This is a genomic window from Kitasatospora sp. NPDC001119 (assembly GCF_053598475.1).
In genome coordinates this window covers 1-57,209 of the sequence record NZ_JBSFKI010000011.1, presented here as the reverse complement: position 1 = coordinate 57,209, position 57,209 = coordinate 1, and the positions used below count along the sequence as shown (strand labels likewise).

The window sequence follows — 57,209 nt, the reverse complement described above, 5'->3', positions numbered from 1 at the left end:
ACGTCTTCGTCCGCGACCGCTGGACCGGGCACACCGAGCCGGTCGGCCCGGGCGGCTCCCCCGACGGCGCGTTCTCCGCCGAGCCCTCGCTGAGCCGGGACGGCCGCTACATCGCCTACACCTCCAACCGCACCGACCTCGCCCCGGGCTCGAATCCGCGCTACTTCAGCGTCCTCGTCACCGACCGCTGGACCGGCACCACCCGGGTGGTCACCACCGGCGCGGACGGTGAGGCCCCCAACAACTCCTCCTACGGTGTGACGATCAGCGCGGACGGCTCCACCGTCGGCTTCAGCTCCCGGGCCGGCAACCTGCTCCCGCAGGACCCGGCCGCCACCGAACCGGACGCCGGCACCGACGGCACCGACGCCGGTGCGCCCGGACTGGCCAAGCCCCGCTTCTACCCCTACTTCGCCTGGAAGGCCGACACCGGCAAGGTCTCCGGCGCCAGCGTGGACGACCAGGGCTACCTGCGCGGCACCAGCATCGGCCCCCGGCTCAGCCCGGACGGCCGCTACGCCCTCTTCGGCCTGCCGGTCCACATCGGCCGGCCCGGTTCCTACCGCTACCGGATGGACCTGTACGCCCGGGAGCTGGCCACCGGCAAGCTGACCTGGCTCAACGCCTTCCTGCCCGGCACCACGACCACCGAGGGCGCCCACTACCCCGCCATGACCTTCGACGGCCGCTGGGTCTACTTCGACTCCAGCGCCGACAACCTCGTCCCCGGCGACACCAACGGCGTCAGCGACATCTTCCGCCGCGACCTGAGGACCGGGGCGATCGAACGGGTCAGCCTCACCCGGGACGGCGGGCAGAGCACCACCGGCTCGACGGCCCCGTTCGTCGACTTCGCCGGCGACACGGTGCTCTTCACCGCCGGTGACGGCAACCTGGTGCCGGGCGACACCAACGGCGCCGCGGACGTCTTCCTGCGCCGCCCCTGATGGCCTGATTCCCTTGCGGCATACGTCTGTTGACGTATTTTCAGCCGAGATCACCCGAGGGCGTTGACCCCCCTGCCCTCCCGACGGTTGGCTCTGCGAAAGCCCGCCGTCGGGAGGGAGCCCGGCCGGGCGATCAGAGGGGGGAAGACCTCATGTCCCGTACCACCCGGACGACCCGCAACCGGTGGCTGGCCGGTGGCGGCGGCATCCTGGCCGCGGCCGCCGTGCTCGCCGTCACCGCCGCCCCGGCCCAGGCCGCCCCACTGCCGCGCGGCACCACCCAGGTCAGCGTCGGGCCGAACGGCGCGGCGCCCGACAACCTGTCGACCACCCAGGGCATCAGCGCCAACGGCCGCTACGCCCTGTTCACCTCCCGGGCCACGAACCTGCTGCCCAACCCCCCGGTGGGCTGGAGCAACGCCTATGTGAAGGACCTGCGCACCGGCCGCCTCGAACAGGTCAACCTGTCCGACGCGGGCGGGGCGCTGAGCGGCTCGACCGACCAGGCCGGGATCAGCGCCGACGGCCGCTACGTCGTCTTCGACAGCGAGGACGAGAACGTGGCGCCCGGCGCGCAGGTCAAGAACCGCACCGAGGTGTACATCAGGGACCGCAGGACCGGCCGCACCGAGCTGGTCAGCGACAGCCCCACCAACACCGACGCCGACCAGTACCACGGCTCGTACAACGCGCAGGTCAGCGGCAACGGCCGGTACGTCGTCTTCGTGTCCTCCCGGAAGGACCTGGACCCGACCGTCGTGGAGGAGCCGGAGCCCGACTCCGGCACCGCCCCCTCGCTCGCCAGGCCCTACACCTGGAAGATCAACGTCTACCTCACCGACCGCTGGACCCACACCACTCGGCTGGTCACCCGCGACTACAACGGCCGGGCGGGCGAGAACACGTCCTTCCGTCCGACGATCAGCACGGACGGCCGCACCATCGGCTTCGGCTCCAGCTCCGCGCTGCTGCCCTCCGAGGAGACGCCCGCCCTCGCCGCCTCCCCCGGCGCCGGCGACGTGGACCTGCCCCCGGGCGCCGAGGCCGACCAGCCCGCCGGGGCGCAGCCGCTGCTGGCCCGCCCGACGACCGCCACCTACTACACGTACGACGTGGCCTCCCGGAAGATCTCGCCCGCGAGCTACGACACCGAGGGCAAGCTCACCAGCGCGGCCTTCGACGCCACCATCAGCCCCGACGGACGGTACGCGGTCTACGCCCTGCCCGAGCCCGGCGGTTCGACCAGCGGGCACCGCTACCACACCGTGCTGCACGTCCGGGACCTGCGGACGGGCACCGTGACACGGGTCAGTGGCGGCCTGCCCGGCACCAGCTCGGTCGGCTCCTCCGGCCACGGCTCGATCACCGCCGACCACCGCTGGGTCTACTTCTCGTCCGCCGCCGACAACCTGGTGCCGGGCCCGCAGCATCCCGGCTGGGACGTCTACCGCCAGGACCTGCGCACCGGCCGCACCGAGCGGGTCTCCACCGCGCCGGACGGCTCGTTCGGCAACGGCTCGTCGCGGGACCCGGTCGTGGCCGCCTCGGGCCGGACCGTGCTGTTCGACTCGACCAGCGGCAACCTGGTCGCCGGCGCCGACGGCCCGGCGGCGGAGGAGAACACCCAGGTGTTCGCCAAGCCCGCGGGCCGCCACCAGGGCCTCGACGCCGCCCAGGACGACGACGGCCAGGGCGACGACCAGGGTGACGGTCAGGGCGAGGGCTGGGACGACTGACCGGCCGCTGCCCGAAAACCGCGACGGGGGCGGGACGTCGGCCGGGCCGGCGTCCCGCCCCCGCAGCGGGAGGGTGGGGCAGGTGGTCTCTGGTCCCTACGGCACGGGGCGGATCGATTCGCCTGCGCCGCACGGCGGTTGGTGAGCCCGTGGGCCGGTCCGATTCCGAGCGGTCCGGCCCACGGGCGGCCTGGGTGGAGGTCAGTCCTCCAGGGCGGCGCGCGCGTCCACGAAGGCCGCGACGGCGCGCTCGACGTCCTCGGTGGAGTGCGCCGCGGACAGCTGCACCCGGATCCGGGCCTGGCCGTGCGGCACCACCGGGAAGGAGAAGCCGATCACGTACACGCCGCGCTCCAGCAGCAGCTCGGCGAGCCGGCCCGCCTTGGCCGCGTCGCCGATCATCACCGGGGCGATCGGGTGGTCGCCGGGCAGGATCTCGAACCCGGCCTCGGTCATCTTCGCCCGGAACAACGCGGTGTTGGCCGCCAGCCGCTCGCGCAGCTCGGTGGACTTCTCGACCAGGTCGAGCACCTTGAGCGAGGCGGCCGCGATCACCGGGGCCAGCGAGTTGGAGAACAGGTACGGGCGGGAGCGCTGGCGCAGCAGGGCGACGATCTCCCGGCGGGCGGCGACGTAGCCGCCGGAGGCGCCGCCGAGCGCCTTGCCGAGGGTGCCGGTGATGATGTCCACGCGGTCCGTCACGCCGTGCAGCTCGGGGGTGCCGCGGCCGTTCGGGCCGACGAAGCCGACGGCGTGCGAGTCGTCCACCATGACCATGGCGTCGTAGCGGTCGGCCAGGTCGCAGATCTCGCGCAGCGGGGCGACGTAGCCGTCCATCGAGAACACGCCGTCGGTGACGATCAGGCGGCGGCGCGCGTCCTGGGTGTCCTGGAGCTGCTTCTCCAGGTCGGCCAGGTCGCGGTTGGCGTAGCGGTGGCGGCGGGCCTTGCTGAGCCGGATGCCGTCGATGATGCTGGCGTGGTTCAGCGCGTCGGAGATGACGGCGTCCCGGTCGTCCAGCAGGGTCTCGAAGACACCGCCGTTGGCGTCGAAGCAGGAGGAGTAGAGGATCGTGTCCTCCTGGCCGAGGAACGCCGAGAGGCGGTCCTCCAGCTCCTTGTGGACGTCCTGGGTGCCGCAGATGAAGCGGACCGAGGCCATCCCGTAGCCCCAGCGGTCCAGGGCGTCCTTGGCGGCGGAGAGCACCTCGGGGTGGTCGGCCAGGCCGAGGTAGTTGTTGGCGCAGAAGTTCAGCACCTCGCCGGGCAGGCCGCCGGCGGTCACGGTGACGGCGGCGCTCTGCGGGGTGCCGATCACCCGCTCGGGCTTGAACAGCCCGGCCTCGCGGATCTCGTCCAGGGTGGCGGCGACGTCGGCACGCACATTGTCGAACACTGCGGTCTCCTCAATCAGTTCGGCGGGGCGGTTCGGCGGGTTCGGCGGGTTCGGCGGGGGAGCTTCGGCGGGGCTGAGCCGGGCTCAGGCGGTCCAGTCGAGGATGATCTTGCCGCAGTTGCCGCTCGCGGCGTCGTCGAAGGCGGCCTCGAAGTCGGTGGCGGCGTAGCGGCCGGTGATCACCGGAGCGAGGTCCAGGCCGCCCTCCAGCAGCACGGACATCGCGTACCAGGTCTCGAACATCTCCCGGCCGTAGATGCCCTTGATGGTGATCATCGAGGTGACGATCGAGGCCCAGTCCACCGGGAACTGCTCGGCGGGCAGGCCGAGCATGGCGATCTTCCCGCCGTGGGTCATGTTGGCGATCATCGACTGCATCGCCTCGGGGCGGCCGGACATCTCCAGGCCGACGTCGAAGCCCTCGCGCAGGCCGAGCTTCTGCTGGCCCTCCTCGATGGTGTGCTGCGAGACGTCCAGCGCCAGCGTCACGCCGACCTTGCGGGCCAGGTCGAGGCGGTACGGGGAGACGTCGGTGATCATCACGTTGCGGGCGCCGGCGTGCTTGGCGACGGCGGCGGCCATGATGCCGATCGGGCCGGCGCCGGTGACCAGCACGTCCTCGCCGACCAGCGGGAAGGACAGCGCGGTGTGCACGGCGTTGCCGAACGGGTCGAAGATCGCGGCCACGTCCAGGTCGACCGGCACCCGGTGCACCCACACGTTGGAGGCGGGCAGCGCCACGTACTCGGCGAACGCGCCGTCCCGGTTCACGCCCAGGCCGACGGTGTTGCGGCACAGGTGGCGGCGGCCGGCCTGGCAGTTGCGGCACTTGCCGCAGACCAGGTGGCCCTCGCCGCTGACCAGGTCGCCGACCGCGATGTCCGTGACGCCGGCACCCAGCTCGGCGACCTCGCCGACGAACTCGTGGCCGAGCACCAGCGGGGTCCTGATGGTCTGCTGCGCCCAGCCGTCCCACTTGCGGATGTGCAGGTCGGTGCCGCAGATGCCGGTCCGCAGCACCTTGATCAGCACCTCGCCGGGGCCGATCTCGGGCATGGGGACGTCCATCAGCCAGAGCCCGGGCTCGGCCTGCTGCTTGACGAGTGCCTTCACGGCGGCTCCTGACGTGCGGGTGGGACGGCCTGCGGGTACGGGGGCAGGCCGAGGAGGCCCGGTTCGGCCGCTCCTGGCGGACGCGCTCCGGGCAGGCAGAAATCTGCCTGGTCGGAGGGGGTGCGGTCCATCGAGGAATTCTTAAGGGCGGCCACAGCTGGGCTGAACGATCGTGCCCGAGCGGTGGTCGGCGGCGGGTGCGCGGGCGGGCGCGGCGTGCCGGTGCTCACCCGTCCGGCCGAGCGCGGGCCCGGCGGCGCGACCCCGCGCGGCGGCCGGCCGGCCGACCCGCCCCGGGCCCGTACTCGACCCTCGGAGTGGACGACCACCGGCCGCCAGCCGGGCGGGGCACTCGGCTGACGGTGCTCCCGTTCGGTCCAGTCGGCCGCCGACCCGCGCGCGGCGGTACGAGGCGGGTGCTTACGGTGACGACGTTCCCCCACGGCCCCGTGGAGCAGCGCTCCGGCCCGGCCGAGCCGCGCTCCGGGGCCCTTCGCCACGGGGCCGTCCGCCCCAGAGAGGCGCCTGCGCCGATGACCGACACCCGACGGCCGCGACCGTCCGTTCCCCGCTCCGTTCGCGTCCCCCGCTCCGTCCGGGGGGCCTCCGCCGTACGGGCGGCCTCCGCCGTACGGGTGGCCTCCGCCGCCCTCGCGCTGACCGGCCTGCTCGCCGTCTCCGCCTGCTCCGGGGAGTCGAAGCCCGCACGGCAGGCCGGTCCGGCGGTGACCGCCGAACCGGCCGCGCTCAGCCCCTCCGCCACGCCGGGCGGCAGCCCCTCCGGCGGGGTGGTGCCGCTCACCACGGCCGTCACGACCCAGCTGGACGACGCGATCAAGCAGGTGATGGGCCAGGTCGCCATCCCCGGGGTGATCGTCGACTACGCCACCCCCGACGGCAGTTACCAGCGCGCCTTCGGCGTCGCCGACAAGGACGCGGGGACCCCGATGACCCCCGACCTGTACATGCGGATCGGCAGCGTCACCAAGACCTTCACCACCACCGCCGTCCTGCGGCTGGTGGACCAGGGCAAGCTGGGCCTGGACGACCCGGTCTCCAAGTACGTACCGAACGTGCCCGGCGGAGACGGCATCACCCTGCGCCAGCTCGGCGACATGCGCAGCGGCCTGTTCAACTACACCCTGGACTCCGACTTCCAGCAGGCCTTCTTCAACGACCCGAGCCGCCCCTTCACCCCGGACCAGCTGCTCGCGTACGCGTTCAAGCACCCGGCGAACTTCCAGCCGGACGCCCAGTTCGAGTACTCCAACACCAACCTGATCGTGCTCGGCCTGGTCGTCGAGAAGGTCGGCGGGCAACCGCTCCAGGACTTCCTGAACCAGCAGGTGTTCACCCCCGCCGGGCTCACCAAGACCAGCCTGCCGACCGACGCCGCCTTCCCCGACCCGCACGCCCACGGCTACACCAACCAGACGCTCACCGGCGCGGTCGAGGACGCCACCACCTGGAACCCGTCCTGGGGCTGGGCGGCCGGCGCCGCCATCTCCACCATCGCCGACTTCCGGACCTGGTCGAAGGTGCTGGCCACCGGCGAACCGCTGCTCAAGCCCGCCACCCAGGCGGAGCGGCTGAAGACCAAGGCCACCGGACCGACCCCCGACCTCGGCTACGGCTTCGGGGTGTTCACCACCCACGGGTGGATCGGCCACAACGGCTCACTGCCCGGGTACGAGAGCGTGGTGCTCTACCTGCCGCAGGCGCAGGCCAGCCTGTCCATCATGCTCAACACCGACATCCTGCACGACGGTTCGGAGCCCTCGACGTTCGTGGCACGGGCGATCACCCAGATCGTCTCGCCGAACAACGTCTACACGCTGCCCACCCCGCCCGCCTCGGGCTCGGCCTCCGCGTCCGCGTCTCCCACCGCCTCCCCCACCGCTTCGCCCTCGGTTTCCCCCACGGCCTCCCCGACCGCCTCCCCCACGGCCTCGCCGTCCCCGACGGCCTCGCCCACCGCGGGCGCCACCGCCACGCTGCACATCTCCTGACCCACCCGCTCCGACCGTACGAGAGGCCCGACCCGGCTCACCGGGTCGGGCCTCCGTCACGTCCTCGGATCCCCGGTCCTCAGATCCCCAGCACCCTGCCGAGGTCGTACGAGACCGGCTCCTCCAGCTGCGCGTAGGTGCAGCTCTCCGGCGTGCGGTCCGGGCGCCAGCGGCGGAACTGCGCGGTGTGCCGGAACCGGGTGCCCTCCATGTGGTCGTACGCGACCTCGACCACCCGCTCGGGGCGCAGCGCGATCCAGGAGAGGTCCTTGCCGCCGGTCCAGCGGCTGACCGCGCCGGGCAGCCGGCCCTCGGCGTGCGCGGCCTCGTCCGCCCAGCCGCCCCACGGGTGCCGGGACAGGTCGTCCATCCGCAACGGGGCCAGTTCCTCGGCGAGTTCGCGGCGGCGGGCCATCGGGAAGGCGGCGCAGACGCCGACGTGCTGCAGTCGGCCGCTGTCGTCGAAGATGCCGAGCAGCAGCGAGCCGACCACCGGGCCGCTCTTGTGCTCGCGGTAGCCGGCCACCACGCAGTCGGCGGTGCGCTCGTGCTTGATCTTGTACATGCTCCGCTCCCCCGGCCGGTACGGCTGGTCCAGCGGCTTGGCGACCACCCCGTCCAGCCCGGCGCCCTCGAACTCGGCGAACCAGGTCCGGGCGAGGTCGAGGTCGGTGGCGGCGGGGGCGGTGAACACCGGGTCGGCGGCGTCGGCGAGCGCGGCCTCCAGGGCCGGGCGGCGCACCGACAGCGGCTCGTCCACCAGCGAGTCGTCACCGAGGGCGAGCAGGTCGAAGGCGACGAAGGAGGCCGGGGTCCGCTCGGCGAGCAGCTTCACCCGGCTCGCGGCCGGGTGGATGCGCTCCAGCAGCTCCTCGAAACGCAGCCGGCCGTCCCGGGCGATCACCACCTCGCCGTCCAGCACGCAGCGCGGCGGCAGCTCCCGCCGGAACGCCTCGACCAGCTCGGGGAAGTACCTGGTCAGCGGCTTGCCGGTGCGGCTGCCGAGCTCCACCTCGTCGCCGTCGCGGAACACGATCGAACGGAAGCCGTCCCACTTGGCCTCGTACTGCATCCCGGGCGGGATCTTGGCCACCGACTTGGCGAGCATCGGCGCCACCGGTGGCATCACGGGCAGGTCCATGCGAACGATCCTCGCCCGCTTCGCCCCGGGGCGCGCGCCGGGCGCCCGGCCCTTAGCGTGAAGGGCATGGGCTCAGCCGTGGAACTGGAAGTCGCCGGGCGCACCGTCCGGCTGTCGAACCCGGACAAGGTGTATTACCCCGAGCGCGGCTTCACCAAGCTGGACGTCGCGCAGTACTACCTGGCCGTCGCCGACGGGGTGCTGCGCGGGCTGCGCGACCGGCCGACCACCCTGCAGCGCTTCCCCGACGGGGTGGACGGCGAGTTCTTCTACCAGAAGCGCGCGCCCAAGGGCCTGCCGGAGTGGCTGCCCACCGCCCGGATCGAGTTCCCCAGCGGCCGCTCCGCCGACGAGATCTGCCCCACCGAGCCGGCCGCCGTCCTGTGGGCCGCCAACCTGGGCTGCCTCACCTTCCACCCCTGGCCGGTGCGGCGCTCCGACACCGGCCACGTCGACGAACTGCGCATCGACCTCGACCCGCAGCCCGGCACCGACTTCCACGACGCCGTCCGCGCCGCCCACGAACTGCGCAGCCTGCTGGAGGAGTACGGGCTGCGCGGCTGGCCCAAGTCCTCCGGCGGGCGCGGCCTGCACGTGTACGTGCCGCTGGTGCCCGAGTGGACCTTCACCGACGGGCGGCACGCGGTGATCGCCCTCGGCCGGGTCCTGGAGCAGCGGATGCCCGGGAAGGTCACCACCGCCTGGTGGAAGGAGGAGCGCGGCGAACGGATCTTCGTCGACTACAACCAGATGGCCCGCGACCGCACCATCGCCTCCGCCTACTCCCTGCGCGCCCAGCCCCGCGCCACCGCCTCCGCCCCGCTGCGCTGGGAGGAACTGGACGACGCCGCCCCCGAGGACTTCGACCTGCGCACCGTCCCCGCCCGCTTCGCCGAACTCGGCGACCTCAACGCCGGGATGGACGGCCAGGCCTTCCGCCTGGAGCCCCTGCTGGAGCTGTACGACAAGCAGCTCCACGACGAGGGCCTCGGCGAACTCCCCTACCCGCCCGACCACCCCAAGGCCGCCGGCGAACCCACCCGGGTGCAACCGAGCCGGGCCAAGAAGAAGTAGGACGCTCCGTCCGCTCCGGCGCCTCAGCCCCGCGCACCCACCGGCGCCAGCTCGGCGACGATGCGGACGGCCTCGGCGATCTGCCCGTCCGTCAGGTCGCCCCGGGCGGTCAGGCGCAGGCGGGAGATGCCGTCCGGGACGGACGGCGGGCGGAAGCAGCCGACGGCGAGGCCCGCGCGGCGGCAGTCGGCGGCCCAGGCGACGGCGGCCTCCGGGCCCGGGGCGCGGACAGAGACCACCGCGGCCTGCGGCTCGCAGGCTTGCAGCCCGGCGGCGGTGAGCTGCCGGGCCAGGGTGCGGGCGACCTCGCGGGCGCGCTCGGCGCGGGCCGGCTCGGCGCGCAGCAGGCGCAGCGCGGCGAGGGCGGCCCCGGCGGCGGCCGGGGCGAGGCCGGTGTCGAAGATGAAGGTGCGGGCGGTCTCGGTGAGGTGCCGGATCACCCGGCGCGGGCCGAGGACGACGCCGCCCTGCGAGCCGAGCGACTTGGACAGGGTGGCGGTGGCGACCGTGTCCGGCTGCCCGGCCAGCCCGGCCGCGGCGAGCGCCCCGGTGCCGCCGGGGCCGAGCACGCCCAGCCCGTGCGCGTCGTCCACCAGCAGCGCGGCGCCGTGCGCGCGGACGGCCTGCGACAGCGCGGGCAGCGGGGCCGCGTCGCCGTCCACCGAGAACACCGAGTCGGTGACCACCAGCGCCCGCCGCTGCGCCCGCCCGGCGAGCACCTCGGCCACGGCCGCCGGGTCGCTGTGCGGGGCCCGGTGGACGTCGGCGCGGGAGAGCCGGCAGCCGTCGATGAGGGAGGCGTGGTTGTAGGCGTCGGAGACGATCAGGGTGTCCGGGTCGGTGAGCGCGGTCAGCGCCGCGAGGTTGGCCGTGTACCCGGAGGAGAACACCAGCGCGGCCTCCACCCCGCAGAACTCGGCCAGCTCCTCCTCCAGTTCGCTGTGCAGCGCCGTCGTCCCGGTCACCAGCCGCGACCCCGTCGAGCCCCCGCCCCACCGCAGCGCCGCGTCCGCCGCCGCCCGGGCGACCACCGGATGCCTGGTCAGCCCCAGGTAGTCGTTCCCCGCGAGGTCCAGCACCGCGTCGTCCGCCCCCCGACTGCGCAACGTCCGCGTCAGCCCGGCCTCCGCCCGCATCGCGGCCGTCTCGTCAAGCCAGTCGAAGACGTGCGCGGGGGCAGGAGCGGCGAGGACGGAGGGGCGCGGCTCGGCCGCGAGCGGATGGTTCATGCCCGGCACTCTGGCATGCCGCCGCGCGTCGGGCAATGTGCGGATCGGCACATATCAACGGGCTGATCCTGTCGCGATTTCCTCGGGTGATGTCGCCGGTCATCCGCTCCGGCGGCTGTTCGGGAGTGCTCCCGAACAGCCGCCGGAAGAGGCGGTCAGAGCGGCAGGCTCTGCCAGGGGTCGAAGGTGGTGGGGGTGGTGGCCGTGCGGAGGTGCACCCGGCCGTCGGTGCCGATGGCGAAGAGGTGGAGGACGCCGGTGCCGTCGGTGAGGGCGGCCGGGTGGTCGAGGACGGTGCCGCCGAGGTCCTGCCAGGGGCCGTAGCCGCTGTCGGGGGCGGTCTGGGCGGTGGTGCTGACGCCGCCGGCGGCGTTGCGTTCGAACAGGACGACGCGGCCGGCGAGGGTGGCCGTGGCCGGTTCGCCGACGCCGCCGTGGCCGCCGAGGGGGGCTGGGGTCCGGCTCCACGGTCCGCCGGGCCGGGTCTGGTAGCTGACCAGCACCGCGCCGGTGCCGACCTCGCGGTAGGCGAGTTCGATGCGGCCGTCCTGGTCGAGGGCGGCCTTGGGCGGGCTGGCCGGGCGGGCGTCCGGGATCGGGTCGGGGCCGGTGATGGCGCCGTTCGGGGTGTTCTGGTGCCAGCCGAGGACGGCGGTGCGGGTGGCGGCGAACACCTCGATCGCCCCGGCGCCGTTGCGGATCGCGGTGACCGGGTCCTGGAGGTCGGTGCCGCCGAAGTCCGTCCAGGTGCCCGTCCACACCCCGCCCGGGGTGGTCTGCCGGATGCCGCTGAGGCCGCCGCCGCCGTTCTTGACGAAGAGTTCCAGCCGCCCGTCCAGGGAGTTGGCGACGGCGGGTACGCCGACCTGGTCCTCGTTGCCGAGCCCGGTGTTGGGGTTGCCGTGGTCGGCCCAGCTGTCCCACCAGCGGCCGTTGGGCACGGCCTGCGGCAGGGAGAGGAGGTGGTGGTCGGTGAGGCGGCGGGCGAAGACCTCCAGTCGGCCGTCGGCGTTGGTGCCGACGGCGATGCCGGGGGCGATCCGCCCGCCGGGGTCGGCCATCCGGAGCGGGCCGCCCCAGCTGCCGTCGGCCTGGCGCCAGTAGGTGTGGAGGGCGCCGGCCCGGACGACGAAGACCTGCGGGCGGCCGTCCTGGTTGAGCCCGGCCCAGGAGGTGCCGCGCGACCAGCGGTAGTACATCCGGGAGAACCAGAGGGCGGAGTAGTTCCCGTCGGAGTGGTCGTGGCCGGCGTACTCGGAGAAGTACACGCCCTTGGCGCCGGCTGTCGCCGGGTCGAGGTTCACCGGGGCGTCGCCGATGTTGTAGTCCCGGTAGTTCACCTGGATCAGGTTGCCGCCGTAGAGGCCGGCGGCCTGGCCGGCGAACTTCGCGGCGGCGACGTGGTCGGAGTGGTCACCGGAGTAGCGGCGGTCCGGGAGTTCGTCCTGGGCCCGGAGCACGGTCGGCCGGTACGTCGCCATCAGCTGGCGCAGTACTTCGACGACGTCGGCGGCCGTGTAGGTGGACGGCCCGGACAGCGGGCTGTCCTTCGGGACGACGGTGGTGTCGGTGCCGCCGTTCAGCACGCCGCCGAGCCGGGCGTCGTGCAGGTTGAGGAAGATCAGGTGCACCGGCCGGCCCTTGAGGACGTACCGTTCGACCTGCTTGCCGTCGACCGTCCAGGCCTCGGCCGTCCAGTGCCCGACCTCGTCGGTGGCCGGGTCGGTGTCGCCGACCCCGGTCATCCGGGAGTAGGCGTTGACGGCGCCCATCTGCCGGTTCCAGGTGCGCAGCGGCTCGCCCGCGGTGTCCCAGCAGACGGTGGAGCAGGGGTCGCCGGTCGCGTTCCCCGCAGTGACGAAGACGGTGACGGACGGCGTGCCGTCGGCGAGGGCGTTGGAGAGGTCCGGGTTCATGAAGAGGATGTCGTCGTCCTCGTGCGCGACGATCTGCATGAACAGCGGTCCGGAGCCGGTGGCCGCGGCTCCGGGTACGGCTGCGGCTCCGGGTTCGGCCGCGGCCGCGCGGGTCGCCGTCGCCTTGGTCAGGACGGGTGCGGCGAGGGCGGTGAGCGCGACGGAGGCGAGGAGTTGTCGTCGTCCGATTGCCATGGGATCCCCCAATTCGAGATCGGGACGTGAGCATGCCAGAAGGAGGTTAACCCATCCCCGGGTCCACAATGCCGTGCGCCGCATTCCGTGAACGTGTCGTACTGGAAAGACAGTTGACGCACGCTCAAACGTCTTCGCCCACTTCCTTCCCGGTATCCTCGTTTCCGGACGAACCCGTTCCCCGTCGAGCCGCACACCGCGGCCGACCACGGCGTTTCCCCCGTTCCCGCCGGTTTCCCTCCGCTTTCCCGCCGGTCCGCCGCACGGTTTCCCGCCGGCTTCCCACCGGTTTCCCCCTGGTCCACCGCGCGCTTTACCGCCGGTCCGCCGCGACGCCCCGGAGCGGGACGGACGCCCCGCCGCCGTCCCGCACCGCCTGATCGACGTCCGCGGAATCCCGTCCGGCCCTCCCCTCGCGGCACCGGGCTTTGCCCGGGGTGGCGGCGAGCAGGCAAGATAGCCGGGTGACCCTCCTTGATCTGATGCCGAAGCCCGCCACCCCCGACGCGCTGTACGAGACGTTCGCAGCCTGGTCGGAGGAGCGCGGGATCACGCTGTACCCGGCACAGGAGGAGGCGCTGATCGAGCTGGTGTCGGGGAACAACGTGATCCTCGCGACGCCGACCGGGTCGGGCAAGAGCCTGGTGGCGGCGGGGGCGCACTTCGCCGCGCTGGCGGAGGGGAAGCGGACCTTCTACACCGCGCCGATCAAGGCGCTGGTCTCGGAGAAGTTCTTCGACCTGGTGAAGATGTTCGGCACCGAACAGGTCGGCATGATGACCGGCGACGCGAGCGTGAACCCGACCGCGCCGATCATCTGCTGCACCGCCGAGGTGCTCGCCCAGATCGCGCTGCGCGACGGCACCCGGGCGGACATCGGCCAGGTGGTCATGGACGAGTTCCACTTCTACGCGGAGCCGGACCGCGGCTGGGCCTGGCAGATCCCGCTGCTGGAGCTGCCGCAGGCGCAGTTCCTGCTGATGTCCGCGACGCTCGGCGACGTCCGCCGCTTCGAGGAGGACCTGACCCGCCGCACCGGCCGGCCGACCACGGTGGTGCGCAACGCGACCCGCCCGGTGCCGCTGTTCTACGAGTACCGCCGCACCTCGATGCACGAGACCCTGGAGGAGCTGCTGCAGACCGGCCAGGCGCCGGTCTACGTCGTGCACTTCACCCAGAAGGAGGCGGTGGACCGGGCCCAGTCGCTGATGAGCATCAACATGTGCTCGAAGGCGGAGAAGGAGGCCATCGCCGACCTGATCGGCGGTTTCCGCTTCACCACCAAGTTCGGCCGCAACCTGTCCCGTTACGTGCGCCACGGCATCGGCGTGCACCACGCGGGCATGCTGCCGAAGTACCGCCGGCTGGTCGAACGCCTCGCCCAGGCGGGCCTGTTGAAGGTCATCTGCGGCACCGACACGCTCGGCGTCGGCGTCAATGTGCCGATCCGCACGGTGCTGTTCACCGCCCTGTCCAAGTACGACGGGCAGCGCGTGCGCATCCTGCGCGCCCGCGAGTTCCACCAGATCGCCGGCCGGGCCGGCCGGGCTGGCTTCGACACCGTCGGCCAGGTGGTGGCCCAGGCGCCGGAGCACGTGATCGAGAACGACAAGGCGATCGCCAAGGCCGGGGACGACCCGAAGAAGAAGCGCAAGGTCGTCCGGAAGAAGGCCCCGGAGGGCTTCGTCGGCTGGACCGAGGAGACCTTCGACAAGCTGATCGGCGCCGACCCGGAGCCGCTGGTCTCCCGGTTCAAGGTGAGCCACGCGATGCTGCTGTCGGTGATCGGCCGCCCGGGCAACGCCTTCGAGGCGATGCGCAAGCTGCTGACCGACAACCACGAGGACCGGGCCGCGCAGCGCCGGCACATCCGCACCGCGATCGCCATCTACCGCTCGCTGCTGGAGGGCGGCGTGGTGGAGCGGCTGCCGGAGCCGGACGCCGAGGGCCGGATCGTCCGCCTCACCCTGGACCTCCAGGAGAACTTCGCGCTCAACCAGCCGCTGTCCACCTTCGCGCTGGCCTCCTTCGAACTGCTCGACCCGACCTCGCCCTCGTACGCGATGGACGTCGTCTCCATCGTCGAGGCGACCCTGGACGACCCGCGCCAGATCCTCGCCGCGCAGCAGAACAAGGCGCGCGGCGAGGCCGTCGGCGAGATGAAGCGCGACGGCATCGAGTACGAGGAGCGGATGGAGCGGCTCCAGGAGATCACCTACCCGAAGCCGCTGGAGGAGCTGCTCACCCACGCCTACGAGGTGTACCGCCGGGCGCACCCGTGGATCGGCGACCACCAGCTGCAGCCGAAGTCGGTGGTCCGCGACCTGTACGAGCGGGCGATGACCTTCTCGGACTACGTCGGCTTCTACGAGCTGGCCCGCACCGAGGGCATCGTGCTGCGCTACCTGGCCGGCGCGTACAAGGCGCTGGAGCAGACCGTCCCCGAGGACGTGAAGACCGACGACCTCAAGGACGTCATCGCCTGGCTCGGCGAGCTGGTCCGCCAGGTCGACTCCAGCCTGCTGGACGAGTGGGAGCAGCTGGCCAACCCGACCGAGCCGCAGGCCGCCGAGGTGCGGCTGGACGACAAGCCGGCGCCGGTCACCGCCAACGCCCGCGCCTTCCGCGTCCTGGTGCGCAACGAGATGTTCCGCCGGGTCGAGCTGTGCGCGCTGGAGCACTACGAGGAGCTCGCCGACCTGGACGGCGAGTACGGCTGGGACGCGGACCGCTGGGCGGACGCCATGGACGGGTACTGGGAGGAGTACGACGACCTCGGCACCGGCCCGGACGCGCGCGGCCCGAAGATGCTGCTCATCGAGGAGGAGGACTCCTCCTGGCGGGTCCGGCAGATCTTCGACGACCCGGAGGGCGACCACGACTGGGGCATCAGCGCCGAGGTCGACCTGTACGGCTCGGACGAGGAGGGCCGCGCGGTGCTGCGGGTGACCTCGGTGGACCGGCTCGGCGGCTGAGCCGGCGACGGGGCCCGACCCGGCTGTACGTCGACGCCCCCGGAAGCTTCGGCTTCCGGGGGCGTCGTCACGTCAGAACGGGCCGCTGTCGCGGCCGGGGAGCGCCGTCACATCCAGGCGAACGGCGAGCCCGCCGCGTAGGAGAGCGCCCGGGTGGCCTCGTCCAGGGTCTGCTCGGTGCTGGGCGCCGCGCCGGTGGCCGGCTGGCCGGGCGTGGTCGGCGCCCCGGTGCCGCTCGGGGCGGAGCCCGCCGGGCGGCCGTCGCCGGGCCGCGAGCTGGTGACGGTCACGTAGTGCCCGACCGCCTCGACCCGCGGGTCGCCGCCCTGCTTGGCGCCCGGGGCCTGGACGGGGCCGGTGGTGGTGTCGGCGAGCATGAAGGCGACCGCCCCGGGCTTGGTCCGCAGGGCGTCGGCGGCCCTGGCGGCGGAGGGCTGGTCGGGGAAGCGCAGCAGGGTGACGCTGCTGAGCACCGGGTGGTCCTGGCCGCTGAAGCTGACGGTCAGGTAGCCCTGGCAGCCGGTGTCCTTCAGCGGGTCCTGGCCGCGGTCCTGGAGCACCTCGACGCAGTTCTCGCCCTGCCGGACGCCGTTGCGCCGCGCCTTGAAGGCGCCGACCTCGACCGGCCGCTGGGCGGGGAAGAGGTTGTCGACGTTGAGGGCCTCGGGGTCGGTGCGCGGCGGCGGGGCGCCCACCACGCGCGGCGTCGCGGACGAGTCCTTGGTGGACGGGCCGAGCCCGGGTATGTAGTCGCCGGGCATCGGGCGGGTGATGAGCCATCCGCCGGCCGCGACCACACCGACGACGACGATCCAGCCGGCCGCTCGACGGCCCGTCAGCCGGCGGCCCCGCCTGAGGTCGGTCCCCCCGTCGGTGTCGGCGCCCCCGCCGGTCCGCTGCCCTGCCCGGTCGTCCCGGCCTTCTCCCGGAGTCGGGGTGTGCTCCCCCTGCGTGGTCATGGCGCAGAGTCTAAGCACCCCCGGCGTGGCGTGGATCACGGGGTCGGGGGTTGTGGATCATCGTCCGCCGGAGCCCGCCACCGGCCCGCCGCCGGTCGGCCGCCGGCCGTCCGGCACCCCGCTCGCCATCCCGATCGCTACCGGCCGGTAACCGGAGGTCCGGCCCCGCGTCAAGCTCGTGACCAGCGGCGGAGCCGTGACCTTCGACACTGTGGCAATCGGCACATCCTCACACCGATCTTCTGGCGGGTTTGCTCTGGCGCCGCTCGATCGCCACCAGGCAGGATCGCCCCATGGATCTGCTCGATACCCTCACCGCCAAGGGCCTGCGCGGCGAAGTCCCGACCCGCGAGGAGGCCCTGGCCGTCCTCGCCACCACCGACGACGAGCTGCTCGACGTGGTCGCCGCCGCCGGCAAGGTGCGCCGCCGCTGGTTCGGCCGCCGGGTCAAGCTCAACTACCTGGTGAACCTGAAGAGCGGGCTCTGCCCGGAGGACTGCTCGTACTGCTCGCAGCGGCTCGGGTCCAAGGCCGAGATCCTCAAGTACACCTGGCTCAAGCCGGACCAGGCCGCCGACGCCGCCCGCGCCGGGGTGGCCGGCGGCGCCAAGCGGGTCTGCCTGGTCGCCAGCGGCCGCGGCCCGACGGACCGCGACATCGACCGGGTCACCGACACCATGGCCGCCATCAAGGACGCCGACCCAGAGGTCGAGATCTGCGTCTGCCTCGGCCTGCTCTCCGACAACCAGGCGGAGCGGCTCAAGGCGGCCGGCGCCGACGCCTACAACCACAACCTCAACACCTCCGAGGGCACCTACGGGACCATCACCAAGACCCACACCTACGCGGACCGGGTCGACACGGTGCAGAAGGCGCACGGCGCCGGGCTGTCCGCCTGCTCCGGCCTGATCGCCGGCATGGGCGAGAGCGACGAGGACCTGGTCGACGTCGTCTTCGCGCTGCGCGAGCTGGGCTCGGACTCCGTCCCCGTCAACTTCCTGATCCCGTTCGAGGGCACCCCGCTCGCCAAGGAGTGGAACCTCACCCCGCAGCGCTGCCTGCGCATCCTGGCGATGGTCCGCTTCGTCAACCCCGACACCGAGGTACGGATCGCGGGCGGCCGCGAGGTGCACCTGCGCTCGATGCAGCCGCTCGGCCTGCACATCGCCAACTCCATCTTCCTCGGCGACTACCTGACCAGCGAGGGCCAGGCCGGGCAGACCGACCTCGACATGATCAAGGACGCCGGCTTCGAGGTCGAGGGCGCCGGCGAGGCCACCCTGCCGCGCCACCGCGCGGACGTCGCCGAGGCCGCCCAGGCCGGCCACGCCTCCGGCGGCTGCGGCAGCGCGGCCTCCGCGTGCGGCAGCGGCGGCGGCTGCGGGCCGTGCGGCGGGCACGCCCACGCCCCCTCCTCGTCGGCCGCAGAGGCCGCGGAGACCGCAGAAGCCGCGGAGGCCCCGGACGACGAGCTCCGCAGCGACCTGGTGAAGGTCCGCCGCCGCGGCGCCGGCACCGAACTCGCGCCCAACGCCTGACGCCTGACGCCTGAACCCCACGGGAGAACCGCACCACCATGCCCCAGCCGTCCACCGACACGCTGCTCGCCCTCGACCGCGCCCACGTCTGGCACCCGTACGGGCCGATGCCCGGGACCGTCACCCCGTACGTGGTCGAGTCCGCCTCCGGGGTGCGGCTGCGCCTGGCCGAACCGGTCGCGGGCGGGCGGCGCGAGCTGGTCGACGGGATGTCGTCCTGGTGGGCGGCGATCCACGGCTACCGGCACCCGGTGCTGGACGAGGCCGTGCGCGACCAGCTGGGGCGGATGAGCCACGTGATGTTCGGCGGGCTCACCCATGAGCCCGCCGTCCGGCTGGCGGCCACGCTGGTGGAGATCACCCCGGAGCCGCTGCGGCACGTCTTCCTCGCCGACTCGGGCTCGGTGGCCGTCGAGGTCGCGATGAAGATGTGCCTCCAGTACTGGCAGTCCATCGGCCGTCCGGCCAAGCGCCGGCTGCTCACCTGGCGCGGCGGCTACCACGGGGACACCTTCCACCCGATGTCGGTGTGCGACCCGGACGGCGGGATGCACCACCTGTGGGGCGGGGTGCTGCCCGGCCAGCTGTTCGCCCCCGAGCCGCCGGCCGGGTTCGACGCCCCGCTCGACCCCGCGTACGCGGCGCGGTTCGAGGAGCTGATGGCCCGGCACGCCGACGAGCTGGCCGCCGTCATCGTCGAACCGGTGGTCCAGGGCGCCGGCGGGATGCGCTTCCACTCGCCGGCCTACCTGCGGATGCTGCGCGACCTGTGCGACCGGTACGGGGTGCTGCTGGTCTTCGACGAGATCGCCACCGGCTTCGGGCGCAGCGGCGCGCTGTTCGCCGCCGACCACGCGGGCGTCTCGCCGGACGTGATGTGCCTGGGCAAGGCGCTGACCGGCGGCTACCTGACGCTGGCCGCCACGCTGTGCACGAGCGAGGTCGCCGACGGGATCAGCCGCGGCGAGGTGCCGGTGCTCGCCCACGGGCCGACGTTCATGGGCAACCCGCTGGCCTGCGCCGTCGCCAACGCCTCGCTGGAGCTGCTGCTCGGGCAGGACTGGTCGGTGGAGGTCAAGCGCATCGAGTCCGGACTGGCCGAGGGCCTCGCGGCCGCGGCCGGACTGCCCGGCGTACGGGACGTACGGGTCCAGGGCGCCATCGGCGTCGTGCAGTTGGACCACCCCGTGAACGTCCCGGCGGCGACCGAGGCGGCGGCGCGCGAAGGCGTGTGGCTGCGGCCCTTCCGGGACCTGATCTACACCATGCCCCCCTATGTGACGGAGGACGAGGACGTGGCACGCATCGCCGCCGCCGTGACCGCCGCGGCGGTGTCCGGATGAACGCGCGCATCCTGTTCGTGACGGGGACCAACACCGACGTCGGCAAGACCGTCGCCACCGCGGCCGTCGCCTCGGCGGCGCTGCGGGCCGGGCGGAAGGTCGCGGTGCTCAAGCCGGGGCAGACCGGCGTCTCGCCGGAGGAGCCCGGGGACGCGGCCGAAGTCCGACGCCTGGCAGGCGAACTGACGATCCGTGAACTGGTGCGCTACCCCGAGCCGCTGGCACCCGACACCGCCGCCCGACGGGCCGGGATGCCGTACCTCTCCCCCGCCGAGGTGGTGACCGAGGTCGCCGAACTCGCCGCCACCCACGACCTGGTACTGGTGGAGGGCGCGGGCGGACTGCTGGTCCGCTACGACGACGAGGGCCGCACGCTCGCCGACCAGGCCCGGGCGGTACTCGACGCCGGGCTCCCGGCCGAGGTGCTGCTGATCGCCTCCGCCGGTCTCGGCACGCTCAACATCGTCTCCCTGACGGCGGAGGCCCTGGCGGCCCGCGAACTCCCCCTCGCGGGCGTGCTCGTCGGCTCCTGGCCCGCCGAACCCGGCCTCGCCGAGCGCTGCAACCTCGCCGACCTCCCCCGCTCCGCCGGCGCCCCCCTCCTCGGCGCCCTCCCGGAACGGGCGGGCCACGCCGAGGACTTCGCCGCCCTCGCCGTCACCGCACTCGCCCCCGCACTCGGCGGCACCTGGAATGCCGAGCAGTTCGCGCACGCCCACCGGCCCGACTAGGCCGGGCCTCGTCGAGGGCGCGAAGCCGATCCCGGAACCTCCCACCGTACGGCTGTCGACCCAGTGCGCCACCTGCCCGATCACAAACCCGTCAGTTCCGTCAACGAGGCGATCACCCGGATACCTGCGCCCACGGCACCGGGCCCTCGGGAAACCGAGCGGTCCAGCCAGATGGCCCGCAACCCTGCGTCCCGCGCTCCGACCGCGTCCTTCTCGTAGTCGTCACCCACGTAGGCCACCTCGGCGGGCGCCAATCCCAGGGCCTGGCAGCCCGCCAGGAAGATGCTCGCCGCCGGCTTGGCGGCACCGTGCTCCTGGGAGCAGACCAACGGCTCCGTGAAGTAGCCGAGCAGCCCGATCGCTTCCAGCTTCGCGCGCTGGTGCGCGGTCACCGAGTTCGATACGACGCCGAGTCGGAATCGACCCGCCAACGCGCCCAGCGTCGGTTGAGCATCGTCGAACGCCCGCCGGACCGCGTCCCTCCGTACCGCGTAGCTCGCGAACCACGCCGTAGCCGCCTCGTCCGTCACCTCGAGTGCGCCGACCACCCCGGCCTGGGCGAGGAATCGCCGTATTCGTGCGGCCTTCTGGGCGGCGAACGTCAACTCGCCGCTCAGGAAGCGCGGGTACTCCTCCTCCCTGACTTCCCGCCACACACGCAGCGCCTCCGCCGGCGACTCGAACCGGTCGGAGAGCTCTTCGGCCACCAGGTGTTCGTGAAGACCGAACTCCTCGGCCTTCTCGTAGTCGTACAGGGTTCCATCGACATCGAACAGCACTCCACGGATCGTCATGTCGATCATTCTGGCGGAACGGCCGTGCCTCGCCGAGGACTTCGCCGCTCTCGCGTACGCCTCGCCGGCCCCGGGTTGGGCGGCGGCTGGGATGCGGAGCACTTCGAGGGCGCGTACCGGCCCGAATGGGGCCCGCTTCGCTCGAAGGGGTGATCCCGGCTTCCGCCACTGTCGGAAGCCGGGATGGCTCAATACCGTTCCTTCCATGACAGACGGGCTCACCGCAGACGAGGCCCTGCGGGCCTTGGCCGCCCTGGAGGCGGCGTTCAAGGACGACGACGAGGCACTGACCGCCCTGGCGGCGAGCGGGCCCGGTGAACGGCCGCTCCCGGCGCTGGTCGCCGCGTACGGCGAGCACGCCATGGACACCCTGATGGCGCTCGCGTTCGGGCTGCGCGCCACCATGAGCGACGAGGAGATCGCGGAGATCTCCGACGCCGTCAGTTCCAACATCGGTGCCCGGATGAGCGCCCTGCTCACCCAGACCCTCAAGGCCTGGGGCACCCTGGCGCCGGCGGAGGGCCTCCCCGTCATCAAGATCATCGCCCACACGGTGATCGACGCGATGCGGGCCGTCACCGAGGACCCGAGCAAGACCGAAGTCCTGCCCCTGCTCGCCACGTTCCGCAGCTACGCCCTCAACGGCACCTGAGGGACGGGGAATTCGGCGCGGGCTTCGAGACGACTCGAAGCCCGCGCTGCTATGCACGTACTCTCATCCAGCCCGCCACGAGCATGAACGCGCCCGTCGAGGCGGCGAGGAAGACGAGGACGAACACCAAGGCGCTCGCCACCGGAGGCACGCGCTCGGGAATCAGCAGGAGGACCGATGCCGCGAACACGAGGCTTCCGGCGGTGATGACGCCGGCTCCGGCTACGGCCGCATACCTCTGCGGAGAACGACGACCAGCCGCTCGATGACGTCCGGCCGGGCGGCCCCGAGGTCGATCAGGATGACGCCGGTGGCCTTGGCCGAGCGCCAGTCGATGCCGAGGGACGGGAGTTTCACGTCGGCGGCGTTCAGGACGGCCTGGAGGTCGTCGAGGACGTCGGCCGCGGCGCGACGGTCCTCCGCCGTGATCTTGTCGATCATGCTGCTCATGGGGCATCTCACTGTTCGGTGTCGGTGAGCCAGCGCGCTTCGGTGTCCCACTCGACGCCGCCGCCGAGCGGCCGGAGGTAGGCGCGGCCGTGCTGCCACCCCATGAAGGCGGCCCAGCGGCCCGAGCGGACGTCGAAGACCCGCTCGCCGACGGTCGAGGGCCGGTAGGGGGTGGTCGGCGGCGCCACCCGTCGCACGGGCGGCGCCGCCGGGGTCATGGCGGAGGCGTTCATCCGCGCCTCGGGGATGGCGTCGCCGCACTGCGCGCATCGGCACGGCGGGAAGTTCCGCCGCAGGACGAGGCTTTCGCCGCATTGACTGTTCGTCATATCCACCGATTAGTTCCTCTCTGTTGCTATCCCCTCACCAAGAGTGGCCAATCACGGCTAGCATCGGAAGAGCTTCACTTTGACAGCGAGCACTGTGGAATCGGGTAATCACCATGCCCCATCGGGAAGTAGACCCCACCTCGTCGCCGGACGCGGCCATCGGCGTTCAGCTCCGGCGCTTCCGCAAGGCCAGGGGGCTCACGCAGGTCCAGCTCGGGCGGCGGACCAACTACAGCGATTCACTCATCTCCATGATCGAGAACGGCGACCGCCCCGCGCCGCTGCCCCTCGTTCGGCGGTGCGACAAGGAACTCGACACCTGCCAGGCGCTTGAACTCCTGTACTGGACGGCCAAGAGCAGCGCCTTGATCGGCGGGTTCCTCGCCTACATCGAGCACGAGCGCAAGGCCACCGCCCTCAAGATCTACGAGATGAACGTCATCCCCGGGTTGCTCCAGACGCGGGCCTACGCCTCCGCGCTCATCTACGCCGCGGCCCGGCGGGGCGACATCCCCGAGGAGAAGGCCATCGAGCGCCTGAATGTCCGGATGGCGCGGCAGGCCCTGCTGTACCGGGACCCCGCCCCCTCCGTCCACATCATCATGGAGGAGAGCTGCCTGCGGCCCGTCGGCGGCCCCTTCGTCATGGCCGAGCAGCTCCGTCGATTGGAGAGCGTCGCCGGCCTTCCCCACGTCATGCTGCAGATCGCGCCGTCCAGCCTGGGCGAGAACCTCCCCTCGAGCAAGCCGTTCACGCTCCTGACCTCCCCGGACGGGGACTGGATGGCCTACCTCGAAACCATCCAACGGGGCTACGTCGAGCGGGACGACGAGGACAAGATCCGTTCCCTGTCAAGGGTTTACGATTGGCTCCAGGCCCAAGCCCTCTCATGTGCGGACTCGCTGGCGCTCATCCGCACCCGCCTCAAGGAGATCCAAGCCATGTTCCCCATCGCGACGGTCAAGCCCGCCTCCTGGTTGAAGTCCTCGTACAGCGACGGCGGCGGCCAGTGCGTCGAGGTCGCCCCCGGCCTCCCGGGCGTCCTCCCCGTCCGCGACAGCAAGGACCCCGACGGCCCGCAGCTCGCCTTCGGTACGGACGCCTGGCAGTCCTTCATCGCGGGCGTCAAGTCCGGCGAGTTCGGGAGCGTCTGACTCCCTCGCCGCCCTGCCGCTTCGGCAGGGCGGCGGCACCACTGCTCAGCGGGCCCCGGCGACGAGGAAGCGGCCGGAGCGCCAGTGCAACCGGGCCGGGCCGCCGGTGGGCCAGTCGTGGTTCAGGTGGCGGCGGTCGCGGCCGAGGGCGCCGAGGGCGTGGGGGCGCAGGGTGCCGCTCCTCAGGCCGGTGGCCTCCTCGGCCGTCACCGGCATGATCGTCACGTACTGGGCGTCGTCCCCGCCCATCCAGTCGACGACCTCGGTGAAGATCCACACGAACCGCTGCGAACACCCCAGGCAGCGCCGCAGGTTGACGGCGAAGCGCGAGCCGTCCACCACTTCCGCCTCGTGCTCGAAGCCCTCCCGCTGCCGCCCCCACACCGCCCGTTCGTCCTCGCCGTAGCACTTCGCGCAACCGAACTCCGCCATCGGCCTACCCATCGGTCGACTCCCTGTTCCGCGACGTCCCGTGTCGCGGCCCATGATGCCCGCAGGGCCCCACCGACCGGCCGCACCGTCACCCGACCGGGGAACAATTCACGGGCCGTTCCCGCGCAGTTCGCGCCCCAGGGCGGACATCCGCACGGCGGGTTGACGCACCCGGGGCCCGGCCCGAGCCGGTTCGCCCCGGCTCGGGCTTCGGGCCGCACACCTCGGAGTCCAGGCCGACCGCCCTCGCGCCCGAACGGGTCTTCACGGCGAAGGGTGGCACGGACATGTCCCAGATTTCTGGGATTCTCCTCGCCCATCGACCTCGCACAGAATCGGCGTCAGGCACCCAGGTGAGCGCGGGAGCCCGCCAGTCACCCATCGGAGAGGGGAGTTGATCAGCGATGTCACGCTCCTTCAAGCGCGCCGATGACAAGGCCCGGCGGACCCGCTCCCGGTCGCTGACGCTCGGCTGACGAACGGCCCTGACCCCGCACCCCACCCCGCCCGGCGCGCCGCCTCCACGGCCGCCGGGGGGATCAGGGTCAGGGCAGGGGGCGCGCCGGCCGGAGCCTCGGCCGGCCGCCCCCGTCAGTCGGTCTCCAGCAGGAGGGCCGGGAGCTCGGCCTCCCGCACCAGATCACGCGGCAGGGTGAGGCCGAAGTGCCGGCCGAGCACCTCCAGGCAGGTGCGGTGGAGGTCGTCGCCCGCGCGGTCGTGGTCGGGCAGGCCGACGGCGGCCAGCTCGGCCGTCAGGGCGGCGGCGGTGGCCGGCTCACCCTGGACGTCGCCGGGGCCCCAGGAGGGGTCCAGGTGGAGGTTGAGGGAGCAGACCTCCCGCCCGTCCCGGTGGGCGCTGAAGAACGGCGGCACCGGCTTGCCGTTCTCCTCCTCGAACTCCAGGTGGTAGACCTCGGCGCCGCCGCGCGAGACCTCCGGCCGGACGCTCAGCTCCCCCTGCCAGTAGCCGTACGCCACCGCGAAGACGAGGTCGCCGCTGCGCCCGTGGTGCAGCGCGATGTCCTCGATGCCGCCGGCGAACTCCAGCTCGTACTCCTCCACCAGGTCCTCGGCGGTGAGCTCGTCGAGCGGCCGCGCCGTGCGCTCCGGGAGCCCTTCGGCGAGCCGGGCCGCCAGTTCCTCCGGCTCCAGGCCGCGGGCGAGCACGACGCTGTAACCTCCGTAGGCGATCGATTCGGGTTCGGCGAGCCAGGTGAGTGCGTCCGTCATGATGATCATCCTGCCGCACCCATCCGCTCGTTCGGTATTCCGAACGATCCGACCGTCCATCGAACCGCCCGCCGAGCCGGCCACCGAACCGCCCGCCAGGCCGTCCGATACCGGAGCCCCAGCGCCGGAGCGTCAGTGCCAGAGCCCCCACGCGGCCGGCCGGACCGGCGAGGCCTCGGCGAGGTGGCCGTGCTGCTCGGCCCGGTACTGCAGCACCAGCACCGAGCGGACCGGCTCGCCGTCCAACGCGGTGTAGGCGTGCGGGAGCGCGGCGTCGAAGCCGATGTAGTCGCCCGGTCCCAACTCGATCTCGCGGCCGTCGACCCGGACCCCCAGCCGGCCGGCCTGGACGACGGTGTGCTCGGTGCCGGTGTGCCCGCCGGACTCCTGCGCGGCGCCGGTGCGCACCACCTGGTCGTAGAGCTCGAACACGGTGTCCCCGGACTCGATCCGGCGCAGCGGCCGCAGGTCGACGCCCCGCCCGCTGAGCACCTCGGCCTCGGCCGCCCGCACCACCGTCACCTCGCCGGCCGGCCGGGCCTCGACCAGGTCGGAGATCGGCACGCCGAGCACCCGGGACAGCCCGAGCACCGTCTCCAGGGTGGGGTTGCCGGCCCCGGACTCCAGCTGGGAGAGCGTCGCCTTGCCCACCCCGGCCCGCCGGGACAGCTCGGACAGCGACAGTCCGCGCTGGGCCCGCACCCGCTTCAGGTTGGCGGCGAGGACGCCCCGGACGGATTCCTCGGCGTCGTTCACGCTGGGCCTCTTCTCTTGCGGCAGTGTTCGATATACCGTACGGGACGCACACCGACGGACGGGGCAGCGTAGCGAAACACCCCGCTGCCCTCACCCTCACCAGGAGACCGCAGTGACCGAGCCCGCCGAGACCACCGAGCCCGCCGAGACCATCAAGTACCGGAAGAACGGCCTGACCCGCGGGGTCACGGACGAGCTCGCGGAGAGCATGAAGCAGGGCTGGGCCGACACCGAGCGCACCGCCCTGGAGCCCGTCCCGCAGGCCGCGCACACCGCCCGCCGCCGCGCCGCGCTGTCCGCCGCCTTTCCCGGCGAGCTGCTGGTCGTCCCGGCCGGCAACCCCAAGGTTCGGGCCAACGACACCGACTACCCGTTCCGCCCCTCCTCCGACTACGCCTACCTGACCGGCGACCAGTCCGAGGACGGCGTCCTGGTGCTCGCCCCGACCGGGGAGAGCGGCCACGAGGCCGTGCTCTACCTGCGCGACCGCTCCCGCACCGACAACGGCGAGTTCTGGCTGGACGGCCACGGCGAGCTGTGGGACGGCCGCCGCAACAGCCTGACCGAGAGCGAGCGGCTGTTCGGCCTGCCCTGCCGGGACGTGCGCACCGCCCGCGCGGACCTGCGCGCCGCCACCGGCCCGGCCCGCGTGCTGCGCCGCCACGACGCGGGCGTCGAGGAGGCCCTCGCGGACCGGATCACGGCCGAGCGGGACGAGGAGTTCGAGGTCTTCCTGTCCGGGCTGCGCCTGGTCAAGGACGCGTTCGAGATCGAGGAGCTGCGCTTCGCCTGCGCCGCCACCGCCCGCGGCTTCGAGGACGTGGTCCGCGTCCTCGGCACCGACTCCGAGACCGCCGAGCGGCTGATCGAGGGCACCTTCTTCGTCCGCGCCCGGGTCGAGGGCAACAGCGTGGGCTACAGCACCATCGCCGCGGCCGGCCCGCACGCCACCACCCTGCACTGGGTGCGCAACAACGGCCACGCCCGCCCCGGCGACCTCCTGCTGCTCGACGCCGGCGTGGAGACCAACCACCTCTACACCGCCGACGTCACCCGCACCCTCCCGGTCAGCGGCCGCTTCACCGAGCTCCAGCGCAAGGTCTACGACGCCGTGTACGCGGCCCAGGAGGCCGGCATCGCGGCCGTCCGGCCGGGCGGGCGGTTCCGCGACTTCCACCACGCCGCCCAGCGCGAGCTCGCCGAACACCTCACCGCCTGGGGCCTGTTCGGCGACCTGAGCGCCGACAAGGTGTACGAGCTGGGCCTGCACCGCCGCTTCACCCTGGCGGGCACCGGCCACATGCTGGGCATCGACGTCCACGACTGCGCCCACTCCCGCACCGAGGAGCACGTCGACGGCCCGCTGGAGCCGGGCATGGTGCTCACCGTCGAGCCGGGCATCTACTTCCAGGAGAACGACCTGACGGTGCCGGAGGAGTACCGGGGCATCGGGGTGCGGATCGAGGACGACATCCTGGTCACCGAGGACGGCAACGAGAACCTCTCCGCCGACCTCCCGCGCCGCTCCGACGAGGTCGAGGCCTGGCTGGCCCGGCTGCGCGGCTGAGCAGCGGAAGAGCGGCACCGGGGCGCACCCGGTGCCGCTCGCGCCGTACGACTACCTGAGCCGCTCCGGCTACTTCAGCTGCTGCAGCGCCACGCCCACCCGCCGCACGGCGGCCTCGACGTCGTCGGGCATCCGGCTGGTGAAACAGAGCCGGAAGAAGCCCGGCTCCGCGTTGTGCATGGTCCCGCCGGGCAGCAGGGAGACCTCGGTGGGCTTGGCGGCGAGGTAGCGGAACAGCCACTCCTCGTTCGGGTCGAGCCCGTCCGGCCCGATGGCCGGCAGCCCGTTCACGTGCTCGCCGGGCGCGCGCTTGCCGAGGTACCTGGTGAGGTCGAGCCAGAAGAACATCGCGGCGTTGTCGCCGTCCTGGTGGACGTACTCGATCCCGGCGGCGTCCAGGGCGTCCTTGGTCCTGCGGAAGCTCGCGCTCAGCAGCGTGCGGTACTCGCGCATCGCGTACACCGGGTAGGGCTCCCCGTCGACGGTGGCCTTGAACAGCTCCCCGATGACGTAGGTCTTCAGCGAGTCGAACGGGGTGAACCAGGGCAGCGCGCGGGTCTGTTCGGCCGGGTCGTCACTGCCGAGCATGGCGCGGTGCACGGCCTCGTTCTTGGAGATGACGAACCCCGTGCGGAAGCCGGACAGCCCGAAGTCCTTGGCGAAGCCCCAGACCACGTGGACCCGGTCGGCGTGCTCCTGGTACGCATCCAGGGCCACCGCGCTGGTGAACGGCGTCGTCCCGGTGTCGAGTTGGGAGTGGCAGTAGATCTCGTCGGAGATGATGTGGAGGTCGGTGTGCGCGAGCGCCCAGCCGTAGATCTCGTCGAGCAGTTCCTTCGGGTAGTTGACGCCCAGCGGGTTGTGCGGATTGGTGAGGACGAGCAGCCGCGGGTTGTGCCCGGCCTCCTTCCGCGCCTCGTAGGCGTTCACGATCAGGTTCAGGGTGAGCCGGTAGCGGTCCTCCCCGTGGGTGGGCAGGTGCACCGGGACGCACTTCAGCTTGGGCCGTTCCTGGAACGACCAGTTGAAGCCCTGCCAGTACGGCGCCGGGATCAGCACCTCGTCCCCCGGCTTGAGCGGCACGCCGCCCGTCCCCTGCCGCCGCATGAGCCCGTAGGCGATGCACTCCAGCGCGGAGGAGACCCCGGCGCAGCCGAAGACGTCCTCCATCACGACCGTGCGGCCGAACGCCCGGGTGAGCAGGTCCGCCGCCTGCTGACGCAGCCACGGGATGCCGACCGGGGCCATGTACTTGATGTTCAGCTCGGGGATCAGCCGGATCTTCTCGAAGACGTCCCGCTGCATCGAGTCGTGGTAGAGCAGGACGTTCTCCGCGACGGACAGGTCGACGGCGGTGTCCGGCGCCAGGTGCTGGTGGTAGAAGGCGAGGGCCTGCTCGAAGTCGGGCAGGCCGGCGTGCAGGTCGGCGATCGCCTGGGGCGAGGCGATCCTGAGTCCGTTCTCGGTGATGGTCATGGTGGGTCCCCTGTCGGGTGGGCGGGTCCGGCAGCGCGCCAGCAAGGGTGCCGGAAGGGTGCCGAACGGCGCCGGACACGGCCGGACGATGCCGTTCGCACACGCATCGGCCCCAGCCGACCACGCCCCGGACCCGGCCGCCAGCGCTCGGCGGCCGTCCGGACGGCGGGCGCGCTCCGGCCCGCCGTCCGGACCGGGAACCCGTTTCAGCCCGTCGTCCGTGATGCCGGTGCCCTCGGGCGGTCAGCCCAGTCGCCACACCGTCGTGGTCTTGACCGCGGTGTCCTCCAGGTCCGCGACCACCGGCACCTGGTACGCCGCCACCGCGGTGAACCGGTCCCGGGGCAGGTAGGCCCGGCCCGGGTCGCCGACGACGACGGTCGCGCCGCGCGCCACGGCCCGCTCCAGGAAGGGCAGGAAGCGGGCGGCCATGGCCCGTTCGTAGAAGACGTCGCCCGCCAGCACCACCTCGGCGGGCCCGCCGTCGCCGTCCACCAGGTCCACCAGGGCGCCGTCCACCCGGACCCCGTTGGCCTCGGCGTTCAGCCCGATCGCGGCCACCGCGTAGGCGTCGATCTCGGCGGCGCGCACCTCCGTCGCCCCGCGCAGCGCGGCGGCCACCCCGACCAGCCCGGAGCCGGCCGCGACGTCCAACACCGTACGGCCGTCGACCAGTTCGGGGTGGTCCAGCACGTAGCGGGCGACCGCCACCCCGCCCGCCCAGGCGAAGGCCCAGAACGGCGGCGGCAGCCCGGCCCGCCCACGCGCCCGCTCGGTGGTCTCCCACAGGGCGATGGCGTCCTCGGCCATGTGGAGGCTGATCTCGGGCACGAAGGGGACGGGCTTCAGCTCGGTCTCCCGCCGGATGAAGGCGAGGTCCTCGGCGGTCCGAGGATCGGATTGGGGATCGGGCTGAAGGGCGGGCGGGAGAGCGGATCGGAGAGTGCGCAGCTCACTCGGCATGTCCGCAGCATAGGGCCCGCGCGGGGGTGCTCCCCGCCACCCGCCCGGCGGGACGCCCCCGCCCGTGTGCCCGACCGCCGGATTCACCCCCTCTCGCTCAACCCCCGCTCGTCCACCACCCGCTTGATCTTCCCGACCGAGCGCTCCAGCGTGTACGGGTCCACCACCTCGGCCGCGACGGTGATCCCGACCCCGTCCTTCACCGCCCGGACGATCTCCGCCCGCGCCGCCTCCCGCTGCTCCGCGGAGGCCTCCGGCCGGGCCTCCACCCGGACGGTCATGGTGTCCAGCCGCCCCTGCCGACCGAGCCGCAGCTGGAAGTGCGGCGCGACGCCCGGGGTGCGCAGCAGGATCTCCTCGATCTGGGTCGGGAAGACGTTCACCCCGCGCAGGATGATCATGTCGTCGCTGCGCCCGGTGACCTTCTCCATCCGCCGGAACGCCGGCCGCGCGGTGCCGGGCAGCAGCCGGCTGAGGTCGCGGGTGCGGTAGCGGATGATCGGCAGCGCCTCCTTGGTCAGCGAGGTGAAGACCAGTTCGCCGCCCTCCCCCTCGGGCAGCACCTCGTCGGTGAACGGGTCGACGACCTCCGGGTAGAAGTGGTCCTCCCAGATGTGCAGCCCGTCCTTGGTCTCCACGCACTCCTGGGCGATGCCGGGGCCGACCACCTCGGAGAGGCCGTAGATGTCGACGGCGTGCAGGTCGAGCCGCTCCTCGATCTCGCGCCGCATCTCCTCCGTCCACGGCTCGGCCCCGAAGATGCCGATCCGCAGCGAGGTGCTCCGCGGGTCGACGCCCTGCCGCTCGAACTCGTCGAGCAGGGTCAGCAGGTAGGACGGGGTGATCATGATGATCTCGGGCTCGAAGTCCAGGATCAGCCGCACCTGGCGGGCCGTCATGCCGCCGGAGGCCGGGATGACGGTGCAGCCGGCCCGCTCGGCGCCGTAGTGCGCGCCCAGGCCGCCGGTGAACAGGCCGTAGCCGTACGCGATGTGCGCCTTGTGGCCGGGCCGGCCGCCGGCCGCGCGGATCGAGCGGGCGACCACGTCGGCCCACATGGAGAGGTCGTTGTCGGTGTAGCCGACCACGGTCGGCAGTCCGGTGGTGCCGCTGGAGGCGTGGATCCGGCGGACCCGCTCCATCGGGACGGCGAACATGCCGAAGGGGTAGCCCTCGCGCAGGTCGGCCTTGGTGGTGAAGGGGAAGCGGGCGAGGTCGTCCAGGGTGCGGCAGTCCTCGGGGCGGACGCCGGCCGCGTCGAACTTGCGGCGGTAGAGCTCGACGTTGTCGTACGCGTGCCGCAGGGTGGCCCGCAGCCGGGTGAGCTGGTGGGCGCGCAGCTGGTCCGGACCCATCCGCTCGCCGGCGTCCAGGAGCTCGGGCGGTAGCGGCTCCCCGAGGTGTCGGCGCGGGACGGGTGCGGTGCCGGTCATCGTCGCTCCTTCGCTGCTCTGCCGATTTCGCGCTGCTCTGCCGATTTCGCTGCTCTGCCGAGGTTCGCCCGCATCGAGGACGCCCAGGCCGAGATCGCCGACCGATCGTTCGGTCAGCCCCCCTGCGCTCCATTGATCCAGTACCCGAACCACCTGTCAAGGGATCGCGCGGACCTTCCGGAATGTGAAGTTCCAACCGCTTCGCGGCGACTTCGTGTCGAGAGCTTGGCTAGCCGATATGAAAATCATTACAGAAGTTTGACTTGCTTCCGCCCTTCACCGCCCCGCCCCCATGGTTCAGTAGTGCGGTTTCTGTCCCGCACCCCGGAGTGATCACCGTGCCCACGACTCCCGCCCTGGTCAGCGCGCTGCGCGAACTCGGCGACCGACCCGCCGTCGTCGCCGACGGGCGCGCGATCAGCGGCATCGGCCTGCTGCTCGGCGTCTCCCCGCCCGGCGGACTCCCCCAGGCCCTCGCCCGCCGCATAGCCGAGCACGCCGCCCTGCCGCCCTCCGCCGCCCGGGCCGCCGAACAGCGGCTGCGCTACTGGGCCGGTGTCCTCGGCGCACCCCCGATCCGGCACACCGTGCTGCACCCCGTCACCGACCTCGCCGTCGACCTCGCCCTCGCCACCCTGCTGGCCGGCGGCACCGTCCACTGCGGCGACCCCGACCAGCGGCCCGAGCAGCAGCTCGAAGCCGTCGCCACCGCCCGGGCCACCCACCTCAGCCTGCCCTCCGCCCTGCTCTGGCGGCTCAGCGGACAGCCCGGGCTCGCCGCCCACGACCTCGCCGCGCTGCGCCTGGTCCTGCACGTCGGCCCCGAGCCCCGGCAGGAGGACGTGTACGCCGCCGTCGACGCGCTCGGCGCCGTCCTCGCCCACGTCCGCGCCCCGGACAGCAACGCCGAGGCCGCCGACCGCCGACTGCGCGCCGACGCCGCCAACGCCTCGGCCGCCGCCTGGAAGTACGGCATCGGCGTCACCGCCGAGCAGGTCCACGACTTCGGCGCCCAGCTCGACCGGGCCGTACTCGCCGCCCTCCTGCACACCCTCCAGCAGAACGGCGTGCTCACCGACCCCGCCCGCGGCTACCCCGAGGCCGAGGTCCTCGCCGCCGCCATGGTCACCCCCGCCCAACGCCCCCGGGTCGTCCGCTGGCTGGACGCACTCGCCCGGCACGGCCTGCTCACCCGGCACGACGGCGGAGCCCAGGGCCCGGTCTTCCACGGCCGGCCCGGGCCGGACGCCGCCGAGGTCCGGGAGGCCTGGCGCCCCGCCGCCGAGACCTGGGCCGACGGGCTCGGCCCGGCCGCCGCCCTGGACCGGGTCCGGCGCGCCGCCCTGCGGCTGCCCCGGCTGATCACCGGCCAGGAGGCCCCCCGGCCGGACGCCTCCCCCGTCCGCTGGGCCGCCTCCCGCGGCTTCCTCGGCGCCGCCCTCGGCGCGCTGGTGCGCGGCACCGCCGAGGCCCACCAGGGCCCCGGGCCGCTGCGCGTCCTCGAACTGGACGCGGAGGGCGGCGAGCCCGCCGTCGCCCGCGCCCTCGCCACCCGGCCCCGGCCGCACACCGAGCACCACTCGGCCCCCGACGGCGGGCGCTACGACGTCGTCATCGCGAGCGCGGGCGGGGCGGCGGTGGCGGGCGCGGTGGCGGGCGCGGGCGGGCCGGCGGTGGAACCGGTGCGGGACGTCCCGGCGCTGGTCCGGCTGCTCGCCCCCGGCGGCCGGCTCCTGCTGCTCACCCCCACCACCGAACAGCTCGACCTGCTGATCACCGGCGACGCCCACGGCCTCACCGCCCGCCCGGCCGAGCAGTGGCGGGCGGCGCTCACCGCCGCGGGCTGCCCGACGGTGCTGACCCTGCCGGAGGACGGACACCCGATGGGGCTGCTGGGGCAGCGGCTGTTCGCGGCCCGGGTGGACTGACGGGCGGGCGGGGGTGTGGCTGGCTACGCTCAAAAGTCATGACCACTTCCGCGCGTCCGGCCCGGCCCGCCCGCGGGTCCGTCGGCTCCATCGGTTCCCTCCGCTCGATCGTGTCCTTCCGGTCGATCGACTCGATCGGGTCGGTGCTGTCGACCGGCTCGATCGGGTCGGTGTTATCCATCGGCTCGATCGGGTCGGTGTTGTCCATCGGCTCGATCGGCTCCGTCCTCTCCCTCGGCTCGATCGGCTCGGCCTGCTCGACCCTCGGCGTCCTGTCGGCCGGCTCCCGGCGCGGCCTCGGCCCGCTGCTGTCGGAACGTTCCCTCCGGTCGGTGCTGTCCCGGCGGCTCCCCTACCGGCCCGCCGTGGCCGGGCGGTGAAGTCCGGATCACGCACCGCCACCCGATCCGTACCATTTCGATACCGAAGCCTGGATGAGCTGCGGAGATCCTCGCCGCCCGGGCCCGTCCCCGGGTAGGCTCCGCTTGTCCTCCGGCCCTCGCGCAGGCGGCCCCCTGCCGCCCTGCCGCGTTCTCCGGGGGCGCACCCCCGCGGGCCATTCGGTGGGCACCGCGCACTCGACACCGCGCGCCAGGGCAGTCGCGCGAACGGCGAAGGGCATCGCATTGGCGGATCGGCTCACCGGAGGAGACTCCTCGCTGCTGCGGCGGATCAACGCGGCGGTCACGCTTCGGGCGCTGCGGAACGGCCACTCCGTGACCCTCACTCAGCTCGTCGGCGAGACCGGGCTCTCCCGCCCGACGGTCGAGGGCGTGATCGAGGGCCTGGTCGAGACCGGACTGGTCGCCGAGGTCGAGCAGCCGAGGGAGGACGGCCAGCCGGGCACCGGCCGCCGCGGCCGCCCCGCCCGCTGGTTCCGATTCCGCGCCGAGGCCGGGCACATCCTCGGCATCGAGATCGGCGTGCACGACATCCGGGTCATCCTCGCCGACCTCACCGGCGAGGTGGTGGGCAGTCACTTCAAGCCGGTGGACGAGACCCTCGACGCCGAGGACCGGCTCGCCGCCGTCCGCACCGCCGTCGCCGAGGTGCTGCGCAAGGCCGGCATCTCCCGCGACAACCTGTGGGCGGTCGGCATCGGCACCCCCGGCATCGTCGACCGCGAGGGCACCGTCCAACTGGGCACCGCGATGCCCGGCTGGACCGGTCTCGACCTCGGCGCCAAGCTGCGGCGCTCGTTCCGCTGCCCGGTCCTGATCGAGAACGACGCCAACCTGGCCGCCATCGCCGAGCACTGGCAGGGATCGGCGGTCGGCGCCGACGACGTCGTCTTCGTGATGGCCGGCCTCAGCCCGGGCGCCGGCTCCCTCATCGGCGGCCGGCTGCACCGCGGCTTCGGCGGCGCGGCCGGCGAGATCGGCGCCCTGCACCTGCTCGGCCAGGAGGTCACCCCCGAGCGCCTGCTGTCCACCACCGGAAAGCCCCTCAACCCGCTGGACGAGGCCGCCGTGGCCCGCGTACTGCGGCTGGCCCGGGAGGGCGACGAGGTCGCCAAGGTCGCCATGGACCGCTTCCTCACCCGCCTCGTCCAGGGCGTCGCCGCACTCGTCCTGGCCATCGACCCCCAGCTGGTGGTCATCGGCGGCTGGGCGGCCGGCCTCGACGGCGTCCTGGACCCGCTGCGCGAACGCCTGGCCCAGTTCACCCTGCGCGCCCCCGAGGTCGCCCTGGCGGCCCTCGGCTCGGAGGTCGTGGCGATGGGCGCCCTGCGCGTCGCCCTCGACCACGTCGAGGAGCAGCTCTTCGCCGTCGACCCGCCCCGGGCCTGACGCCGCGCTCAAGGAGCGGGGGTCACCTCAGAGCGCGAAGTCCGGTTCGGTCAGGTCGAGGGTGAGCCTGCTGCCCCAGTCGTTGACGAAGTGCGCCAACGGCCAGTCGACGGACGCCCCGACGAACGGGTTGCCGGTCGACGTGGTCAGGAGCCACCGCAGTCCGCGGACCGGTCCGAGCCAACCGATGAAGCCAAGGTGCCCGAGGCCGCTGTCACCGTGGACCACGTAGCCCAGCCCGTCCGGCAGTTCGACCTCGTCGATGACCTCGACGCTGCCCGCGTCCCACGGCGGATCGGCCACCAGGGCCGCCACGTCCACCGGCCCGCCCAGCTCCAGCCGGAGGTGCTCCGGCCCGTCGATCTCCGCCTCCCGGGCCGTGCCGTCCGCCCGGAACAGGCAGTCGAAGGCCAGCACCTCCGACCTCGCCCACGATGCGAGGAGCGCGTTCACCGGTCGCCCCCCGTCCTCATCCGTTGCGCGGCTGTGCCACTGCCACGCGGACGCTACCAGGCGACCCGGCCCGGTTTACGGCAGCGCCCCAACGGCAAAGGCCCGGACGCCAGTTGGCGCCCGGGCCTCGACCTGAGGGTTTCCGGAAAATGGTTCAGGGGTTCAGGGGTTCAGGGATTCACGGGTGGTGCGTCAGGAGGCGGTACGGACCTCGGCCGTCGCACCGACCGGGGTGACCTCCACGAGTCCGGCCTCGCCGAAGGTCAGCTTGCAGGTGTCCGCCCGATAGGTGGCCACCGCCAGCGCCACCAGCCGGCCGGCCGAGGCGTACTGGGTGGTCATGACCAGGACGGGCGCGCCCGGCGGGCGCTCCAGCAGGGCGGCCTGCTCGGCCTCGGCGACACCCAGCTCGACCGAGCGGGACTCGCCGTCCACCTCCAGGCGCTCCAGCTGGCGCAGCACCGAACGGGCGCGGTCGCTCTCGGCGCGGAAGCCCGGCAGGTGCGGCAGCGCGGCGGCCGGGACGTGCAGCGACTCGCTGGCCACCGCGCGGCCCTCCACCAGGCGGACCCGGCGCACGGTGTGCACGGTGGCGCCCTCAACGATGCCGAGGCCCTTCGCCAGCTGCGCGGAGGCGGGGGCGGTGGTGCAGTCGACCGTCCGCCAGGCCTGGTTGCGCGCGGTGCCGGGCCAGCCCTCCTCCTGCCGGTTGACCGGGACGCCGACCCGCGGGGCGGCGATCAGGGTGCCGATCCCCCGGCGGCGCACCAGGCGGCCCTCCAGCTCCAGCTGGTCGAGCGCCTGACGCAGCGTGGCCCGGGCGACGCCGAAGCGGGCCGAGAGCTCGCGCTCGTTGGGCAGCACCTGACCGGTGGAGAACTCCGAGTCGATGGCCCGCAGCAGCACCGTGCGCAGGTGCCAGTACTTCGGCTCCGGCACCGCCGAAAGCTGTCCTGTCGTCCCCACCGCGTCCTCCACCCGTGAGTTTGTCCGCCCTGCGACAAGGAGGGCGGATCCCGAGCCCACTGTCCGCAGTCGCGGCAGGTGGGAGAGCGGGCCTTTATCCGTCCTTCTTTATTAAAGGTCCTTGCAGTAAGTGACCCTAGGTGCTCCGTCCGGAGATGGTCAAGACCAATGGCGGGGCTCGATGGGACTGCCGCACATCTTCATGCCGCGTTCACGACAGCTCCTGTCAGCCGCTGTCACCACCGTCGACACTCTCCGGCGGGACCCGGCCGACCCCGCGCGTCACGGTTCGGGCCGGGAACGCCCAGTCGGTAGGCTGCTCGGGTGATCGTGGTGACGAGTGTGAACGTGAACGGAATCCGGGCGGCGGCCAGGAAGGGCTTCGTCGAATGGCTGGCCGGCACCGAGGCGGACGTGGTCTGCCTCCAGGAGGTGCGCTCCGAACCCGAGCAGCTACCCGTCGAACTGCGCGACCTGGACGGCTGGCACGCCGTCTGGGCCCCCGCCGCCACCAAGGGCCGGGCCGGCGTCGCCGTCCTCTCCCGCGCGGAGCCGCAGCGCACGGCGATCGGATTCGGCTCGGACGAATTCGACAATTCGGGCAGGTACGTCGAGATCGACCTGCCCGGCCTGACCATCGCCAGCCTCTACCTCCCCTCCGGCGAAGTCGGCACCGAGCGCCAGGAGGAGAAGGAACGCTTCATGGCGGAATTCCTCGTCCACCTCACCGCCCTGCGCGCCCGCGCCGCCGCCGACGGCCGCGAGGTCGTCGTCTGCGGCGACTGGAACATCGCCCACCGCCCCGAGGACCTCAAGAACTGGAAGGCCAACCAGAAGTCCGCCGGCTTCCTCCCCGAAGAACGCGCCTGGCTCTCCAGCGTCTACGACGAGGCCGGCTACGTCGACGTCGTCCGCGCCCTCCACCCCGACCGCACCGGCCCCTACTCCTGGTGGTCCTACCGCGGCCGCGCCTTCGACAACGACTCCGGCTGGCGCATCGACCTCCAGGTCACCACCCCCACGCTGGCAGCCCGCGCCACCGACGCCCGCGTCGAACGCGCCGACACCCACGCCGAGCGGTGGTCCGACCACGCCCCGGTCACCGTGGCCTACGACGTGGACAACTAACCGGCTTGTCACACCACTTGGACAGCCCAGAGGTGCCCCGGCGCGCGGTTGTACCGCACACCGGGGCACCTCCTCACCCCGCCGTCCCCAAGCGTCTTCGACCCGGGAACCTCCACCGTGCCCCTGGTCAGCGTCAGCCCGCCTGCGAAGTCCCGCTCGCCACTTGCCATCCAGTCCACCATCACCACAAAGCCAGCCGGCTCCACCACCAACAACCCATGAGCTCTACTATGGATAGCCAACCGAATCGAACTGAATCAAATAGCGCTCGCTGAAGCGAATCACCGCAGGTCAGCAAGCGTCGGCCCCGCGCTCGCGGGGGTTGCTCCCATCCCCAACCGGCCCGGCCCGCCCCACCGACGTCGGCCCCGCGCTCGCGGGGGTTGCTCCCAGCCCAGCCATCGACCCCGCCACCACCCCAAGTCGGCCCCGCGCTCGCGGGGGTTGCTCCACCCTGACGGCCTGGCTCCGCGACTCCGGCGCGTCGGCCCCGCGCTCGCGGGGGTTGCTCCAGGTCGCGGTCGGTGACGAACTCGACCTTCTCGTCGGCCCCGCGCTCGCGGGGGTTGCTCCAGCGCGGCGGCGACACCGCCGGCCGCCGCGATGTCGGCCCCGCGCTCGCGGGGGTTGCTCCGCTACCTGCTCTCGCTCACCTTCACCCCCTTGGTCGGCCCCGCGCTCGCGGGGGTTGCTCTGGCCCGACGGCTACCGCAACGACTCGCCGTACGTCGGCCCCGCGCTCGCGGGGGTTGCTCCCCGGTCCGCAGCCGCTCGACGTCGTCGGGGCTGTCGGCCCCGCGCTCGCGGGGGTTACTCCTCCAAGCGGCCCGCGTGCTCGACGCCGCGGATGTCGGCCCCGCGCTCGCGGGGGTTGCTCCCCAGTCCGAGACGAACTGGCGCTTCAGCCTCCGTCGGCCCCGCGCTCGCGGGGGTTGCTCCCGCTGGCTCCCCATTCCGAAGGCGGACGAGTGGTCGGCCCCGCGCTCGCGGGGGTTGCTCCCAGTGCACCTGATCCACGACCCGCGCGGCCCGGTCGGCCCCGCGCTCGCGGGGGTTACTCCCGGAGCGTCGGCGCGCCCGGTGGGATGCTGATGTCGGCCCCGCGCTCGCGGGGGTTGCTCGCCATCGCCACCGTGGTCTCGGCGCGCTCCGGGGTCGGACCCGCGCTCGCGGGGGTTGCTCCCTGGCCACGTTCGCCATGTTTCGCTCGGCCGTGTCGGCCCCGCGCTCGCGGGGGTTGCTCCGCGGACGGCGGGCCGCAGGTGCCCACGACCGGGTCGGCCCCGCGCTCGCGGGGGTTGCTCCTGCTCGATGTGCACCAGCGGGCCGGGGCCGGAGTCGGCCCCGCGCTCGCGGGGGTTGCTCTGCGGGCGCCGTCCGCCCGGACGTCGGCGGGCAGTCGGCCCCGCGCTCGCGGGGGTTGCTCCCGGACGGCGAGGACGACACCGTGCTGCGCGTCGTCGGCCCCGCGCTCGCGGGGGTTGCTCCTGAGGGATCGTGATCATGTCGGCTTTGATGGTGTCGGCCCCGCGCTCGCGGGGGTTACTCCTGGTCGGTGGACCCGGCAGACTTCTCCAGATCGTCGGCCCCGCACTCGCGGGGGTTGCTCGACGCCGCCCCCGCCGAACCCGCCGCCGTCCGAGTCGGCCCCGCGCTCGCGCGGGTTGCTCCTAGAGGACGAAGACGCCGTTGTCGTGGCCGCCGTCGGCCCCACGCTCGCCGACCACGAGCGGCGCCTGGTCGAGCCCGGGCTGTGGCCGACGAAGTGCGGTAGGCCGATCGCAACGGGTGCAGCGTCGTCGGGATCGCCTCGGGGCTGCTGGCCGCGCTGGCGGCTATCCTCGCTGTGCTCCGCCTCTGAACTACCCTGCCCCCGCCCGCCGTCGGCCGGGCGGGGACGCGTTCGTCGTGTGGTCGGTCGGCAGCTACCCGAACGGCAGTACCGCGGTGCTGCGGGCGGTCAGGGTACGCGAGTAGTCGGCTGCCGAGGCTGTCAGGGAGCGGTAGTTGATCACCGGGTCACCTGCGGCGACCAGGGCGGTGGCGCACCCCAGGCACCACGGCCGAGGGGGGTCCACGTCCAGGTCCTCGATGACTGCATCCGCTGTGCAGCACTCGGCGCAGATCGGCATGCTGCCGCCCTCCTGCTCGCTCAGGCTCAGGTCGAGCCGCACTGGGTGCAGCCCACCGGCCGTCCATGGTCTGGTAAATGGCGCCCGACCCGCACACCGGGCTGGTCGCCGTGCGGCAGGTTACCGGGCTGCAGGGTGCCCTGGTCCGGGTTCTGCTTCTCGGGGCGGTCGGGCAGGGCTGCACTCATGACGCACTCTGTGGGCACCCCGGATGGAGGTGTCCCGTACGCGGCACGGATCGCCCCGGGGCGGCTGCCGACACCAGAGCGCCGAGCCCGGTACGGCAGGGACTGCGCGCGCATGTGACACCACCTCGGCGACCACCGCCGCACGGTCGCAGCCTTGACGTTCACCGAACAGGTCGCCCCGGAGGAGGTCCGCTGGCCGGCCCTGCGGGCAGTGACGGCAGACCTCCTGTACGCACCCGTGACGGTGCCGGGTGTGAGGGAGCCTTCCGCGCGTACTGGCGTCTCGTAGAGGAAGTCATCCCCTCACACGGGAGGCCGACATCGTGGCACCCCTCGACACCGTCGTGGGTACGGTCCCACCACTCGGATCAGGGGAGGCGTCCGGCTGGCAGTGGGCCACCTCGGAGGTGTACGCCGTGATATCCCTCAGGACCGGGCCCCTGACCCATGTCCAGCAGCCAGTGCACAACCCCCACTCATCCTGTGCCCCGCCAGGCATCCCACCGACGGCGCTCACTCGTTGTCCTCGTTGATCACCATGGCTGCGGCAACCGCTCGGAGCCAGAGCTCCTGACCGGCGTGGACGGGAACGTTGCCCCCCAAGTCCAGGGTCCGCCGCCCGTCCCTCCGTACGGCCCGGGCCTGGTCGAGTTCTGCGGTGATCCAGGCAGAGGACGCATCCGCGTCGCCGGTCACCACTTCGCCTCCGTGTCTCGCTTCAGGCACCCGACGTGGTCGGCGATCCAGTCGTAGAGGCTCGCGCCGAGTTGCCCGTCGTAGGTACCGAGGCCGTACCGGCCGCAGGTGCGGCAGTGACCGCACACCCGTTCGCCAGGGTCGGCCGGGGCTTGGGTGTCGACCTGGCTCTGTGTCTGCTCCGTCACTGGTCCTCCATCATGCGCTCCCGCGCGTCCGCGGCGGCGGGGCACGGCCACGGCACGTCGCAGCGGGGGCAGCCGCCGGCGACGGACCGGTGCTCGTCTCGCCGCATCCGGGCCCAGGTCGCGTCCGCGTCGCTCGGGGGCGCCGCGCGGGGCGGACGACGAGCGGCTGCGGGCTGAACGGTGGGCAGGTGGAAGGTCACTGCTCCTCCATGCAGCTCAGGTGCGCAACTACGGCCCAGCCGAGCGGAGCCGAGGTAGCACTGGTCGGGGTGTAGACGTGACCGGCCGCGATCAGCGGCGGCTCAGGGGAGCCGCACCGTACGCACGCCTCGCCATGGAGACGTGCAGGGCTGATCGTGGCCGGGTCCACAGCGATCTCGTTCGGTGTCCCTGTCACACGGACCACGATCCCCGGCCACTGCCCCCAGAAGTGCCACAACCTGTGGCACCCCGGCTCCCTACACGGCCCGCGCCCACCGGGCCAGCGCCATCACCCGGGCATCGCGTCCGCGAGTCAGCCGGACCATCGTCGCCAGCTCGGTCCGTACCTGCCCATGCTCTCGGACGTGCTGCGGCGCAATCTGCCGGGCCACCAGGAGGCTGTCGGCAGCGTGCCGCGGTCGGCCCAGCTGTACCTGGGCCCTTCCGAGGTCGATGTAGTAGTGAGAGCGGCGCTCGGCAGGCAGGTCCCACGGCGGCGCCCACCGTGTCGCGGCATCCACTGCCTCCCGCAGATCACCCGGCTCACCCAACTCCACCGCCACCGCCAGGCGGTGGATCTCCAGGCTGTCCGGGCCCACGGCGGTGCCGTCGTACAGCTGCTCCCTCACCCGGGAGGCCAGCGCCTCGGCATCCCTCAGGTGCTCCCGGGCATCGTCGGGCCGCCGCATGCGGCCGGCCACCACCGCGGCCCGCATGTGCAGGGCCGCTGCGGCAGCCATGAGCGGCTCCGTACTGAGCGGTGGCACCCGATCGATAGCGGCCCTGAGCGACCGCAGGCCGGGGTCGAGCTGGTTGGCAGAAAAGAAGGTTTCCATGCGAACGTAGGCAGCTGCGGCTTCAAGGGCGGGATCAGCGGCCAGCGCGGCAGCCCACCGCATCAGTTCGACCAGCCTGGCCGACAGATCACGGTACCCGTACTTGTAAGCCACCGCGTCCGCTGACCGAATGGCCAACGCGAGGCAACGGGCGGCCTGGACGCGGTCGGCAGCGGGTGCCTGATCGACCGCACGGAACAGCTCCGCCAGCAGGCCCGGCACGTCCTCAGCGAGCCGGGCGTACTGCGACTGCACCCGGTCCTCGACCGCTCGGTCGACGGCCGCCGCCAGCTCCGGAAGGGGGCGGACCGAGCCGTCCTCTGGCAGGTCGTACGCGGCGATCGCGCGCTGCAGTGCAGGGACGGCCGCGTGCACTCTGCTGTCGGTACGGCCGGGGCCGTCCAGGAGCTCCTCCGGGGTGCGGCCGAGTACGTGGGCCAGTGCCTCCAGGATGCCGTCGCCTGGCCACCGTTCGGCGCGCTCGACCTTGCGGATGGTGCTGTACGAGACGCCGGACAGCGCTTCCAGTTGACGACGCGTCAATTTCGCTGCGTGCCGCGCTGTTTCGATCCGTAGGCCCAGGGTGGTGGTTTCGGGCACAGAGTGGCTCCGTTCCGTGGTCGCACTCGGAACGGTACCGGCACCCCTCCGGCGCCGGACCGGATCGCCTCGGCGGGCACGCCGCCGAGGCGGTTCTGCTACTGGCCGATCAGCGCGTCGGCCAGCTCGGTCAGCGAGTTGACCGTCCAGTCTGCGGCAGGCGCACTGGTCGTGAGCCCGATCGGACCGCGGCGAAGGTGCGCGGTCCGAAGGCCGGCCGCCCGGGCCGGGGTGATGTCGTTCGCCGGGTGGTCACCGACGTACACGATCCCGTCAGGCTCACCGGGCGCCCACTCGATCACCCGCTCGAAGAACTCCGGCGAGGGCTTGGAAACGCCCCACTCGGCAGAGGTGGCGATGGCATCCGCCGGCAGGTCAAGGCCGCGCAGCAGATCCGACACCACCGAGTTCTGGTTACCCGCGATGCCCACCCACAGCCCAGCCTCGCGCAGTCGGGCCAGCGCCGGACGGACGTCCGCGTACAGGTCGGACTCGTCGAGGTAGTCCCCCTGCCCGGCCGCCTGCCGGTCCCGCCACTCGGCGGCCACATCCACGCCCGGCCTGATGATCCGGATCGCGTCGGCGTTATCGCGGCCCTCGGCCAGCACGGAACCGACCAGCGCGGACATCGTGTGAGTGGGGACGCCGAGCCACCGGGCCCAATCACCCCAGTACCTGGTGTCGCTGGTCAAGGTCTCACCGATGTCGAACACCACGGAACGCATATCCGCAGCCTACCGACCCGTCCTCGCCGTCGGCGTGCAGTGCGGCTCGATCGCGCCGGGGATCCACACTCGCGTCGAGGCGGGCAGGTCGTGCGCCACGATCGCCATGCGGTCGAGGTGCATGGCGAGGGCTGGTGACAGCTCGGCCATAGTGCCCATAACTATGATAAACCGCTTCCTCTCGGCCCTCCCGAAGGAGGGCCGAGAGGAAGCGCGGTGCGGAGCCATCCCCGCACGTGCGGGGACGACCCCTACCTGCGGCGGCCGGTGAAGTCGCAGAAGGAGCCATCCCCGCACGTGCGGGGACGACTTGGGCAGGGTGATCGTCAGGTTAAACCCAAGGGAGCCATCCCCGCACGTGCAGGGCCGACCCACACGGGTAGTCACGTCGTCCACCCGCGAGGGAGCCATCCCCGCGCGTGCGGGGCCGACGGTCAGCTCGGACAGGTCGCGCACCTTGAGGTGGAGCTATCCCCGCGCGTGCGGGGCCGACGCGTAGACGGGGAAGGGCTGGACGGTCTGGGTGGAGCTATCCCCGCGCGTGCGGGGCCGACGCCCTCGGCGGTGTCGGCCTGCTGCTGGCCCTGGAGCTATCCCCGCGCGTGCGGGGCCGATGCTTCGTGACCTGCGGGTCTATCGGCGGGAGCGGGCCGAGAGGATCAGTCCGTCGAAGTCGACGGGCTTCCAGCGGTCCTTGCCTGCGGTGCGGACGGTCCAGCCTTGTTCGTTGGTGGCGGGCTCTACGAGGACGGCTTGGCCGTCGCCGATGCGGGTGGCGAGGAGGTCCCAGAGGCGGTCGCGGATGCGGCGGCTGGGGGTGCCGACGAAGACGCCGGCGCTGACTTCGACCATCCAGCGGGTGAGGTGGCCGCGGAGGCCTTCAGGGGCGGCGATGAGGAGGATGACGGTCATGGGCTGCTCGTGTCCTGGGTGAACTCCGGGCCGATGATGGCCAGGTGGTCGTCGCCCATGCCCGGGTCGGAGGCGGCGGGGACCGGCGGGCCTTCGGTGCCGGACCAGTTGACGCCGCCTTGGACGGTACCGACGCGTTCGTCCCAGAGTTCGTTGACCTCGACGTCGGGCATCTCGGTGCCCTCCGGGCTGAGGAGGGTCTTGACGTCGTTCACGATGCGGCCCAGCAGCTTGTCCTGGGCGATGCGGTCGCGCAGTCCGAGGCGGGCGTCGCGTTCCTCGGTGTGGCCCTGCTGGGCGAGGTCGAAGGCGAGGGGGATCGTGTACTCGGCCTTGTAGAGGTCGGCGATGTCGAGGACGAACGAGGTGGCCAGGCCGGTGTGGACGAAGCCGAGCCCGGGGCTGGCGCCCAGGCCGGTGATGACCGCGTGGCAGATCCCGTAGAGCGCGGCGTTGGCCGCCGACAGGAGGCGGTTGAGGTCGTCGCCCGCGGCGTGCGCGTCGCCGGCCTTGTAGACCCGTCCGTTCCAGGGGACGCCGGTTCGGCGGGCTTCGGCCTGGTAGAGCTTGCGGATGCGGGCGCCCTCGCGGCCGCGCAGTTGCTGCATGGTGGCGGTGCTGACGTCCTCGCCGGGGAACCGCATGCGGTACATGGTCCGTGCGACGGCCAGGCGTTCCTTCGGCCGACTCACCAGCCAGGCCTGCCGGTTGAGGAGGGCCGCGCCGCGGCTGGGGCCGAGGCCGGCGGCGTACATGCGCACGCCCTGCTCGCCGACCCAGCACACGGTGGTGCCGGAGTCGGCGAGGAGGTTGACGGCGCCGTGGGTGATGCGGGTGCCCGGGCCGAGGAGCATGACGGCGACCATCGCCGCCGGGACGCGGACGGTCTCGCGCTTGTTGATGACGACGACGGCGTTCTCGTCGCGGTCGATGTGGCTGCGCTCGACATAGACGCTGGAGACCCGGTCGGCGAGGCGGTGCAGGTCGTGGGGGTGGGCTTTCCACCAGATGTCGGCCATCGGTCAGCGGGCTCCGGCGGGCAGCGGCGCGAGGGTGAGCAGGCCGCAGCCGTAGGCCTTGGACGGGCCGATGCCGCCGAGGAGCGCCGTCTGCAGGAGGCCGGGGTCGCTGATGCGCAGGCGGCCTTCGAAGGTGGCGGTGGTGAGGGTGACCGCGGTGCGGGTGCCGGGTTTGGTGAAGCTGCAGCGGCTGCGGTCGGTGATCCGCACCTCACGGGCGGGCCGCGCGTCGGCGGGGGCGTCGGAGTCCGACGGTTCGAGGCCCGGTGCCGGGTGGTCGGTGCGGGCCTCGGGGACGGTGAAGCCCCAGCGCTCGGTGCGGTCCAGGAACCAGGCGAGCTGCTGGGCGGCGGTGCGGTGGGCCAAGCGGTAGGAGCGGTGGTGGAGTTCGGCGGCGCTCTTGGTGTGGTGAGCGCTGGGCTTCTCGGGCTTGGAGGTGTTCTGGACGGGGCTGGCCTTGAGGCGGAAGGCGAACTCGCGGCCGACGGCGAGTTGGCCGAGCAGCGGGCTGTAGTCGCGGATCGCGTAGTGCTCGCCGTCGGCGTCCGGCCATCCCGCTTGTTCGACGATGTGGGTCCAGTCCGGCTTGGAGGGGGTGAGGACCAGCAGCATCGGGCGGCGCGGGTGGTCGGCGTCCAGGCGCCACAGGATCCGGTCGCCGGGCTCGGTGTCGGGGATGCCGGCCGTCACGGCGCCGTGCAGGGCGCGGGGGTTGGCGAGCAGGGTGCGGCTGGCGGCGCGCAGCGGGTTGATGCGGACGCGGGAGAGGTAGGTCATCGGGTCACCAGCCCAGCAGGGCGAACGGGTCGTGGCCGGCGGAGGCGGCGGACGGTTGCGCGGTCGTGGAGGACGGGGCGAGGCCGGTGGGGACGGTGAGCCAGGCGTGGCGGATCCGTCGGGTGGAGAAGCCGCGTTCGCGGGGGTCGAAGGAGCGCGGGACGTCCTGGAGGGTGTCGTCGCCCGACGGGTCGTCGAAGGTCGCGGCCAGGTCGATCCGGTGCGGCGAGAACGGTTCCGCGGCTCGCTCGGCCCGCCGCCGGTAGGCGCTCTTGGCCGCGTCGCCCGCCTGCCAGGGCTCGTCGGCGAGGACGTCCTCCAGGGTGCCGTCGCGCACGGCGCCGAGGGTGATCGGCTGGGTGGGCACGCAGGAGCGCCGGCCGAGAGCGAGTGGGAAGGCGGGGCGGCGGATCGCCTCGGCGAGCGTCTCGACGAGGGCGGCCGGGCCCTGGACGGCGGCGACGAACACCGCGTCCTGGAGGTAGTAGCGGTGGGTGACGTGGGTGTCCTTGGCCGGGGAGGTCGGCTTCTGCAGGCCCTTGGCGTTCACCCCGGCCTGCGGCAGCGCCCGTCCCCGGTAGTCGCTGACGGTGTGGTAGTCGCGCAGCAGGGTGCCGGGCTGGTCGATGCGCACGCCCAGGCGCAGGCCGACCAGGTCGGTGATGTCCGCTTCGCGCGGGCGGCCCGCGGCGGCCGCGAGCAGGCCGACGACGCCGGACTTGGTCGGCTGGGGCCGGCTGTCGCGGCGGTTGAACGCGCTGCGGTCGCCCCAGGACTGGAGCGGCCCGGCCAGGCGCAGCACGAGGACCGCCTGCGCCTCGTCCTTCGGGACCGTCGTGGGGATGGGGTCGGCGGGCATCAGTTGTCGTTCACCCGCTCGATGAGCGCGGTGCGCAGGCCCTCGCGCAGCTCGGGGAAGGTGCGGTTCGCGCCGAAGGCCTCCGCCAACTGCTGCCCGGTCTCGTCGGCATCGGCGGTGCCGAGGGTGTGGCAGATGCCGACGTACAGCGGGGTGTCGCCCCACTGCTCGGTGGCGGTGGCGAACTCCCCCGCGAGGCGGCGCGCGGACTCCGCGACGATGCCCCGGCTCGCCGGGACCGGGTTCTCGTACGCGGAGACGAGGTTCACCGGCTGGTCGGCGCGCACGACGACGGCGACCAGGCTCGGGCGGGTGCGGTGGGCGAAGGAGTTGCCGTAACCGGTCGGCATGGAACGGGCGAAGGAGTCGACGAACAGGTCGACGGCGTCGACGGTGGCCTTGTCGTCGCCGAGGTTCTCCCGCAGCTGGTGCAGGCCGACGGTCGCATAGCGGTAGAGCGTGGCCGAGTTGAAGCCGATGGTGCCGATCATGCCGGCGCCCGTCTCGTCGGCCGCGTTCTCGTCGTCGACCGCCGTGTAGTAGTCGAACTCGAGCTCGGCGGCGTGGGTCGAGATCGCGTGCGCGACCTGCGTCGCGGCGTCCACGTTCAGCCCCGGGATGTCGGCGACCATGCGGCCGAAGAGCGCGACGTCGGCCGGGTGGCCCGTCTGCAGCTGCTCCTTGACCGGCAGGGCCTTGACGGCCTCGTCGAGGGCCTTGGCGTCGAGGGCGGCGAGGTCGGCGGCCGTGTCGGCGACCAGGGCGGCGATGGCGTCCAGCTGGCGGCGCCCGTAGAAGAGCAGGTAGGCGGTGTCGCCCTCCTTCTTGCCCGCGGAGATCCCGGTCGACTTGATCAACGCGTCGGCGATCCGCTGCGCGTCCTCGGCGGCGAGGCCGGTGCGCTCGGCGATGGCCTTGGCGAGCTGGGCGGCGATCCGCTTGGTGCGGGTGGCGAGGTCCTGCCGGTCGCGGCTCTCGGCGAAGTGGATGCGGGTCGCGCGCTTCCAGGCCTGGGAGGAGACACGGGAGCGGCGCTTGCCGCCGAAGTAGGCCTCCTTCGGGTTGCCGTTGTCGTCCCGGTTGAGGTTCGCCGGCGGGACGGTCTGCAGGATGTGCACGTCGATGTAGAGGCGGTCGGTCATGCGCTGCTCCTCGAAGGGTGGTGGTCCGGGCGTAGGTCGGCGGGCGATTGGGCGGCGGGTGATTAGGCGGCGGGTGACCGGTCAGCGGGTGATCGGTCAGCGTGCGATTGAGCGGCGTGCGATCGGCCGGCGGGCGATCAGTCGGCGGGCGCCCTGTCCTTCCAAGCCTGGTAGCCGACGGCCCACTTGAGGCGGACCTGCGGGCGCCGGTCGGTGTGGTGCCAGGCCTGGATGTCGGCCATCAGGTGGTCGTAGTCCAGCGGCTGTCCGACGGTGCGCAGCTGGGTGACCAGGCCGCGCAGGTGGACCAGCAGCGCGGAGACACTGGTGGCGCCGGCGAGTTGGGCGACGCGGGTGTCGAGCGCCTCCTCGCTGAACTTGCCGCTGCGGCGCAGCGCCCGCAGGGCCTCGCCGAGCTTGACGCCGCGGCGGTGCATCGGCCTGGACTGGCTCTGCTGGTGCAGGCCGTAGAGGGCGAGGGCGGCGTGCTCGGCCTTCTGCTCGTCGGAGACCTCGTCGCGCAGGGCGAGGGTGTCGTTGACCTCGCAGCTGTAGAGCGGCCACATCTTGGGGCTGTCCATGACGGGGCGGCCCAGGCCGGAGCGCATGGCCGCGAGGTCCTCGCCGGGGGGCCGGCGCGGCTGCTTGGTGCGGGGGTCGAGTCGCCAGGTGTGGTCGGGGGCGGTGTGCTCGTCCCAGTACCGGCGCTGCTTGGCGGTGGTGGTGTGCTCAGTCGTCAAGGTCCGCTCCAGGGGCGGGATCGGGTTCGAGGGCGCGTCCGGTCCCGGCGGCGCGGGCGGCGGCCGCTTCCCGGACGGCGTCGGCGTACCGGGGAAGGATCTCGTCGAGCCGGTGCCGGAAGTTGGCGCCGGCGGTGCCGAGCTTGTAGGTCTGCGACTTGCCCGACGTGCCCGACGTGCCTGCCGGGGTGATGGTGCGGCCCGTGAAGGTGGTGGCCGGGGCAGCCAGCAGGAGTTCGTTCGCCGCGTCCCGTGCGCGGTGGTGGGCGACTTCCTCCCAGGCGAGCCTGCCCCGCTCCAGGACCTCGTCGTCGGCTCCGGCGTCGCGGACGCCGGCGAGCAGGCGGCGCACCAGGGGGTCGAGGGTGTGCAGGAGGAGGTCGCCGGGGCGCTGGCCCTTGTCCCAGGGGATGGGGTCGGCGCCGGCGGCCCGGCGCAGGTCGGCGGAGAGGTTGTTGACGGCCTTCGCGAGCTGCTCCGCCTGCTCGGCCACGTCCAGGAGGAGCTGGTGGGCCTCGCTGTCCTGGTGGAGGGCGAGCAGGGGCAGGGGGATGGCGTCGTGGATGACGTCCTCGACGATGGCGGACTGGGTGCCGTAGACCATGCCGAAGGTCTCGACCTGCAGCGGGTAGTCGGCGGGGAGCCGGCCGTCCTCCCGCAGGGCGCTGACCTCGTCGAGCAGGACGCTGGTCTCGAAGGCGCCGTCGGAGTTCTGGCGGGTGGGCGCGAGGAGGGCGTCCAGGCCGCGCCAGGCGGCCTTGCCCTGGGTGTGACGGCGCGGCCTGCGCTCGGGCAGGGCGGCGGCGGACTTCTTGGCGGGCGCGGTGAACGTCCAGGCGGTGTGCGGCTCTTGCTCGGACATCGGCGTGAGCCGGTCACCGGCACTGACGACCACCCGCGCAACCCTCGGCTGACCGGTCTCGTCCTGGTGCGGGATGAGGCGGATCCGCCGCGCCTGCCACGTCCACAGATCGAGGAGGCCCTCGGCTTTACGGGGCTTCCAGGCGGGTTCGTGCGGGCCGCGCATCCACTGCGGGACGCCGAGGACCTCGGGCGGGGTGATGGGGAGGTTCAGCAGGAGGGTCTCGTACAGGGTGCGCCCGATGGGGACGATGACGCCGAGCTGGCCGAGCGGGCCGGTCGGGTTGCCCGTGGTCTTGCCCGCCTTGACCTGGTCGTCACCGACGACGCCGGTCTTGATGGCGGCGGTGTCCCAGCAGTGGGCGTGCAGGAGCCAGTGGGCGGCCTGGGCCGGCGTCAGGTCGAGCGGGTCCGCGTCGCTGCGGTTGGCGAACAGCGGGACGTTGTTGCCGCTCGCCGCGGTCGCCACCAGGGCGGCGGAGCCCTTCGTCTCGTCCTTGGCGGTCCGCAGTCCGGCGACCTGCGCGAAGGGATCGACCGGGTCGAAGAGGTCGAACTTCGCATGGTGCTTGTCGAGGTAGATCCGGAGGCTGCCCAGCTCTGCCTTCGTGAACCCGCCCTTCCGGGTGAGCCGTTCGCCTTTCTCCGCGAAGTCCCGGGGTGTTCCGGTGGCGTGGGCGACGACGGGCAAGAGAACCTGGCGCAGGACGGCCGGCAGCTGGGTGGAGAACTCAACGACGAGGCACTCCAGTTCGTGGGCCCGGGCCAGGGCCTCGGCGATCCCCAGCTTCATGGGAGGCCCGCCGACGACGGGGCGCACCGCCAGCCATGGTTCGTCGACAAGGTTGTACCCAGGCACGCGCTGATCTCCCAACTGGCCCTGTTTAGCTTGTTGTTGCTTCATCGTGGCACTGGTGGAGGACCGTTGGGGTGCGAATGCTTGAATTGCCCATCGGCCTCGCGAACTTCGTACGCGGGGATGGCTCCTGGCCGTGTTTCCGGCCTCGTGCCGACCGTATGTCGGCCCCGCGCTCGCGGGGTTGGGGGCGTGTGGGCGGGGCGGCATTGCGTCCGCTGCGCCCACACGGCCCCTACCGCCATGGTCTGCCTCCGCTCACCACGAGGCCGAGCAGGTCGTCGTAGCGCAGCCGGAAGTCACCGAGGACCGCTTCGCCCTGTCTGTCGAGCTCCAGGGCCAGGCTGTGGCGCAGCCAGGGATGGTCCCGCCAGCCCGACAGCGGCCCGAGCGCCTGCTCGGCCGCTTCGGTCAGCCTGGCGGGAAGGCGTACCGTGCCGGAGAGCACGTCGTCCACCACCTCGGCCGCGACCTCGCCGTTCGGGCCGAGGCTGCGGCCCGTCACTGCACGGAAGTCGTCCTCCCCGAGGCGGCGCACCAGGACGACCTCCGCGCTACGGTCCCCGTCCCGGACGAGCGCCTCGAACTGGCCCTCGGTGAGCTTGCTTCGGGTTCCGTAGTGGAGGCCGGCCAGGGTCTGCGAGCCGTGCTCCCCGGCGCGGGTGAGCAGGTATTCGCCAGCTGCGTCGCGGCGCTCGTTCTGCCGTTTCTCCCATGCCTGCTGGGCATCGTCCTGCGCTTCGGTCCAGGAGGCGGGGACAAGGGCGTCAGTACCGTAGACCCGGGCAACCAGGTCCGGCACCCGGCCGGGGATGCTCCACACGCCTCCGCCGGCTGTCGCCGCCCGCTCGACCTCGGCGGCCGTGCGCAGCAGGAGGTAGCGGCCGTAGATCCCCTCGGAGGCCCGCAGGATGTACGGCGCCTTGTCGTCATCGAGGCCGATGCCGGTGACGACGACCGTGGGCCGGGACAGCGCGTGGGGGCGCTTGACGCCGTCGTGGCGATGGAGGCGGCCGATGCGCTGGAGGAGCAGGTCCATGGGCGCGAGGTCGGTGATCAGCAGGTCGGCGTCGACGTCGAAGGACTGCTCCGCGAGTTGGGTGGCGACGACGATCAGCCTGCCGGGGCGGTCGGATCCTTCTCTCGGCGGGCCGAGGAGTTCCAGCACCTCCTGGGTGCGGTCCGCCCGGTGGCCTGCGTGCAGACGGGCGTGCAGGAGCCGCACGTCGGCGCCGTACTCCTTGTGGAGGGCGTCGAACGTGGCCTGGGCGCGGGCCACGGTGTTGCGGATGATCAGCACGCATCCGCCGTCGGCGAGCCGCTCCCGCAGGTAGTCGGTCACGGCGGCATCCGCCGGCCCGGCGCCGTCGTCCGCGGCCCGGGCATCCGTCTCCGCCGGCTGCTCGTGGAGCACTTCGACCCGTACCTGGAGATCGTGGCGCCACGACTCGGTGCTCTCCACGAGAAACTCCGGCTGCCCGTCCCGCCCCGGCCAGACCGCCGTCACGCTCGGATAGCCCTGCGGCTCTGGAAGCTCCGGCGCCACCGGGGCCTCCGCGGACTGCGTGCCGGCCAGGTAGGCAGCGGCCAGATCACGCCGCTGCTCGGGCGGCAGAGTCGCCGAGAGCAGCACCACCGGCACGCCGGCCTGCCCGAGCCACCACAGGCCCTCCAGCAGGAACTGCGACATGTAGACGTCGGCGGCATGGACCTCGTCGAGGATCACGACCTTGCCCATCAGGCCGGCCGTACGCAGCATCACGTGCTTGGTGCGGGTCGCGGCGTACAGGAGCTGGTCGATGGTGCCGACCGCGAACGGGCTCAGCAGACCTCGGCGACGGCCCAGGAACCACTCGGCGGGGACCCTGCGCTCCCCATCGGGGCAGCCGTCGAAGCAGTCGGTCGACATCCCGAACTCGTCTTCCCCCACGGACGAGAAGTAGGAGTCGGCGTCCTGCCCCCACTCACCGGTGCCCTCCAGGAGGGCGCGCCACTGCTTGTTGACCATACGCTTGCCGTGCAGCAGCGCGACCTGGTCCTCCAGGCCGTCGCCGACCTCGCGCAGCCACGACCGGACCTGGGTGAACATCGGGTCCGCGGTCGCCTGGGTCGGCATGCCCAGGAACACTCCGTCCGCGCCGTGCCGCGCGGCCATCAGCTCGGCCGCCGCCAGCGCCGCCTTCGTCTTCCCCTCCCCCATCGGCGCCTCGACGATCACCAGGCCCGGCCCGCCCATCCGGCGCACCACGTCGAGGACCAACTCCTGCGAAGGCCTGGGCCCGTGGCCGAAACGGTCCTGGAACGCCTCCGGACCAGGTACCGGCAGCGCTCCCCACCCACCGCGCAGGCCGAGCCGCGCCCACGCTGCCGCAGCCCGCTGCCGCGCCTGCGGCATCGTCACCGCCGCCAGGTCCGGCACTCCCTGGAAGTGCCGCTCGTCGCTGGCGATCCAGTCCGCCATCACCACGAAGCCGGCCAGCTGGAGCTGCACCGCTCGGCTCGGCACCTCCAGAGGTTCGACGGCGGCAAGCGGCGCCCCGCCCTCGTAGCCGAGTTCCCGGGAGAAGACCTCCACCAGCGCCGACTGCGCGAGCTTCCAGGGCCGGCTGTTTCCCTGCAGCCTCTCGTTCCTCTTCGGCGGGCTCAGCTGCCCCAGGGTCGGGATCAGACCGTGGTGGCCGGCGACCAGCGGCCAGACCCAACCGACCTGCTCCTTCGACCACGTCGCTTCGGTGAGCAGCGCCCTCAACACGCGGGCACCGGCTTTGTCGTGCCGCCAGGACACCCCCTTCACCGCGTACTTGTCCCAAGTCAGGCCCGCCTGGCGGACCGCGGCCTCGCCAACGGGGTCGAGGCACTGGAACACCGGGGTGGCCTTGCCGCAGTCATGGATCCCGCACAGCCAGGCGAACAGCCGTCGCCCCTTGCCCGGCCCGCCCGCGACGGCGTCCAGACGCCGCTGCGTCACCGGCGGCAGGTATCGGTCCCAGACGATCTCCGCCACGGCAGCGGTGTCCAGCATGTGCGACAACAGCAGGTTGGCCGTCCCTCCGGCCCGCCCGGCAGACTTGCCCCACAGGGCACCCAACCAGCCCTCTACCTCAGGCGGGTACCACTGCCAGCGGTCATCGACCATCGCCTCGACCTCCATGTCCGAGTACGCTTCGGAGCCTAGGTCGGGGCACTGACAATCCACCCTGGATTCACGAAGAGACAACGATCGGCGCATGAGGTCTGCTATGGGAAGCCAACCGAATCGAACTGAATCAACCGGCGCCAGTTGACGCAGATCACCGCAGGTCAGGAAGTGTCGGCCCCGCGCTCGCGGGGGTTCCTCCTCGCTGCCGCAGGTCGGGCAGGCCTGGCGGGGGTCGGCCCCGCGCTCGCGGGGGTTCCTCTGAGCCCCCCTTCCGCTGGAGCGCAGATGACCAGTCGGCCCCGCGCTCGCGGGGGTTCCTCCCTGGTGCTCCCGGAGTCCGCGAACGACCACCAGTCGGCCCCGCGCTCGCGGGGGTTCCTCTGCCGACAATGTCTTCGAGTTCGTATACGAGAGGTCGGCCCCGCGCTCGCGGGGGTTCCTCCCATGGCCTGAGTCGGATGAGGGCCACCTTCGTGTCGGCCCCGCGCTCGCGGGGGTTCCTCCCATTGATCTCGTCCTTTCTGGGTGGCCGGGCGTCGGCCCCGCGCTCGCGGGGGTTCCTCCCGTGGCGTACGTGACGGCGATCGGACCCAGCGGTCGGCCCCGCGCTCGCGGGGGTTCCTCCCCCGTCCACGCCTGACCGACCGCCAGGAGCGCGTCGGCCCCGCGCTCGCGGGGGTTCCTCTCGCTCTGCGCCTACTTCTGCCTCCCGCCGTTCGGTCGGCCCCGCGCTCGCGGGGGTTCCTCCAACCAGCCGATCGTCGGCCCGTTCGACGCCTGGTCGGCCCCGCGCTCGCGGGGGTTCCTCCTCGTCCTCGGGTAGCCCCAGAGCCTGGGCCAGGTCGGCCCCGCGCTCGCGGGGGTTCCTCCTACGCTGGTAGGGAAGGTGGTTGGAGAGGGCGGTCGGCCCCGCGCTCGCGGGGGTTCCTCCCCGGCGTGGGTGCCCGCGAAGCACGCCCCGTTGTCGGCCCCGCGCTCGCGGGGGTTCCTCCCCCGACCCCGCGTGGCGAGAGGACACCGAACCGTCGGCCCCGCGCTCGCGGGGGTTCCTCCTGCGGTCGGTCACCCGGGCCACCGCCCGCATCGTCGGCCCCGCGCTCGCGGGGGTTCCTCCCCGGGTTGCACGCCATCGGGGTTCGGTGTTCAGTCGGCCCCGCGCTCGCGGGGGTTCCTCCTCCAGGTACGGGTCCGGATAGTCCCCCTCCTGGTCGGCCCCGCGCTCGCGGGGGTTCCTCCTCGCCACAGTGGGCACGGGCGTGGCGCGAGGCGTCGGCCCCGCGCTCGCGGGGGTTCCTCCCGATACCAGCCACTCACCCGACCCGCCGTCCTGTCGGCCCCGCGCTCGCGGGGGTTCCTCCGATCTCGCGGCCGAACAGCCGGCTGTCGCGTCGTCGGCCCCGCGCTCGCGGGGATTCCTCCATCAACATCGGCGGCACGGTGAACGGCGGCCAGTCGGCCCCGCGCTCGCGGGGGTTCCTCCGACTGGGACAGCACCCGCCCGTTCACCGAGAAGTCGGCCCCGCGCTCGCGGGGGTTCCTCGAGGCGGGGCTGCGGCTGCGGCTGCGGCACGGCGGGTTCGTCGGCCCCGCGCTCGCGGGGGTTCCTCCTGGAGCAGGCGTGGATCGCCCGCCAGGCCCTGGTCGGCCCCGCGCTCGCGGGGGTTCCTCCATCTCCCGCACGCCACGGACCGCCGCGTGCCAGTCGGCCCCGCGCTCGCGGGGGTTCCTCTCTCCCAGACCGCCCTGGCTGGCCTCGTGGGCCGTCGGCCCCGCGCTCGCGGGGGTTCCTCCTCGCCACAGTGGGCACGGGCGTGGCGCGAGGCGTCGGCCCCGCGCTCGCGGGGGTTCCTCTATCGGCGTCTCGGGCCCCCTGGTCACGGCTGGGTCGGCCCCGCGCTCGCGGGGGTTCCTCCCGGGTGATCCGCCGGTCCGAGCCGGCCAGGTTGTCGGCCCCGCGCTCGCGGGGGTTCCTCCGAGGCTCTCGACTCCGGCGGGGAGGGGTTCGGGTCGGCCCCGCGCTCGCGGGGGTTGCTCTGGGCCGCCCTGTACCGGGAGGTTGGCGGGCCCGTCGGCCCCGCGCTCGCGGGGTTGCTCCAGGTCCGTGGTGCTGTTGGTCTCGGTCATCTCGTCGGCCCCGCGCTCGCGGGGGTTGCTCTGAGCGAGGACACACCCGTTCCCCCCAAGGCCCGCGGCCCCGCGCTCGCGGGGGTTGCTCGATGAAGCCGCTGGCGCAAATCATTGACGAGGTGTCGGCCCCGCGCTCGCGGGGGTTGCTCCCCCGCCGGCGGCGGCGCGACCCTCAGCTATGGGTTGGCCCCGCGCTCGCGGGGGTTGCTCCGGCGATTGACCCCAGACAAGACCGAACCCGCCGTCGGCCCCGCGCTCGCGGGGGTTGCTCTGGCCGTCATCTCCGCCGAGGGCGGCATCTTCGGTCGGCCCCGCGCTCGCGGGGGTTGCTCTCCTTCTCCCCCTGGCGGGTCCGCTGTCTCAGGGTCGGCCCCGCGCTCGCGGGGGTTGCTCCACAGCGGGCCAGGCACGGGGATAGCAGCCCCGGGTCGGCCCCGCGCTCGCGGGGGTTGCTCCGTCCAGCCGTGCCGGACGCACACGATCGCCAGGTCGGCCCCGCGCTCGCGGGGGTTGCTCCGCCGCCATCGCGTGGGCGGTCCCCGCCGCCGCGTCGGCCCCGCGCTCGCGGGGGTTGCTCCCCGAACGAGGCCGCGCGCCTGACCCAGGAGCTGTCGGCCCCGCGCTCGCGGGGGTTGCTCTCCCCCCGATCGTGAGCGAGCGGGACCACCGCCGTCGGCCCCGCGCTCGCGGGGGTTGCTCCTACTCCGAGACCCGGATCGAGTTCGACGTCAAGTCGGCCCCGCGCTCGCGGGGGTTGCTCCGAGACAGTGCGGATCCAGCCTCTTGACCTGCCGTCGGCCCCGCGCTCGCGGGGGTTGCTCTGGTCAGTTCTTCTTCTGACGGGAGCTTCTCCCGTCGGCCCCGCGCTCGCGGGGGTTGCTCACCCTCGGTCCCGGCCCGCCGCAGCGGCGCCGGGTCGGCCCCGCGCTCGCGGGGGTTGCTCCCGAATGCAGTGTTTCGTGCACGGGGGTTTCACGTCGGCCCCGCGCTCGCGGGGGTTGCTCCCGGCAGGCCCTGGCCCTGTACCGCGAGTGCGCGTCGGCCCCGCGCTCGCGGGGGTTGCTCTCGGCCGATCTTGATGTGCCGGGCCAGGCGGCTGTCGGCCCCGCGCTCGCGGGGATTGCTCCTGGCCCGGGGCGATCTCCTCTTCGCGCATCGGGTCGGCCCCGTGCTCGCGGGGATTGCTCCGGGATCCGGTCCGCGACGTCGGTCATCGTCAAGTCGGCCCCGCGTTCGAGGGGTTGCTCCCCTGCATGGTAGGCCCGCGCAGAAGGGAGCCCCCCGGCGCGGGCGGTTTCTAGGGGTCGTTGCAAAACGTGGTTAGTTGATCAAGCCGCGATCAGTTTATGCAGGCGCTCGGCTGGGGTTTCCCAGCCGAGCGTTTTGCGTGGGCGGCCGTTGAGTTCGGC

Annotated in this window: 45 protein-coding genes and 2 CRISPR repeat arrays (1 of these 47 running past the window's edge); of the genes, 15 read left to right on the top strand and 30 right to left on the bottom strand. The window is 72.9% G+C overall.

Translation table 11 applies throughout. From position 1 onward, the window contains the following. Positions 1 to 947, top strand: the 3' portion of a protein-coding gene (locus ACWDD9_RS15875) for a TolB family protein (RefSeq protein ID WP_449811840.1). Its footprint begins 436 nt before the window's first position; 947 of the gene's 1,383 nt are visible here — the last part of the coding sequence; the start codon falls outside the window, past its left edge; the stop codon is at positions 945 to 947. A gap of 152 nt (positions 948 to 1,099) precedes the next feature. After that, positions 1,100 to 2,683, top strand: a complete 1,584-nt coding sequence (locus tag ACWDD9_RS15870; RefSeq protein ID WP_449811839.1) for a hypothetical protein — start codon at positions 1,100 to 1,102, stop codon at positions 2,681 to 2,683. A 201-nt stretch (positions 2,684 to 2,884) separates the two neighbouring features. Here ACWDD9_RS15870 and ACWDD9_RS15865 read toward each other — a convergent pair whose 3' ends face one another. Both ACWDD9_RS15865 and tdh read right to left on the bottom strand, forming a co-directional pair. Beyond that, the gene (locus ACWDD9_RS15865; RefSeq protein WP_049651232.1) at positions 2,885 to 4,078 is read right to left on the bottom strand and encodes a glycine C-acetyltransferase; all 1,194 of its coding nucleotides are present in this window, start codon (positions 4,076 to 4,078) and stop codon (positions 2,885 to 2,887) included. An 84-nt stretch (positions 4,079 to 4,162) separates the two neighbouring features. Beyond that, complete coding sequence (tdh, locus tag ACWDD9_RS15860; RefSeq protein ID WP_049651233.1) at positions 4,163 to 5,191, bottom strand: L-threonine 3-dehydrogenase; 1,029 nt, start codon at positions 5,189 to 5,191, stop codon at positions 4,163 to 4,165. A 533-nt stretch (positions 5,192 to 5,724) separates the two neighbouring features. Here tdh and ACWDD9_RS15855 point away from each other — a divergent pair. Continuing rightward, on the top strand, positions 5,725 to 7,200 hold the full coding sequence (locus ACWDD9_RS15855) for a serine hydrolase domain-containing protein (protein WP_449811838.1): 1,476 nt from the start codon (positions 5,725 to 5,727) through the stop codon (positions 7,198 to 7,200). Positions 7,201 to 7,279: 79 nt separating this feature from the next. On the opposite strand, the gene ACWDD9_RS15850 is transcribed toward ACWDD9_RS15855, so the two are convergent. Further along, entirely contained in the window at positions 7,280 to 8,341 is a 1,062-nt protein-coding gene (locus tag ACWDD9_RS15850) for an ATP-dependent DNA ligase (protein WP_449811837.1), read from the bottom strand. Between the two features lie 66 nt (positions 8,342 to 8,407). On the opposite strand from ACWDD9_RS15850, the gene ligD reads away from it, so the two are divergent. Then, positions 8,408 to 9,415, top strand: a complete 1,008-nt coding sequence (gene ligD, locus ACWDD9_RS15845) for a non-homologous end-joining DNA ligase (RefSeq protein ID WP_449811836.1) — start codon at positions 8,408 to 8,410, stop codon at positions 9,413 to 9,415. A 23-nt stretch (positions 9,416 to 9,438) separates the two neighbouring features. Here ligD and ACWDD9_RS15840 read toward each other — a convergent pair whose 3' ends face one another. Together ACWDD9_RS15840 and ACWDD9_RS15835 are read right to left on the bottom strand one after the other, a co-directional pair. Next, on the bottom strand, positions 9,439 to 10,644 hold the full coding sequence (locus ACWDD9_RS15840; protein WP_449811835.1) for an 8-amino-7-oxononanoate synthase: 1,206 nt from the start codon (positions 10,642 to 10,644) through the stop codon (positions 9,439 to 9,441). A gap of 155 nt (positions 10,645 to 10,799) precedes the next feature. Beyond that, positions 10,800 to 12,755, bottom strand: coding sequence for a PIG-L family deacetylase (locus tag ACWDD9_RS15835; RefSeq protein WP_449811834.1), 1,956 nt, complete (start codon positions 12,753 to 12,755; stop codon positions 10,800 to 10,802). A 482-nt stretch (positions 12,756 to 13,237) separates the two neighbouring features. Between ACWDD9_RS15835 and ACWDD9_RS15830 the strand changes: the two genes are divergently transcribed. Continuing rightward, complete coding sequence (locus tag ACWDD9_RS15830; RefSeq protein ID WP_369808340.1) at positions 13,238 to 15,730, top strand: DEAD/DEAH box helicase; 2,493 nt, start codon at positions 13,238 to 13,240, stop codon at positions 15,728 to 15,730. Positions 15,731 to 15,837: 107 nt separating this feature from the next. Here ACWDD9_RS15830 and ACWDD9_RS15825 read toward each other — a convergent pair whose 3' ends face one another. After that, entirely contained in the window at positions 15,838 to 16,689 is an 852-nt protein-coding gene (locus ACWDD9_RS15825; RefSeq protein WP_143204601.1) for a hypothetical protein, read from the bottom strand. A 293-nt stretch (positions 16,690 to 16,982) separates the two neighbouring features. On the opposite strand from ACWDD9_RS15825, the gene bioB reads away from it, so the two are divergent. From bioB to bioD, 3 genes are read left to right on the top strand one after another with little or no spacing between them, the layout of a single operon-like run. Beyond that, positions 16,983 to 18,227, top strand: a complete 1,245-nt coding sequence (gene bioB / locus ACWDD9_RS15820) for a biotin synthase BioB (protein WP_380780188.1) — start codon at positions 16,983 to 16,985, stop codon at positions 18,225 to 18,227. 38 nt (positions 18,228 to 18,265) lie between these two features. Next, a complete protein-coding gene (locus ACWDD9_RS15815) occupies positions 18,266 to 19,570 on the top strand; it encodes an adenosylmethionine--8-amino-7-oxononanoate transaminase (protein ID WP_449811833.1) in 1,305 nt (434 codons plus the stop codon). Beyond that, positions 19,567 to 20,301, top strand: a complete 735-nt coding sequence (bioD, locus tag ACWDD9_RS15810) for a dethiobiotin synthase (RefSeq protein ID WP_049653017.1) — start codon at positions 19,567 to 19,569, stop codon at positions 20,299 to 20,301. Before ACWDD9_RS15815 ends, bioD begins: the two co-directional genes overlap by 4 nt. Positions 20,302 to 20,381: 80 nt before the next feature. Here the strand turns inward: bioD and ACWDD9_RS15805 are convergent, their stop codons facing one another. Then, positions 20,382 to 21,095, bottom strand: coding sequence for an HAD family hydrolase (locus ACWDD9_RS15805; RefSeq protein WP_049653026.1), 714 nt, complete (start codon positions 21,093 to 21,095; stop codon positions 20,382 to 20,384). 205 nt (positions 21,096 to 21,300) lie between these two features. Between ACWDD9_RS15805 and ACWDD9_RS15800 the strand changes: the two genes are divergently transcribed. After that, positions 21,301 to 21,747, top strand: a complete 447-nt coding sequence (locus ACWDD9_RS15800; RefSeq protein WP_449811832.1) for a hypothetical protein — start codon at positions 21,301 to 21,303, stop codon at positions 21,745 to 21,747. Positions 21,748 to 21,969: 222 nt separating this feature from the next. Here ACWDD9_RS15800 and ACWDD9_RS15795 read toward each other — a convergent pair whose 3' ends face one another. Both ACWDD9_RS15795 and ACWDD9_RS15790 read right to left on the bottom strand, forming a co-directional pair. Beyond that, positions 21,970 to 22,197: a hypothetical protein gene (locus ACWDD9_RS15795; RefSeq protein WP_049653014.1), complete on the bottom strand. Its 228-nt coding sequence runs from the start codon at positions 22,195 to 22,197 to the stop codon at positions 21,970 to 21,972. Between the two features lie 8 nt (positions 22,198 to 22,205). Continuing rightward, positions 22,206 to 22,526 (bottom strand): hypothetical protein, encoded by a 321-nt coding sequence (locus ACWDD9_RS15790; RefSeq protein ID WP_449811831.1) that lies wholly within the window; start codon positions 22,524 to 22,526, stop codon positions 22,206 to 22,208. A 113-nt stretch (positions 22,527 to 22,639) separates the two neighbouring features. On the opposite strand from ACWDD9_RS15790, the gene ACWDD9_RS15785 reads away from it, so the two are divergent. Further along, positions 22,640 to 23,680 (top strand): helix-turn-helix domain-containing protein, encoded by a 1,041-nt coding sequence (locus tag ACWDD9_RS15785; RefSeq protein WP_449811830.1) that lies wholly within the window; start codon positions 22,640 to 22,642, stop codon positions 23,678 to 23,680. A 45-nt stretch (positions 23,681 to 23,725) separates the two neighbouring features. Here the strand turns inward: ACWDD9_RS15785 and ACWDD9_RS15780 are convergent, their stop codons facing one another. The 3 genes from ACWDD9_RS15780 to ACWDD9_RS15770 all read right to left on the bottom strand — a co-directional run bounded on the left by ACWDD9_RS15780 (position 23,726) and on the right by ACWDD9_RS15770 (position 26,098). Continuing rightward, on the bottom strand, positions 23,726 to 24,124 hold the full coding sequence (locus ACWDD9_RS15780; protein ID WP_143204603.1) for a hypothetical protein: 399 nt from the start codon (positions 24,122 to 24,124) through the stop codon (positions 23,726 to 23,728). Between the two features lie 579 nt (positions 24,125 to 24,703). Next, positions 24,704 to 25,342, bottom strand: coding sequence for a DUF6461 domain-containing protein (locus ACWDD9_RS15775; RefSeq protein WP_449811829.1), 639 nt, complete (start codon positions 25,340 to 25,342; stop codon positions 24,704 to 24,706). Between the two features lie 132 nt (positions 25,343 to 25,474). Next, positions 25,475 to 26,098 carry a helix-turn-helix domain-containing protein gene (locus ACWDD9_RS15770; RefSeq protein ID WP_074003770.1) on the bottom strand — a complete coding sequence of 208 codons (624 nt, stop codon included), beginning with the start codon at positions 26,096 to 26,098 and terminating at the stop codon, positions 25,475 to 25,477. 112 nt (positions 26,099 to 26,210) lie between these two features. Between ACWDD9_RS15770 and ACWDD9_RS15765 the strand changes: the two genes are divergently transcribed. Then, on the top strand, positions 26,211 to 27,665 hold the full coding sequence (locus ACWDD9_RS15765) for an aminopeptidase P family protein (RefSeq protein WP_380780205.1): 1,455 nt from the start codon (positions 26,211 to 26,213) through the stop codon (positions 27,663 to 27,665). 69 nt (positions 27,666 to 27,734) lie between these two features. On the opposite strand, the gene ACWDD9_RS15760 is transcribed toward ACWDD9_RS15765, so the two are convergent. From ACWDD9_RS15760 to paaK, 3 genes are all read right to left on the bottom strand, one after another. After that, positions 27,735 to 29,141 carry a pyridoxal phosphate-dependent aminotransferase gene (locus tag ACWDD9_RS15760; RefSeq protein ID WP_449811828.1) on the bottom strand — a complete coding sequence of 469 codons (1,407 nt, stop codon included), beginning with the start codon at positions 29,139 to 29,141 and terminating at the stop codon, positions 27,735 to 27,737. Between the two features lie 243 nt (positions 29,142 to 29,384). Next, a complete protein-coding gene (locus ACWDD9_RS15755) occupies positions 29,385 to 30,104 on the bottom strand; it encodes a class I SAM-dependent methyltransferase (RefSeq protein ID WP_107086481.1) in 720 nt (239 codons plus the stop codon). An 83-nt stretch (positions 30,105 to 30,187) separates the two neighbouring features. Continuing rightward, entirely contained in the window at positions 30,188 to 31,537 is a 1,350-nt protein-coding gene (paaK, locus tag ACWDD9_RS15750; RefSeq protein ID WP_449811827.1) for a phenylacetate--CoA ligase PaaK, read from the bottom strand. 338 nt (positions 31,538 to 31,875) lie between these two features. On the opposite strand from paaK, the gene ACWDD9_RS15745 reads away from it, so the two are divergent. From ACWDD9_RS15745 to ACWDD9_RS15735, 3 genes are all read left to right on the top strand, one after another. Then, positions 31,876 to 33,465 (top strand): hypothetical protein, encoded by a 1,590-nt coding sequence (locus ACWDD9_RS15745; RefSeq protein WP_449811826.1) that lies wholly within the window; start codon positions 31,876 to 31,878, stop codon positions 33,463 to 33,465. Positions 33,466 to 33,503: 38 nt separating this feature from the next. After that, a complete protein-coding gene (locus ACWDD9_RS15740) occupies positions 33,504 to 33,845 on the top strand; it encodes a hypothetical protein (protein WP_449811825.1) in 342 nt (113 codons plus the stop codon). 246 nt (positions 33,846 to 34,091) lie between these two features. Next, entirely contained in the window at positions 34,092 to 35,255 is a 1,164-nt protein-coding gene (locus ACWDD9_RS15735) for an ROK family protein (RefSeq protein WP_049649337.1), read from the top strand. Positions 35,256 to 35,282: 27 nt separating this feature from the next. Here the strand turns inward: ACWDD9_RS15735 and ACWDD9_RS15730 are convergent, their stop codons facing one another. Together ACWDD9_RS15730 and ACWDD9_RS15725 are read right to left on the bottom strand one after the other, a co-directional pair. Further along, positions 35,283 to 35,708 (bottom strand): hypothetical protein, encoded by a 426-nt coding sequence (locus ACWDD9_RS15730; RefSeq protein WP_449811824.1) that lies wholly within the window; start codon positions 35,706 to 35,708, stop codon positions 35,283 to 35,285. Between the two features lie 192 nt (positions 35,709 to 35,900). Further along, positions 35,901 to 36,674, bottom strand: coding sequence for a GntR family transcriptional regulator (locus ACWDD9_RS15725; RefSeq protein WP_049649342.1), 774 nt, complete (start codon positions 36,672 to 36,674; stop codon positions 35,901 to 35,903). A 324-nt stretch (positions 36,675 to 36,998) separates the two neighbouring features. Between ACWDD9_RS15725 and ACWDD9_RS15720 the strand changes: the two genes are divergently transcribed. Then, positions 36,999 to 37,802 carry an exodeoxyribonuclease III gene (locus ACWDD9_RS15720; RefSeq protein ID WP_449811823.1) on the top strand — a complete coding sequence of 268 codons (804 nt, stop codon included), beginning with the start codon at positions 36,999 to 37,001 and terminating at the stop codon, positions 37,800 to 37,802. Positions 37,803 to 38,102: 300 nt separating this feature from the next. Then, positions 38,103 to 39,472: a CRISPR direct-repeat array (repeat unit 28 nt; unit sequence GTCGGCCCCGCGCTCGCGGGGGTTGCTC). A 255-nt stretch (positions 39,473 to 39,727) separates the two neighbouring features. Here ACWDD9_RS15720 and ACWDD9_RS15715 read toward each other — a convergent pair. From ACWDD9_RS15715 to cas3, 13 genes are all read right to left on the bottom strand, one after another. Beyond that, positions 39,728 to 39,976, bottom strand: a complete 249-nt coding sequence (locus ACWDD9_RS15715; protein ID WP_449811822.1) for a hypothetical protein — start codon at positions 39,974 to 39,976, stop codon at positions 39,728 to 39,730. Between the two features lie 838 nt (positions 39,977 to 40,814). Further along, positions 40,815 to 41,006 carry a hypothetical protein gene (locus ACWDD9_RS15710; protein WP_387823840.1) on the bottom strand — a complete coding sequence of 64 codons (192 nt, stop codon included), beginning with the start codon at positions 41,004 to 41,006 and terminating at the stop codon, positions 40,815 to 40,817. Positions 41,007 to 41,464: 458 nt separating this feature from the next. Continuing rightward, positions 41,465 to 42,643: a helix-turn-helix domain-containing protein gene (locus tag ACWDD9_RS15705; protein WP_449811821.1), complete on the bottom strand. Its 1,179-nt coding sequence runs from the start codon at positions 42,641 to 42,643 to the stop codon at positions 41,465 to 41,467. A gap of 98 nt (positions 42,644 to 42,741) precedes the next feature. Next, positions 42,742 to 43,368 (bottom strand): HAD family hydrolase, encoded by a 627-nt coding sequence (locus ACWDD9_RS15700; protein ID WP_449811820.1) that lies wholly within the window; start codon positions 43,366 to 43,368, stop codon positions 42,742 to 42,744. 9 nt (positions 43,369 to 43,377) lie between these two features. Beyond that, positions 43,378 to 43,527 (bottom strand): hypothetical protein, encoded by a 150-nt coding sequence (locus ACWDD9_RS15695; RefSeq protein WP_387823831.1) that lies wholly within the window; start codon positions 43,525 to 43,527, stop codon positions 43,378 to 43,380. A 474-nt stretch (positions 43,528 to 44,001) separates the two neighbouring features. Beyond that, entirely contained in the window at positions 44,002 to 44,280 is a 279-nt protein-coding gene (cas2e, locus tag ACWDD9_RS15690; protein ID WP_117486717.1) for a type I-E CRISPR-associated endoribonuclease Cas2e, read from the bottom strand. Then, a complete protein-coding gene (gene cas1e / locus ACWDD9_RS15685; RefSeq protein WP_449811819.1) occupies positions 44,277 to 45,299 on the bottom strand; it encodes a type I-E CRISPR-associated endonuclease Cas1e in 1,023 nt (340 codons plus the stop codon). The genes cas2e and cas1e overlap by 4 nt, the downstream gene beginning before the upstream one ends. A 3-nt stretch (positions 45,300 to 45,302) precedes the next feature. After that, on the bottom strand, positions 45,303 to 46,076 hold the full coding sequence (gene cas6e, locus ACWDD9_RS15680; RefSeq protein WP_449811818.1) for a type I-E CRISPR-associated protein Cas6/Cse3/CasE: 774 nt from the start codon (positions 46,074 to 46,076) through the stop codon (positions 45,303 to 45,305). 4 nt (positions 46,077 to 46,080) lie between these two features. Next, complete coding sequence (gene cas5e / locus ACWDD9_RS15675) at positions 46,081 to 46,935, bottom strand: type I-E CRISPR-associated protein Cas5/CasD (protein WP_449811817.1); 855 nt, start codon at positions 46,933 to 46,935, stop codon at positions 46,081 to 46,083. Then, positions 46,935 to 48,077: a type I-E CRISPR-associated protein Cas7/Cse4/CasC gene (gene cas7e, locus ACWDD9_RS15670; protein ID WP_074006009.1), complete on the bottom strand. Its 1,143-nt coding sequence runs from the start codon at positions 48,075 to 48,077 to the stop codon at positions 46,935 to 46,937. Before cas7e ends, cas5e begins: the two co-directional genes overlap by 1 nt. Before the next feature lie 137 nt (positions 48,078 to 48,214). Continuing rightward, positions 48,215 to 48,817, bottom strand: coding sequence for a type I-E CRISPR-associated protein Cse2/CasB (gene casB, locus ACWDD9_RS15665; protein WP_449811816.1), 603 nt, complete (start codon positions 48,815 to 48,817; stop codon positions 48,215 to 48,217). Beyond that, positions 48,807 to 50,537, bottom strand: coding sequence for a type I-E CRISPR-associated protein Cse1/CasA (gene casA / locus ACWDD9_RS15660; protein ID WP_449811815.1), 1,731 nt, complete (start codon positions 50,535 to 50,537; stop codon positions 48,807 to 48,809). Before casA ends, casB begins: the two co-directional genes overlap by 11 nt. A gap of 232 nt (positions 50,538 to 50,769) precedes the next feature. After that, positions 50,770 to 53,670, bottom strand: a complete 2,901-nt coding sequence (cas3, locus tag ACWDD9_RS15655; RefSeq protein WP_449811814.1) for a CRISPR-associated helicase Cas3' — start codon at positions 53,668 to 53,670, stop codon at positions 50,770 to 50,772. Between the two features lie 173 nt (positions 53,671 to 53,843). Next, positions 53,844 to 56,987: direct repeats of the CRISPR family, unit length 28 nt; unit sequence GTCGGCCCCGCGCTCGCGGGGGTTCCTC. Positions 56,988 to 57,209 lie beyond the last annotated feature (222 nt).

Excerpts from the sequence above, each read along its gene's own strand:
- cas6e (WP_449811818.1), bottom strand. The coding sequence starts at position 46,076 with ATGACCTACCTCTCCCGCGTCCGCATCAACCCGCTGCGCGCCGCCAGC.
- bioB (WP_380780188.1), top strand. The coding sequence starts at position 16,983 with ATGGATCTGCTCGATACCCTCACCGCCAAGGGCCTGCGCGGCGAAGTC.
- ACWDD9_RS15760 (WP_449811828.1), bottom strand. The coding sequence starts at position 29,141 with ATGACCATCACCGAGAACGGACTCAGGATCGCCTCGCCCCAGGCGATC.
- ACWDD9_RS15800 (WP_449811832.1), top strand. The coding sequence starts at position 21,301 with ATGACAGACGGGCTCACCGCAGACGAGGCCCTGCGGGCCTTGGCCGCC.
- ACWDD9_RS15805 (WP_049653026.1), bottom strand. The coding sequence starts at position 21,095 with ATGACGATCCGTGGAGTGCTGTTCGATGTCGATGGAACCCTGTACGAC.
- ACWDD9_RS15780 (WP_143204603.1), bottom strand. The coding sequence starts at position 24,124 with ATGGGTAGGCCGATGGCGGAGTTCGGTTGCGCGAAGTGCTACGGCGAG.
- ACWDD9_RS15835 (WP_449811834.1), bottom strand. The coding sequence starts at position 12,755 with ATGGCAATCGGACGACGACAACTCCTCGCCTCCGTCGCGCTCACCGCC.
- bioD (WP_049653017.1), top strand. The coding sequence starts at position 19,567 with ATGAACGCGCGCATCCTGTTCGTGACGGGGACCAACACCGACGTCGGC.
- cas3 (WP_449811814.1), bottom strand. The coding sequence starts at position 53,670 with ATGGTCGATGACCGCTGGCAGTGGTACCCGCCTGAGGTAGAGGGCTGG.
- ACWDD9_RS15855 (WP_449811838.1), top strand. The coding sequence starts at position 5,725 with ATGACCGACACCCGACGGCCGCGACCGTCCGTTCCCCGCTCCGTTCGC.
- ACWDD9_RS15830 (WP_369808340.1), top strand. The coding sequence starts at position 13,238 with ATGCCGAAGCCCGCCACCCCCGACGCGCTGTACGAGACGTTCGCAGCC.
- ACWDD9_RS15700 (WP_449811820.1), bottom strand. The coding sequence starts at position 43,368 with ATGCGTTCCGTGGTGTTCGACATCGGTGAGACCTTGACCAGCGACACC.
- ACWDD9_RS15795 (WP_049653014.1), bottom strand. The coding sequence starts at position 22,197 with ATGAGCAGCATGATCGACAAGATCACGGCGGAGGACCGTCGCGCCGCG.
- cas1e (WP_449811819.1), bottom strand. The coding sequence starts at position 45,299 with ATGGCCGACATCTGGTGGAAAGCCCACCCCCACGACCTGCACCGCCTC.
- ACWDD9_RS15790 (WP_449811831.1), bottom strand. The coding sequence starts at position 22,526 with ATGACGAACAGTCAATGCGGCGAAAGCCTCGTCCTGCGGCGGAACTTC.
- ACWDD9_RS15825 (WP_143204601.1), bottom strand. The coding sequence starts at position 16,689 with ATGACCACGCAGGGGGAGCACACCCCGACTCCGGGAGAAGGCCGGGAC.
- ACWDD9_RS15870 (WP_449811839.1), top strand. The coding sequence starts at position 1,100 with ATGTCCCGTACCACCCGGACGACCCGCAACCGGTGGCTGGCCGGTGGC.
- cas7e (WP_074006009.1), bottom strand. The coding sequence starts at position 48,077 with ATGACCGACCGCCTCTACATCGACGTGCACATCCTGCAGACCGTCCCG.
- ACWDD9_RS15815 (WP_449811833.1), top strand. The coding sequence starts at position 18,266 with ATGCCCCAGCCGTCCACCGACACGCTGCTCGCCCTCGACCGCGCCCAC.
- ACWDD9_RS15840 (WP_449811835.1), bottom strand. The coding sequence starts at position 10,644 with ATGAACCATCCGCTCGCGGCCGAGCCGCGCCCCTCCGTCCTCGCCGCT.
- ACWDD9_RS15850 (WP_449811837.1), bottom strand. The coding sequence starts at position 8,341 with ATGGACCTGCCCGTGATGCCACCGGTGGCGCCGATGCTCGCCAAGTCG.
- ACWDD9_RS15785 (WP_449811830.1), top strand. The coding sequence starts at position 22,640 with ATGCCCCATCGGGAAGTAGACCCCACCTCGTCGCCGGACGCGGCCATC.
- cas2e (WP_117486717.1), bottom strand. The coding sequence starts at position 44,280 with ATGACCGTCATCCTCCTCATCGCCGCCCCTGAAGGCCTCCGCGGCCAC.
- ACWDD9_RS15740 (WP_449811825.1), top strand. The coding sequence starts at position 33,504 with ATGACCACTTCCGCGCGTCCGGCCCGGCCCGCCCGCGGGTCCGTCGGC.
- ACWDD9_RS15755 (WP_107086481.1), bottom strand. The coding sequence starts at position 30,104 with ATGCCGAGTGAGCTGCGCACTCTCCGATCCGCTCTCCCGCCCGCCCTT.
- ligD (WP_449811836.1), top strand. The coding sequence starts at position 8,408 with ATGGGCTCAGCCGTGGAACTGGAAGTCGCCGGGCGCACCGTCCGGCTG.
- cas5e (WP_449811817.1), bottom strand. The coding sequence starts at position 46,935 with ATGCCCGCCGACCCCATCCCCACGACGGTCCCGAAGGACGAGGCGCAG.
- ACWDD9_RS15695 (WP_387823831.1), bottom strand. The coding sequence starts at position 43,527 with ATGGGCACTATGGCCGAGCTGTCACCAGCCCTCGCCATGCACCTCGAC.
- paaK (WP_449811827.1), bottom strand. The coding sequence starts at position 31,537 with ATGACCGGCACCGCACCCGTCCCGCGCCGACACCTCGGGGAGCCGCTA.
- ACWDD9_RS15775 (WP_449811829.1), bottom strand. The coding sequence starts at position 25,342 with ATGACGGACGCACTCACCTGGCTCGCCGAACCCGAATCGATCGCCTAC.